Below are 56212 nucleotides of genomic sequence, written 5' to 3'. Positions count from 1 at the left end.
CGAGCTGCGCAAGACCCAATCGCGGATCGTCACCGCCCAGGCCGAACTGAGCCTGCGCAGCGATGGCGAGAGCGATAAGTCCACCAATCGCCAGTTGTTCGCCGGCCTGCCGCTGACCGCCGCCGAGCCGCTGATCGAACCGACCTACACCGAACCCCGTCGTCCCGCACCGGCTGCGGCACCTGTCTCCGGTGGTGTCGATCCACGGGCGTTCGACTCGATGCGTTTTGAACTCAACAGCCTGCGCGAACTGATGGAAGTGCAACTCGGCTCCCTGGCCTGGAATCAGCTGCAAGGCAGCCGTCCGGCCCAGGCCAATCTTTGGCGTCGCCTGCAACGCATTGGTCTGTCCGGCCCGTTGTCGCGCGATTTGCTGGCGCTCATTACCGATATTGAAGAACCTCGTCAGGCCTGGCGCATGTTGCTGGCACACCTGGCGCGGATGATCGCCACACCGGAAGTCGAGCCTCTGGAAGAGGGCGGCGTGATTGCCATGGTCGGCCCTGCCGGCATGGGCAAGACCACCACCCTGGCCAAACTCGCGGCCCGCTACGTGCTCAAGTACGGCGCGCAGAATATCGCGCTGGTCAGCATGGACAGCTACCGTATTGGTGCTCAGGAACAACTCAAGACGTTGGGCCGGATCCTCAATGTGTCGGTGACGCATGTCGATCCGGGCCAATCGCTGGTGCAGGCGATGGAGCCTTTGCTGCGCAAACGCGTGGTGCTGATCGATACCGCGGGCCTTCAGGCCAGCGATCCGGCACTGCGCATGCAGCTCGAAAGCCTGGCCGGTCGTGGCATCAAATCGAAAAATTATCTGGTTTTGGCAACCACCAGCCAGAAACAGGTTCTAACGGCCGCTTATCACAGTTACAAGCGTTGCGGGCTCGCTGGCTGCATCCTGACTAAACTGGATGAAACGGCAAGTCTGGGCGAGGTGTTGAGCCTGGCCATCAGTCATGAATTGCCGGTGGCTTACCTCACCGATGGCCCGCGGATCCCGGATGATTTGCATCTACCGCGTCGTCATCAGTTGGTCAGTCGCGCCGTCAGCGTGCAAATGCAAGAAGAACCCAGCGAAGAAGCCATGGCTGACATGTTCGCTGATATTTACCACAGCCCGACCAAGCAGGTCGGCTGAGGTATTAATGAACAGTTTTTGTACCTACATCGATGGTCTGCCATGCATTGTTCAGTTAGTGAACGCGCAGCCAGTAATGTGGCCTCCGTCTAAGTAAGACAAGGTAAAGAAAATTCATGGGCAGCATGCATCCCGTACAGGTGATCGCGGTGACCGGCGGCAAAGGTGGCGTCGGGAAGACTAACGTGTCAGTGAACTTGTCCCTGGCTCTAGCTGAGCTCGGCCGGCGCGTCATGCTGCTGGACGCCGATCTGGGGCTGGCGAACGTCGACGTCCTGCTGGGACTGACACCCAAACGTACTTTGGCCGACGTGATCGAAGGCCGCTGCGAGCTGCGCGACGTACTGTTGCAGGGCCCTGGCGGCATTCGCATCGTCCCGGCCGCGTCCGGCACACAGAGCATGGTTCATTTGAGCCCGGCCCAACACGCCGGACTGATCCAGGCGTTCAGCGATATCGGCGACAACCTCGACGTGCTGGTGATCGACACCGCTGCGGGCATTGGTGACTCGGTCGTCAGTTTCGTTCGCGCAGCGCAAGAAGTCTTGCTGGTGGTCTGCGACGAACCGACCTCGATCACCGATGCCTACGCACTGATCAAACTGCTGAACCGCGATTACGGCATGAACCGCTTCCGCGTCCTGGCCAACATGGCCCAGAGCCCGCAGGAAGGGCGCAACCTGTTCGCCAAGTTGACCAAGGTCACGGATCGCTTCCTTGACGTCGCCTTACAATACGTCGGCGCAGTGCCTTACGACGAATGCGTGCGCAAGGCCGTGCAGAAGCAGCGCGCCGTCTACGAAGCCTTCCCGCGTTCCAAGTGCTCACTGGCGTTCAAGGCCATTGCACAGAAGGTCGATACCTGGCCACTGCCTGCCAACCCGCGTGGGCACCTGGAGTTTTTTGTCGAGCGCCTCGTGCAACAAACCGCAGGACCCGTGCTATGACAGCCAGTGGCTACAACTTCTACAAGAAGTCGGCACGTGATGCGCAGTACGAGCTGATCGAGCGTTATGCGCCACTGGTTAAACGCATTGCCTACCACTTGTTGGCGCGTCTGCCGGCCAGTGTCCAGGTCGAAGACCTGATCCAGGCCGGGATGATCGGCCTGCTTGAAGTGTCGACCAAATACGATGCCAGCAAAGGCGCGAGTTTCGAAACGTACGCGGGCATTCGAATCCGCGGCGCGATGCTCGATGAAGTACGCAAGGGGGACTGGGCGCCACGTTCGGTCCACCGCAATACCCGGATGGTCAGCGACGCAATTCGCTCGATTGAAGCTAAAACCGGCCGTGACGCTAAAGATCACGAGGTTGCGGCCGAACTCCAATTGAGTCTCGACGATTATTACGGGATTTTGAACGACACCCTGGGCAGCCGGTTATTCAGTTTCGACGATCTGTTGCAGGACGGCGAACACGAAGGGCTGCACGAGGATGGCGCCAGTGCTCATCTGGAGCCGTCACGCGATCTGGAAGATGAACGCTTCCAGTCGGCGCTGGCGGACGCGATTGCCAATTTGCCGGAGCGTGAGCGACTGGTGTTGGCGCTGTACTACGACGAAGAATTGAATCTCAAGGAAATCGGTGAGGTCCTGGGGGTCAGCGAATCTCGGGTCAGCCAGTTACACAGCCAGTGCGCGGCCCGTTTGCGGGGGCGTTTGGGGGAGTGGCGAGCGCGCTGAAGGCAGTGTGGGGGACACTGCGAACGCGGCTGGTGGGTTGTTGAACCTTACCGGTCCCGATCTGTTGTGCTCCAGACAGTCATTGAGTGCTTTGCCGGATTGATTGAAATGGCGCGTCCAGGTGCTGGGCGCGTTTAAGACTGCTTGGAGGTCGAATTGGACAAGAACATGAAAATCCTCATCGTTGATGACTTCTCAACGATGCGGCGGATCATAAAAAACCTGTTGCGTGACCTTGGGTTCACCAACACGGTCGAGGCCGACGATGGCACTACCGCCATTCCGGTTCTCAACAGCGGCAGCATCGACTTTCTGGTAACAGACTGGAACATGCCTGGCATGACCGGTATCGACCTGCTGCGCCACGTGCGTGCCGATGAAAAGCTCAAGCACCTGCCGGTGCTGATGGTGACCGCTGAAGCCAAGCGCGAGCAGATCATCGAGGCAGCCCAGGCCGGTGTTAACGGCTATGTGGTCAAGCCCTTCACGGCCCAGGCGTTAAAAGAAAAAATCGAGAAGATTTTCGAACGCATCGGTTGATGTGCGAAGCCACTGCGCCACGGGGGAGCTATGGAGCATAACGAGTCTTCACAGGGCGATTTTGAATCGACTCTGAAAAAACACGCGGTCGAACTGGTCGAAAGCCTTGAAAAGGGCAGGTTCGGCGACGCTGTGCAACTGATCCATGAGCTCAATCAGACCCGTGACCGTGGCCTGTATCAGGAAGTGGGCAAGCTCACTCGCGAGCTGCATAGCGCGATCGTCAATTTCCAGATTGACCCGCACATGCCGCAAGCCGAGGAAGTCTCGCAGATCACGGATGCCACCGAGCGTCTGGGTTATGTGGTCAAGCTGACCGAGGCTGCTGCCAACCGCACCATGGACCTGGTGGAAAACGCCACGCCGCTGGTCAACGGTCTGAGCAACGAAGCCCAGGCCTTGAGCGCCGACTGGGGACGGTTCATGCGTCGCGAAGTCGGGGCTGAAGAGTTTCGCGAACTGGCCCGGCGAGTCGACGGTTTCCTGACACGCAGCAGCGAAGACAATCGCGTTGTGTCGAGCAACCTCAACGACATTCTGCTCGCTCAGGATTACCAGGACCTCACCGGTCAAGTGATCAAGCGTGTGACCCAGTTGGTCACCGAAGTTGAAAGCAACCTGCTCAAGCTCGTGCTCATGGCCAGTCAGGTAGACCGCTTTGCGGGTATCGAACATGACCGTGAAGCGATGCTTGCAGAAAAAGATCCGCAAAAACATCTCTCTCAGGGTGAAGGTCCGCAGATTCATGCCGATAAAAGAGAAGACGTTGTGTCCGGTCAGGACGATGTGGACGATTTGCTATCCAGTCTTGGATTTTAGGTTTTTAGGTTTTTAGACCTTTAGGAGCACCCCCTTAATGAGCTTCGGCGCCGATGAAGAGATCCTTCAGGATTTCCTGGTTGAGGCCGGCGAGATTCTAGAGCAACTGTCCGAACAGCTGGTCGAGCTTGAAAGCCGACCAGACGATGCGGACTTGCTCAATGCAATTTTTCGCGGTTTTCACACTGTAAAAGGAGGCGCCGGCTTCCTCCAGCTCAACGAGCTGGTGGAGTGCTGTCACATCGCCGAGAACGTGTTCGACATCCTGCGCAAGGGTGAACGTCGCGTCGACTCGGAACTGATGGACGTGGTTCTTGAAGCGCTGGACGCGGTGAACGGCATGTTCACCGAAGTCCGCGAGCGCAGCCCGATCACGGCTGCCACGCCAGAATTGCTGGCAGCGCTGGCGCGTCTGGCCGAGCCGAAAACCGCCGATGAAACGGCACCGGTCGCCGACTTGGTGGAAGAACCTGCCGCCGAGAGCGAATCGGGTGACATCACCGATAACGAATTCGAACAACTGCTGGACTCGCTGAACGCCGTCAAGGCTCAGGCAGAAGCCCCGGCAGCTGTGCCCGCGCCGAGCAGCAATGCGGCGGCCAGCGACGAAATCACCGATGCCGAGTTCGAGTCGCTGCTCGATCAACTGCACGGTAAAGGCCAGTTCGCTGTCGATGCGGTAGTCCCGGCGCCAGCCGCACCGGCTGCCCCGAAAGCGGCAGGCGACAGCTCCGATATCACCGACGACGAGTTCGAAGCTCTGCTCGATCAGTTGCACGGCAAGGGCAACTTTGCCGTCGATGCGCTGGAATCGGCCATTGCTGCGGTCCCGGCCCCGGCTGCGCCAACCGCTAAAGCGGCTGGCGGCGATCTGATCTCCGATCACGAGTTCGAATCACTGCTCGACGAATTGCACGGCAAAGGCAAGTTCACTGAAGTCGGTACTGGCGCCGTGGTTTCGGCTCCTGTCGCCAAGGCACCTGCCGCTGCACCGAAACCCGTAGCCAAAGCGCCCGAGCCTAAAGCCGAAGCGCCGAAGCCTGCCGCTGCTGCCCCGGCTCCAGCGCGTGCCCCGTCCGCGCCGCCACCGGAAAAACCGGCCAGCGAAGCCGAGACTACCGTGCGGGTCGATACCGCGCGTCTCGACGAAATCATGAACATGGTCGGCGAGTTGGTACTGGTGCGTAACCGCTTGGTCCGTCTGGGCCTCAACAGCGGCGACGAAGCCATGTCCAAGGCCGTGTCGAACCTCGACGTGGTCACGGCCGACCTGCAAACCGCGGTCATGAAGACCCGGATGCAACCGATCAAGAAGGTCTTCGGACGTTTCCCTCGTCTGGTTCGCGACCTGGCTCGCCAGCTCAAGAAAGAGATCAACCTGGAACTGGTCGGCGAAGAAACCGACCTCGACAAGAACCTCGTCGAGGCCCTGGCCGATCCGCTGGTCCACTTGGTGCGCAACTCGGTCGACCACGGTATTGAAGAACCGGCCGAGCGTGAAGCGATGGGCAAGCCTCGCAGCGGCAAGGTGATCCTGTCCGCTGAACAGGAAGGCGACCACATCCTGCTGTCGATCTCCGATGACGGCAAGGGCATGGACGCCGATGTTTTGCGCGGTATTGCCGTGAAGAAAGGCTTGATGGACAAGGATGCAGCGGATCGCCTCAGCGAATCCGATTGCTTCAACCTGATCTTCGCGCCGGGTTTCTCGACCAAGACCGAAATTTCCGATGTCTCCGGACGCGGCGTGGGCATGGACGTGGTGAAAACCAAAATCGCCCAGCTCAACGGCACCATCAATATCTATTCGACCAAGGGCAAGGGCTCGAAGATCGTCATCAAGGTCCCGTTGACCCTGGCGATCATGCCGACGCTGATGGTCATGCTGGGCAACCAGGCGTTTGCGTTCCCGCTGGTGAACGTCAACGAGATCTTCCACCTCGACCTGTCGCGCACCAACGTGGTGGACGGCCAGGAAGTGGTGATCGTGCGGGACAAGGCGCTGCCATTGTTCTACCTCAAACGCTGGCTGGTCAGCTCCGCCGCTCACGAAGAGCAGCGCGAAGGCCATGTGGTGATCCTTTCGGTGGGCACTCAGCGGATCGGCTTCGTCGTCGATCAACTGGTGGGCCAGGAAGAAGTGGTCATCAAGCCATTGGGCAAAATGCTCCAGGGAACCCCGGGCATGTCCGGCGCCACCATCACCGGTGACGGCCGCATTGCGCTGATTCTCGATGTTCCGAGCATGCTCAAGCGTTACGCCGCCCGGCGTATTTGATTCTGGTGGGGCGGGGCGACTGAGCCTCGCTCCGTCTAACGGAGTGTTTATGGCAGTTAAAGTCCTGGTGGTGGACGATTCGGGGTTTTTCCGCCGCCGCGTCTCGGAAATTCTTTCAGCGGATCCGAATATCCAGGTCGTCGGCACGGCGACCAACGGAAAAGAGGCGATTGATCAGGCGCTGGCCCTCAAGCCAGACGTGATCACCATGGACTACGAGATGCCGATGATGGATGGCATCACGGCGGTGCGGCACATCATGCAGCGCTGTCCGACCCCGGTGTTGATGTTCTCCTCGCTGACCCACGAAGGCGCTCGGGTAACCCTCGACGCGCTGGACGCTGGCGCGGTGGATTTCCTGCCGAAGAATTTCGAAGACATCTCCCGCAACCCGGAGAAGGTCAAGCAACTGCTGTGCGAGAAGATTCTCAGCATTTCGCGCAGTAACCGTCGCGCCAATACCTACAGCGCTCCGGCACCTGTCGCCGCACCCGCCCCAACGCCTGCACCTTTGAGCGTCAGCAGCTACGGCAGCAACGCGCCTGCGCGTCCGGCACCGGCTCCGATTCCGGCGCGTACCCACGCGCCAGCTTCGTCGTCACCAGTGCCGAAACGTAAAGCCTACAAACTGGTCGCCATCGGTACGTCCACTGGCGGCCCGGTTGCCTTGCAGCGGGTTTTGACCCAATTGCCGGCCAACTTCCCTGCACCCATCGTATTGATCCAGCACATGCCGGCCGCCTTCACCAAGGCCTTCGCCGAACGACTGGACAAGCTCTGCCGCATCAGCGTCAAGGAAGCCGAGGATGGCGACATCCTGCGTCCGGGCCTGGCGCTGCTGGCGCCGGGTGGCAAGCAAATGATGATCGATGGCCGTGGCGCGGTGAAAATCCTCCCGGGCGACGAGCGTTTGAACTACAAGCCGTGCGTGGACATCACCTTTGGTTCCGCGGCCAAGTCTTACGGTGACAAAGTTCTGGCGGTCGTTTTGACCGGCATGGGCGCCGATGGTCGCGAAGGCGCGCGCCTGCTCAAGCAGGGCGGCAGCTCGATCTGGGCCCAGGATGAAGCCAGCTGCGTGATCTACGGCATGCCGATGGCCATCGTTAAAGCCGAACTCGCCGATGCGGTGTACGGCCTGGACGATATTGGCAAGCATCTGGTCGAGGCTTGTATCTGATGGATGTTTTAAGTCTTATCGGGATCATCATGGCGTTTGTCGCCATCATTGGCGGCAACTACCTTGAAGGCGGCCACCTCGGCGCCCTGGCCAACGGCCCGGCGGCGTTGATCGTACTCGGTGGGACCATCGGTGCGGCGCTGTTGCAGGCGCCGATGAGCGCCTTCAAGCGCGCCATGCAGATTCTGGCCTGGATCCTGTTTCCTCCACGCATCGACCTCGCCGGTGGCGTCGATCGCGTCGTCAACTGGAGCCTGACCGCACGCAAGGAAGGCCTGCTGGGTCTGGAAGGGGTGGCCGACGCCGAACCTGACAACTACTCGCGCAAAGGCCTGCAACTGCTGGTGGACGGCGCCGAACCGGAAGCGATTCGCAGCATTCTGGAAGTGGATTTCTACACTCAGGAAAGCCGCGACATCGAAGCCGCCAAAGTCTTCGAAAGCATGGGCGGCTACGCGCCGACCATCGGCATCATCGGTGCGGTGATGGGCCTGATCCACGTGATGGGCAACCTGGCCGATCCGTCGCAACTGGGTAGCGGCATTGCCGTGGCCTTTGTCGCGACCATCTACGGCGTGGCCAGTGCCAACCTGGTGCTGCTGCCGATTGCCGCCAAACTCAAGTCCGTCGCTTTGCGGCAGTCGCGTTATCGCGAAATGTTGTTGGAAGGCATTCTGTCGATCGCCGAAGGTGAAAACCCTCGCTCTATTGAGTTGAAGCTTCAGGGCTTCATGGATTGATGGGGGTAATGGACTATGGCTCGTCGTCGGCAACCTGAAGAACATGTAAACCATGAACGTTGGCTGGTTTCCTACGCCGACTTCATCACCTTGCTTTTTGCGTTCTTCGTGGTGATGTACTCAATCTCTTCGATCAACGAAGGCAAGTACAAGGTCATCTCGGAAGCGTTGATCGGCGTGTTCACCGACTCCGACCGCGCCCTCAAGCCGATCCCGATCGGCGACGAACGGCCGAGGACCGTGACCCCGGCCAAGCCGCTGGTTAAAGACGCCGAGCAGGTCGACGCCGGTATCGCAGGTGCCAGCGATCCGCTCAAAAGCATCGCCGACGACATCAGCGCCGCGTTCGGCGACTTGATCAGCTCCAACCAGATGACCATTCGCGGCAACGAGCTGTGGGTCGAGATCGAACTCAACTCCAGCCTGTTGTTCGGCAGCGGCGACGCCATGCCCAGCGACATCGCATTCAACATCATCGACAAGGTTGCTGCGATTCTGAAGCCGTTCGACAACCCGATTCACGTCGAAGGCTTCACTGACGATCAACCGATCCGCACCGCGCAATACCCGACCAACTGGGAGCTGTCCTCGGCCCGTTCGGCGAGCATCGTGCGCATGCTGGCGATGCAGGGTGTGAACCCCGGTCGCTTGGCGTCGGTGGGTTACGGCGAGTTCCAGCCAGTGGCCAACAACGCGACTGCCGAAGGGCGGGCGCGTAACCGTCGCGTGGTGTTGGTGGTGTCACGAAATCTGGATGTACGCCGCAGCCTCACGGGTACCGGAACCGCCAATGCGAAACCGGATGCCGCGTTGAAGCGTGCTGGCACACAAACTGCACCGACCCCGGTCAAGTCGCCGGGACGAGAGAGTGCCGTCAATTCTCCGTCACCCGCATTAATACGTTGAGCTTTTCCTCGGTCGACCATGTGGACCGGGAGGAACAATCCGAATGAGAGTCTGGGCAGTCGCCAATCAAAAGGGTGGTGTCGGTAAAACCACTTCCTCTATCGCTTTAGCCGGATTGCTGGCCGAGGCGGGCAAGCGCGTGGTTGTGGTCGATCTCGACCCTCACGGCTCCATGACCAGCTACTTCGGTTACGACCCCGACAGCCTGGAACACAGCAGCTATGACCTGTTCCTGCACAAGGGCAGTGTGCCGCAAGGCTTGCCCGGTCAGTTGCTGTTGCCTACCAGCCACGAGAGTATCTCCCTGTTGCCGTCGAGCACCGCACTCGCGACCCTCGAGCGTCAGTCGCCGGGTCAGAGTGGCCTGGGCCTGGTGATTGCCAAGAGCCTGGCGCAACTTTGGCAGGACTTCGATTACGCCGTGATCGATAGCCCGCCGTTGCTCGGTGTGCTGATGGTCAATGCCTTGGCGGCGAGCCAGCAATTGGTGATACCGGTGCAGACCGAACACCTGGCGGTCAAAGGCCTGGAACGCATGGTCAATACCCTCGCGATGATCAACCGTTCGCGTAAACAGGCGCTGCCTTTCTGCATCGTGCCGACTTTGTTCGACCGCCGCACGCAGGCTTCCCTCGGAACGCTGCGGGTGTTGCGCGACAAATACCCGGAAGAAATCTGGCAGGGCTACATCCCGGTCGACACCCGCTTGCGTGACGCCAGCCGTGCCGGTGTGACGCCTTCGCAGTTCGACGGCAAGAGCCGTGGGGTGTTGGCTTATCGCGCGTTGCTCAAGCATTTGCTGGCAGCACAACTTGTTCCGCAGGTGGCGTGAGATGAACCGCCCGGTAAAAATCACCTCGCGTCCGCAACGGGCACTCCAGTCTTATCTGGACAGTTTGCTGATGGAGGCGACCGAAGAGTTGCCGTCACAAATCGAAGCGCTGCCCCAGGTGGTCGAGGTTGAAGCGGCGCTGGACGAGTTCCAGTCAGCGGTGCTCGAAGAGCAGGCTCGCGATGCGCAGAAGACCGCCGTGGTTGCTGCGCCGGTAGCGGCGCCCCTGGCGAAAGCACCGGTAGCCGTGATCGAAGCACCAGCGCCGGTTCTCGCTCCGGTATCGACCATTGCCCCGTTGCTGCAAGCCTTGGTACCGCCGGTGGTCGAAGTCCACCTGCCGCCGAGCAACACGCCGCCACCAGTGGAAGCCGATGGTCGTCCGTCCTGGGCCGCCGAACCGTTCGAATGCCTGTTGTTCGATGTCGCCGGGCTGACCCTGGCCGTGCCGCTGGTGTGCCTGGGCTCGATTTATTCTTTGGCCGGTCACGAGCTGACACCGCTGTTCGGTCAGCCGGAATGGTTCCTCGGGATTCTGCCAAGCCAGGCCGGCAACCTGAAAGTATTGGACACCGCGCGTTGGGTCATGCCGGACCGCTACCGCGACGATTTCCGCCAGGGCCTGCAATACGTTATTTCGGTTCAGGGCTACGAATGGGGGCTGGCGGTGCATCAGGTCAGCCGCTCGTTGCGCCTGGACCCGAACGAAATCAAATGGAGAAGTCATCGAGGTCAGCGGCCATGGCTCGCCGGCACGGTGATTGAGCACATGTGTGCGCTGCTGGACGTTTCCGCCCTGGCCGAGTTGATCGCCAGCGGCGGGGCAAAGCACATGAGCGGCAGCACGCCGCTACACAAACCGACATAGCTGCCGACATAACAAGTATGCGACGGCATTGTTGAATGCCGCCAACAGAACACACACCGCCAGAAGCGGTTTTTCGAGGGGTCAGGGTATGAGTAGTCAAGCGACGAATGCAAAAGGTTCTGAAGATCCGATCCTGCAATGGGTAACCTTCAAACTGGACAATGAAACCTACGGCATCAACGTGATGCGCGTTCAGGAAGTCCTGCGTTACACCGAAATCGCCCCGGTCCCGGGTGCCCCGAGCTACGTGCTGGGCATCATCAACCTGCGCGGTAACGTGGTCACCGTGATCGACACCCGTCAGCGCTTCGGCCTGATGAATGCCGAAATCAGCGACAACACCCGTATCGTCATCATCGAAGCCGACAAGCAAGTCGTCGGGATCATGGTCGACAGCGTGGCCGAAGTGGTTTACCTGCGTCAGTCGGAAATCGAGACCGCGCCGAACGTCGGTAACGAAGAATCCGCCAAGTTCATCCAAGGCGTGTGCAACAAGAACAACGAACTGCTGATCCTGGTCGAGCTGGACAAGATGATGAGCGAAGAAGAATGGTCGGACCTGGAGAACATCTGATTGATTCTTGAGGTGGCGGTCATTGTCCTGTTCCTCTTTTGGGCAGGCACGCTGGCGATGTTTCTGGCTTACATACGAGGCCAACGACTGATGGCCGCGCAACAGGCCCAGGGCGATGCGCTGCGCGATCAGCGCATCAAGGACCTGGCCAAGCGCGTCGAGGACTACCAGAGCGGCAACGTGCGCATGGGGGAAGACCTGCACGAACTGCGCGCGGTGGTTGGCCCGTTGCCGGACAAACTGGCTCAGCTGGAACAGCGCGATCCGTCGAGCCTGTCGTTTGCCCAGGCGGCGCGATTGGTGGGGATGGGGGCTACGGCTGACGAGCTCACTCAGTCTTGCGGGTTGACCCAGGCTGAGGCGGAGTTGATGCGCAAGCTTCACAAGAACTGAGAAGATCAAAAGATCGCAGCCTCGTTTCACTCGACAGCTCCTACACGGGGTACGCCATCCCAATGTAGGAGCTGTCGAGTGAAACGAGGCTGCGATCTTTTTGCATTCAACACAGAATCAATAGTCATCCCCTCGTTCAGTAATGTCTTTCTCCACCATCCCCGCATCCGGATCATGTCCCGCCGGAAACTTACCCTTCAAATTCCACGCAAACGCAATAATCTCGGCAATCGTGCGATACAACTCCTCCGGAATACTTTCCCCCAATTCCATCCGCGCCAGCAGTTTCACCAGCTCCGGATTCTCATAGATCGGCACTTCGCATTCGCGGGCTATTTTCAGAATGGCTTCGGCCAGTGCGTCGTCACCTTTGGCCGTGAGGGTAGGGGCGTGGCTGCCGTCGTACTTGAGGGCGATGGCCTGGCGCGGGGTGTTGGGGTTTTTCATGCGGTTTCGTCGACCCAGCGTTGTTCGAGACGGGTTTGAGGGCCTTGTGGCGGTGTGCCGAGGTGGCAATCGAGATCGCCGACATTCAGGCCGGACGCCAGCAGCCGTTGGCGCAGTTCGGCCAGGTTACTTTCGATCAGGCTGGCGGTGTACGGGCGTTCCGCCCACAGCTGGCTGGACAGGCTGCCTTTGATCAGTTGTGCCTGAATCTGCAGCGGGCCCAAGGGCTCCATGTCGAATGCCAGGTCCACTCGCCACAATTGCTGTTTGGGTTCGCGCTCGTCCCGGCGTTCGTTTTGCTGTTCCTTCTCGGGCGCTTCTTCGCGCTGGAACTTGACCTGCAACGGCACGATGTCCTGCAGATTGCGCATCGGGATTTCCAGTTGCCAGGTGCTCATCAACCGTCCGTCGTCAGTGACGCCGGTCTGTTCCAGGCTCGACAGTTGATGGCTTTGCAGGCGCGAAACGGCTGCTGCTGCCAAACGCAGCAAGTGCTCGAGATCGCCTTCGCCATCCATGCTTTGTAACAGGCGCTCGGGAAGCGGGAAGCTGGTTGGCTGCGGTTTGGCGCTGACTTGACCGAGCATGCCGAGGGCGCTGCGCACGAAGTTCGGCATGACCTGGGCCAGTGTGTTGGCGGCAAGGATCGCGTTTAAATTGGTGTTGGCCGGGGTCAATTGTGCGATCAGCTTGAGCAGATCGCCTTTCATGTCCGGGGCCAGCGTCGGGTTCTGACCGCTGAGCAGCTTGGCTTCAAGGAACAGTCCGCTATTGGCCAGTGCCTGGGCCAGCCCCTTTGGCGTGCTGAGTTGTTGAACATCGGGTACGCCGGCGAGCAACTTGTCGACGGCGGCACGCAGATCGCTGGACGTCTGATTCGAGGGCGGCAGGTTTTGCAGGAGCTTGAGCAGGCCATCCAGCGAGCCTTGGCGGCTCTGTTGACTGACCAGTTGTTGGGTCACCGCCAATTGCTCCTGGCGGCTGCTCAATGGCACGAACTTCAGCGTCTGGGTGTCCTGCACCAGTGCACTCAGCAAAGTGCCGATGCGCAGCGGCGTCGGGCTGTCGATGTTCAGGGTGCTGCCGCTCAACGCGGTGTTGAGTAAGCTCACCATCGAGCGAAACACCGTCGGCTGGCCCGGCACCTGCGGCAACACCTGAGAGGTCAGCACTTTGCCTTGCAGCAGCGTGCCGACCGGCAGTTGCGCGGTGTCGATACGGGTGAGGGTGGCGACGCTGGAGGCGATAGCCTGTTGCACGGTGACGGCCAGATTACTCGCCGACGGCTGGGTGATCGCCAGGCTGGTGCCCTGAGGCAGCGGTTGGGCGCTGGTGGCCTGGACCGTGGTCTGACGGCCGTTGTCGAGGGTGACTTTGAGCAACAGTTGAAAGGTCTGATCCGCCTGCTTGAGTGACAGCACTTCGGCCTTGGCGGTCTGGCCCGCAGTGATCAGGCCCTCCATTGGCGTCAGTAACTTCAGCAGGTCGCCACTCACCACCAACTGCCGCGAGGTTGCGGGGGTGGGCTGCGGGAGCGGGAGGATGTTCATTTCGCCTGTCATACGCGGTCACAACCTGAGGAAATTGCCCTCTTGAGAGTAGGGCATGGCATGTATAATGCCGCCCCGTTGTATCCGGGGCGTTGAAAACATTTCAAATACTTGATCCAGCTCCTTAGAACGGGCCGCCAATGCATTTATCCTGCATATCTTTAACGGCCGCTCCACTGCCGACTTGAACCCAAAAGGCTCGTGATCTCTTGACCAGTCCTGTCCTGCAAACCGTTGCCCTCGCCTGTGAGCGAGACCTTCGGCTGCTCTTCGAAAATCTCGAATTGAGACTGGCCAGTGGCGAAATGTTGCAAATCAGCGGCCCCAACGGCAGCGGTAAAACCAGCCTTTTACGTCTGCTTTGCGGCCTGATGCAGCCGACTGCCGGTCAGGTGCTGCTCAACGGCCAGCCATTGAACGAGCAACGCTTTGAGCTGGCGCGTAACCTGCTGTGGATCGGCCATGCCGCCGGGATCAAGGATTTGCTGACGCCGGAAGAGAATCTGAGCTGGCTGTGCGCCTTGCATCAACCGGCCTCCCATGAGGCGATCTGGCAGGCGCTGACGGCTGTCGGACTGCGCGGTTTCGAGGATGTTCCTTGCCACACGCTGTCTGCCGGGCAGCAACGCCGGGTCGCGTTGGCGCGGTTGTATCTGGAAAGCCCGCCGCTATGGATCCTCGATGAGCCATTCACCGCGCTCGACAAACAAGGCGTGGCGCAACTCGAAGAACACCTGGCCGCCCACTGCGAGCGCGGGGGCATGGTGGTCTTGACCACTCACCACACGCTGACCCGGATGCCGGCCGGCTATCGCGACATTGATCTGGGGAATTGGGCCGTATGAGTGTTTTCGGCCTGTTGGTCGCCCGCGAGGCCCGTTTGCTGTTCCGCCGTCCCGCGGAACTGGCCAATCCGCTCGTATTCTTCGCGATCGTCGTTTCCCTGTTCCCGTTGGCGGTCGGTCCCGAGTCTCAATTGTTGCAAACCTTGTCTCCGGGACTGGTCTGGGTAGCGGCCCTTTTATCGGTTTTGCTCTCGCTGGACGGGCTTTTTCGCAGTGATTTCGAAGACGGATCGCTTGAACAGTGGGTCCTTTCGTCGCACCCCCTGCCTCTTCTGGTTTTGGCCAAGGTACTGGCACACTGGTCCTTCTCTGGCCTGGCACTGGTTTTGCTCGCGCCATTGCTGGCCTTGATGCTCGGTTTGCCAACCGCCTGTCTGCCGGTGTTGTTGCTTTCTTTGTTGCTGGGTACACCGGTGCTGAGCCTGCTCGGTGCGGTGGGCGCAGCCCTGACGGTGGGGTTGAAGCGCGGTGGCCTGTTGCTGGCGCTGCTGATTCTGCCGTTGTACATCCCGGTGTTGATTCTCGGCAGTGGCGCCTTGCAGGCGGCATTGCAGGGCATGCCGGCGACCGGTTATCTCCTGTGGCTTGGTAGCCTGACCGCCCTGGCGATAACCCTGACACCTTTTGCAATCGCTGCTGGCCTGAAGATCAGCGTCGGCGAATAATGAGGTCTGGTCAAAATTTGATCAGCAAAGACCCTGGCTCTTCATAGCGAAGAGCAACCGTGATGGAAACAGTAATGAACTGGACTTGGTTTCATAAGCTCGGCTCGCCCAAATGGTTTTACGGCATCAGCGGCAAACTGCTGCCATGGCTGAGCGTCGTGGCGTTGCTGCTGATCAGCGTTGGTGTCGTATGGGGCCTGGCCTTCGCGCCGCCTGACTACCAGCAAGGCAACAGCTTTCGCATCATTTATATCCACGTTCCTGCCGCCATGCTGGCCCAGTCCATTTACGTGATGCTGGCGATCTGTGGCATCGTCGGGCTGGTGTGGAAGATGAAGCTGGCCGATGTCGCCCTGCAATGCGCAGCGCCCATCGGTGCCTGGATGACCGCGGTGGCGCTGGTCACCGGCGCGATCTGGGGCAAACCGACCTGGGGTTCGTGGTGGGTCTGGGATGCACGACTTACGTCCATGCTTATTCTGTTGTTTCTGTACTTCGGTCTTATTGCGCTGGGCAACGCGATCAGCAATCGTGACAGCGCCGCCAAGGCCTGCGCGGTGTTGGCGATTGTCGGCGTGATCAACATCCCGATCATCAAATACTCGGTGGAGTGGTGGAGCACCTTGCACCAGGGCGCGACGTTCACCCTCACCGAAAAACCGGCGATGCCCGCCGAAATGTGGCTGCCACTGCTGCTGACAGTGCTGGGTTTCTACTGTTTCTTCGGCGCGGTGTTGCTGCTGCGCATGCGTCTTGAAGTGCTCAAGCGCGAAGCCCGCGCCAGTTGGGTCAAGGCCGAAGTGCAGAACAGTCTGGAGGCCGCTCGATGAGTTTTGCTTCATTCGGCGACTTCCTCGCCATGGGTCATCATGCCCTGTATGTCTGGTCAGCCTATGGCATTTGCCTGGCGGTGCTGGCCCTCAACGTGGCGGCGCCGATCCTGGCCCGCAAGCGGTATCTGCAACAAGAGGCGCGTCGTCTGCGCCGGGAGAACGGCAAGTGAATCCGCTGCGCAAAAAGCGTCTTATCATCATTCTCGCGATCCTGGTCGGTGTCGGTGCTGCCGTCGGCCTGGCCCTGAGCGCCCTGCAGCAGAACATCAATCTGTTTTACACCCCGACCCAGATCGCCAACGGCGAAGCCCCGCAAGACACGCGCATCCGCGCTGGCGGTATGGTCGAGAAAGGTTCGCTGCAACGTTCCGGCGATTCGCTGGACGTGAAATTCATCGTCACCGACTTCAATAAATCCGTGACCATCAGCTACCGCGGCATCCTTCCGGACCTGTTCCGCGAAGGGCAGGGCATCGTTGCCCTGGGCAAGCTCAACGCCGACGGTGTGGTGGTGGCCGATGAAGTGCTGGCCAAGCACGATGAAAAATACATGCCGCCGGAAGTGACCAAGGCTCTCAAAGACAGTGGTCAATCTGCTCCAACGCCCGCGAAGGAGGGTTGATCGATGACGTCCGGACTCTTTATTCCTGAACTCGGCCACCTGGCCATGATTCTGGCGCTGTGCTTCGCGCTGGTTCAGGCCGTGGTGCCGTTGTTCGGTGCCTGGCGCGGTGACCGCTTGTGGATGAGCCTCGCCCAACCGGCCGCCTGGGGGCAATTCGCGTTTCTGCTGTTCTCCTTCGGTTGCCTGACTTACGCCTTCATGGCCGACGATTTCTCTGTCGCCTACGTCGCCAGCAACTCCAACAGCGCGTTGCCGTGGTACTACAAGTTCAGCGCGGTGTGGGGCGCTCACGAAGGGTCGTTGCTGCTCTGGGCTCTGATCCTCGGCGGCTGGACCTTCGCGGTGTCGGTGTTCTCCCGGCAGTTGCCGCAAGTGATGCTGGCTCGCGTGCTGGCGGTGATGGGCATGATCAGCACGGGTTTCCTGCTGTTCCTGATTCTCACGTCCAACCCGTTTGCACGGATTCTGCCGCAGATTCCTGCGGACGGTCGTGACCTCAATCCCTTGCTGCAAGACATCGGCCTGATCGTTCACCCGCCGATGCTGTACATGGGCTATGTCGGTTTTTCCGTGGCCTTCGCTTTCGCTATCGCTGCTCTGTTGGGCGGTCGTCTTGATGCGGCGTGGGCTCGCTGGTCCCGTCCGTGGACCATCGTCGCCTGGGCCTTCCTCGGTATCGGCATCACCCTCGGTTCATGGTGGGCGTACTACGAACTCGGCTGGGGCGGCTGGTGGTTCTGGGACCCGGTGGAAAACGCCTCGTTCATGCCATGGCTGGTGGGTACGGCGCTGATTCACTCCTTGGCGGTCACGGAAAAACGCGGCGTGTTCAAGAGCTGGACCGTGTTGCTGGCCATTGCCGCGTTCTCGCTGAGCTTGCTGGGAACTTTCCTGGTGCGTTCCGGCGTGCTGACGTCGGTGCACGCCTTTGCGTCCGACCCTGAGCGCGGCGTGTTCATCCTGATCTTCCTGCTGTTCGTGGTCGGTGGTTCGCTGACGCTGTTTGCCCTGCGCGCTCCCGTGGTGAAGAGCCACGTTGGCTTCAACCTCTGGTCCCGGGAAACCCTGCTGCTGGGTAACAACCTGGTGCTGGTGGTGGCGGCGTCGATGATTCTGCTGGGCACGTTGTATCCGCTGATCCTCGATGCAATGACCGGCGCCAAGCTGTCGGTCGGCCCGCCGTACTTCAACGCACTGTTCATCCCGTTGATGGCCTTGCTGATGATGGTGATGGCAGTCGGCATGCTGGTGCGCTGGAAAGACACTCCGGTCAAATGGCTGATGAGCATGCTGACCCCGGTGTTGCTCGGCAGCGCCGCTTTGGCCGTGGTAGCCGGTGTTGCATATGGCGATTTCAACTGGGCGGTGATCGCGACATTCATGCTCGCCGCCTGGGTGTTGCTGGCCGGTGTGCGTGACATCTTCGACAAGACTCGCCACAAAGGCTTGATCAAAGGCTTGCCGACCCTGACCCGCAGTTATTGGGGCATGCAGGTCGCTCACCTCGGCATCGCCGTGTGTGCCCTCGGCGTCGTGCTGTCGAGCCAGAACAGTGCCGAGCGCGACCTGCGTCTGGCACCGGGCGAGTCCATGGACCTGGGCGGTTACCACTTCGTGTTCGAAGGCGCCAAGCACTTCGAAGGCCCGAACTTCACCTCCGACAAGGGCACCGTACGGGTGATCCGCGACGGCAAGGAAGTCAGCGTGCTGCACCCGGAAAAACGCCTCTACACCGTGCAGAACTCGGTGATGACCGAAGCCGGGATCGACGCCGGTTTCACCCGCGACCTCTACGTCGCACTTGGTGAGCCGTTGGGCGATGGCGCCTGGGCCGTTCGCGTCCACGTCAAACCGTTCGTGCGTTGGATCTGGTTCGGTGGGCTGCTCACTGGTTTGGGCGGGTTGCTGGCGGCGCTGGATCGCCGTTACCGGGTCAAGGTGAAAAGCCGTGTGCGTGAAGCACTGGGCATGACAGGAGCCACGGCATGAGACGTTGGTTGATGCTGTTGCCGTTGGTGATTTTTCTGGTGGTGGCTGTTTTCCTTTATCGCGGTCTGTACCTGGACCCAGCCGAGCTGCCTTCGGCGATGATCAACAAGCCGTTCCCGGAGTTTTCCCTGCCGGCCGTGCAGGGTGACAAAACCTTGACCAAGGCCGACATTCTGGGTAAACCAGCGCTGGTTAACGTCTGGGGCACCTGGTGCATTTCTTGCCGGGTCGAGCACCCGGTGTTGAATAAACTGGCCGAGAAGGGCGTGGTGATCTACGGCATCAACTACAAGGACGTCAACGCTGACGCCTTGAAGTGGCTGGTGGAATTCCACAATCCGTACCAGTTGGACATCCGTGACGATGAAGGCACCCTGGGCCTGAACCTCGGCGTTTATGGCGCTCCGGAAACCTTCTTCATCGACGCCAAGGGCATCATCCGCGACAAGTTCGTCGGCGTGATCGACGAACAGGTCTGGCGTGAAAAGCTGGCGGCCAAGTATCAGGCGCTGGTTGATGAGGCCAAGCCATGAAGCGCTGGATAGCTGCCGCAGTATTGGGCTTGAGCATGGCCGGCGTGGCGCACGCGGCCATCGACACCTACGAGTTCGCCAAAGAAGGCGACCGTGAGCGTTTCCGCGAGCTGACCAAAGAGCTGCGTTGCCCCAAGTGCCAGAATCAGGACATTGCCGATTCCAACGCACCGATCGCCGCCGACCTGCGCAAAGAGATTTTCCGCATGCTCGGCGAGGGCAAGGACAATCAGCAGATCATCGACTTCATGGTCGACCGCTACGGTGACTTCGTCCGCTACAAACCCGCTCTGAACGCCAAGACCGCTTTGCTCTGGTTCGGCCCGGCCGGCCTGTTGCTGGGCGGTTTTGTGATCATCGCCGTGATCGTCCGCCGTCGTCGCGTGCAACGCGCTGACACCAAGGATGAGCTTTCCGCCGAGGAGCGCGAGCGCCTCGACCACCTGTTGGATAAAAACCAAGAATGATTGATTTCTGGCTCGCTGCAGGTCTGCTACTTCTGGTTGCCCTGAGTTTTCTGCTGATCCCCGTTCTGCGTGGTCGTCGCGCCCAGCTTGAAGAGGATCGTACGGCCCTGAACGTCGCGCTGTATCAGGAACGCGTGTCTGAGTTGCAGACTCAGCAGGAAGAGGGCGTTCTCGACGCCGCGCAAATGGACACCGGTCGCGCCGAAGCCGCCCGTGAGCTGCTTGCCGACACCGAAGGCGTTGAGGCGCCACGCGTGTCCCGCCTGGGCAAACCGTGGCCCTTGCTGGCGGCGATTCTGGTGCCGGTGCTGGGTCTTGGCCTGTATCTGCATTTCGGGGCGAGCGACAAGGTCGAACTGACCCGCGAATTCTCCCAGGCGCCACAGTCGATGGAAGAGATGACCCGCCGCCTGGAGCGCGCGGTCGAGGCTCAACCGGATTCGGCTGAAGGCCTGTATTTCCTCGGTCGCACGTACATGGCTCAGGATCGCCCTGGCGATGCGGCGAAGATCTTCGAGCGCACGGTAAACCTGGCCGGTCGTCAGCCGGAACTGTTGGGTCAATGGGCTCAGGCCCAGTACTTCGCCGACGGCAAGAAGTGGTCGGACAAGGTTCAGGCCCTGACCGACGAAGCACTGAAAGCCGATCCGAAAGAAGTCACCAGCCTCGGCTTGCTCGGTATTGCTGCCTTTGAAAGCCAGCGTTATCAGGACGCCATCGACTACTGGAATCGCCTGCTGGTGCAACTGCCACCGGAGGACAGTTCCCGCGCCGCGCTGCAAGGCGGCATCACTCGGGCCACCGAGAAACTCGAAGCCAGCGGCGGCAAGGTGGCCCAGGCGCCCGCAGCCAAGGTGGCGGCCCTGCTCAAGGTGCGCGTGGATCTGGCGCCAGAGCTGAAAGACAAGGTCCAGCCGGGCGACAGCGTATTCATTTTTGCTCGCGCCACCGCAGGGCCTCCTGCGCCATTGGCCGCCAAGCGCCTGACCGTGGCCGACTTGCCGGCGACCGTCGAGCTGGGCGACGCCGACGCAATGATGCCGCAGTTGAAACTGTCGAACTTCCCTGAAGTCCAACTGGTTGCGCGCATCTCCCGCGCCGGCAAACCGACTGCCGGCGAATGGATTGGTCGCAGCCAGCCTCTGGCCAGCAGCACCACGACGCAGCAAACACTGACCATCGACAGCCCGGACAAATGACAGGAAACGCCACTATGACCGCCATCGCTCGTATCACCCTGCTCAGTATGGTTTTGGGGTTAAGCGCTTGCGTGGTCCAACCGCAGCAGCCTGAACGGCTGCCACCGATCCCGCCGTCGCAGCCGCGCCCGACGCCGTCCCCGGCGCCGACACCGGGCAAGACGAACATTCCGGCCAAGCCCGCCAAACCGCTGCCACGTACCTCCGCCAGCTTCGCGCCGCCACCGGGTGGCAACAGCCATTGGGACGCCAAGCTCGGCGTGTATGTACTCGATGATCAGACCAAAACCTTCTACCGCCAGCGCACGTACTATCGCTGGGACAACGGCTGGAGCCGGTCGATCAGCCCGAACGGGCCATGGGAAGAGACCGATATCCATGGCGTGCCGGGCGGGTTGGGACGGCAATTCGGGCAGTAAACAGAAACGGCGATCCTTGGATCGCCGTTTTGCTTTTTGGCGTCTGAAAAGATCGCAGGCTTCGCCAGCTCCTACAGGATCGTGTACGACAAGGACCAGCGGGGGTATGGGTAGGAGCTGGCGAAGCCTGCGATCTTTTGATCTTGATTGCGTAGCTCTGGGGCGCGGGGTATAGAACACATGCGTCATATACAGCGGTAAAAGAGGAGTGCCTCACTCGTATCCTGTCCTTAACGCTTGTGCCTGCTCGGCGAGAAGCGTCATTGCTTGCTCGCTGGCAGTGTCGCGCCGGTTTTTATAGTCCATCAAATCGGCAAAGCGCACACGTCGGTGCTTGCCGGTTTTGTGGTAGGACAATTCGCCGGATTCCAGCAGCTTGATCATGTGAGGGCGTGAGACGTTAAGCAGATCGGCGGCTTCCTGGGTGGTCAATTCAGCGTGAACCGGGACCACTTTGACGGCGTTGCCCGCTGCCAGCTCAGCCAGAATGTCGACCAGCAACCTGAGGGCTGAGGTGGGCAATTCGACAGTGTGAGCTTCGTTCTGCTCGTCGAAAATCTGGATGTGTTGAGTTTCGAATTGAGTGGCAAGGTAGGTAGCCAGAGCGCGTTGGCCTTCGATAGCAGCCTGTACTTCACGCTCCATGGGTAGATTGATCGGTGGATGGATGACTGGCGACATGATGGTTTCCGACATTCTGAAAAAACAATGTTGGAAGGCTATTCGAATCAAACGAAAATCGCAATAAACGAAACGAATAGGTTTCAGGCCTCCTTGGCCAGCAACCCCTGCACATACTCCACAAATGCCCGAGCCTTGGCGCTGGCCATCCTGCCGGTGGGAAACACCGCCCAAAGGTCCTGATTCGGCAACGTCCAATCCTTCATCACTTCCCTGACCGCGCCGCTGGCCAGTTCCGGTGCAAACATCCATTCGGATGCCATGGTTAGCCCTTGATGGGCGAGCACGGCTGCACGCAGACCTTCGGCGGCGTTGACGCGGATTCGCCCGCTGATGATGACTGACTGATCATCTGTCCCGTTGCGGAACTGCCAATTGGCACCGCCACCCAAGGTGTAGGCGATTGCAGGATGTTTGCTCAGATCGGCAGGGCAGGCAGGCTCGCCGTGTTTTTCGAAATAGGCGGGCGTGCCCAACACCACGCGCCGACACTCGGCGATCTTGCGGGCGGTGAGGCCGGAGTCGTTCAAGGCACCCATGCGCAGGGCGACGTCGACGCCTTCTTCCACCAGATTGACGTTGCGATCGTCCAGCATCAAATCGATGTTCAGGCCCGGGTTCTGATCGAGAAATGGCCCCAGGTGCGCAACGATGTGCAGCCGGCCAAAGGTCACGGCGGCGCAGATGCGCAGGTTGCCGGTCAGGCCGCTGGCGGCACCGCGAGCGGCATTGTCAGCCTCGTCCGCTTCTTCGATGGCACGCTTGGCGCGTTCGAAAAAGGCCAGGCCAGCTTCGGTGGGTGTCAGGCCTCGGGTCGAGCGCAACAGCAGCTTGACCGCGAGGCGCGCCTCCAAATGCGCGATGGCTTTCGAGACGGCGGGCTGGCCGATATTCAAGCGCCGGGCAGCGGCGGAAAACGAACCGGTTTCCACCACGTAGACGAAGGTTTCCATTGCACCGAGGCGGTCCATCTACAGTCCTTCTTCAATTCTGAATACTGTTGAGATCCCTTGTGGGAGCGAGCTTGCTCGCGATGATGGCGGCACATCCAATATCGATGTGGCTGACAGTTAGTCATCGCGAGCAAGCTCGCTCCCACAGGGGATTTGGGTTGTCGGTTAAAACGTGGCTTTACCTATCGAGGACCCACCGTCGACAAACAAGGTTTGCCCGGTGATAAACCCGCTCTGCTCGGACAACAAAAACGCAATCGCCGCGGCGATCTCCTGCGGTTGCCCCAACCGCCCCATCGGCACGCCGGCCAGATACCGCGCTTCACCTTCGCTGCCCGGCGGATTGTTGGCGCGAAACAGTTCGGTTTCGGTCGGTCCCGGGGCCACGGCGTTCACTGTTACGCCGGTTTGTGCCAGCTCCAACGCCCAGGATCGCGTGAAGCTGATCAACGCCGCTTTAGCTGCCGCGTAGGCGGTGCGCTGCGTAATACCCAGCACAGTCAGGCTGGAAATGTTCACTACCCGACCCCAGGCCTTGGCGCGCATGTTCGGTAGCAGTGCCTGAGTGGCCTGCAACGCCGAATGCAGGTTGACCCGCATCACGTCGTCGAACGTGTCGAGGTCGATTTCCCCCAGCACCTGCGGGCGCACCAGACCGACGTTATTCACCAGTCCGTCGAACTCATAGGTCCTGGCCAGATCCGCCAGCACTTCCTGAGTCAGTGCCCTGTCGCTCAGATCCAGCGGAAACAGAATGCCGGGAAAGCTCAGGTCGGGCGATCGAGCGATTCCGACCACCCGATGACCCGCGCGGTCCAGGTGCTCGGCGACCGCGCGGCCGATGCCTTTGCTGGCGCCGGTGATGAGAAAGGTACGTCGGGTCATTGCACACTCCTTGAAAGAACATGCCGCGGGTCAGGCGGCATTTGATCGGTTCAGCCGCGAATCGCATCCAGCATCGCGTCAGGCTCAAGACGGTGAGTGTAATCCGGGTTGACCTCGGCGTAGCGAACCAGGCTGAGCGAAATTATTCATACCTGGGAAGAATGCCGCCGCCCGCAATCACACTCTGTAAAACAACCGAGCGTCGCGTTGCGGATTTTTGTGCTTGAGTAAAGATAACTCTAGGGTTACTTTTGTTTGGGCCTGAGCAAGGAGGCAAGTGGTGCAGAGCAGGCTATTGATCAAGGAGTTGGAGGAGGCCGGCTGGATAATGGATCGGATTGCCGGCAGTCATCATCTCTTCAAACACCGATATAACCCGTACACGATACCCGTCCCCCATCCGAAAAAGGATTTGCCTATCGGGACGGTCAAAAGCATCAGGAGGCGCGCCGGGTTGTATTGCCCGGGAGCCAGTTACGCAGGAGATTCATAATGCAATATCCAATCTGTATCGAGTGGGGCGACGAGAACACCGCTATCGGTATCCAGATCCCCGATATTCCAGGTGCCGTAACGGCTGGGGATACGTTTGAAGACGCCTACAACGCGGCGGTCGAGATTGCCCACATCATGCTTCAGGAGATTGCGGCTGACGGGGAGTCAATTCCCATGCCTACCTCTGCTGTGTCCCACCGTGGCAATCCGGACTTTGCCGACATGGGCTGGGGAATGCTGGAGCTGGACATCGCGCCGTACATGGGCAAAACCGAGAAGGTCAATGTGACGCTGCCCGGCTATGTGATTCAGCGTATCGATCGTTATGTGCGTGAGCACAATGTCAAAAGCCGCTCTTCCTTTCTGGCAGATGCGGCGATGGAGAAGTTGGTTCGGCACTGAGTGATATCCAGTCCATCTCTTCGCGAGCGCCTGACCATGCCCGCGAAGCTATTGGTGGTCTATGCCGTGGCCAACGAACGCCTCTGCGAAACACTCAAGAACCGCAACAACGCCAACAGCGGAAACGCGCTACCCACAATCACGATCCACAACCAGCCGCCGTGTTCATACACTGCGCTGGCCACCGAAGAACCAAATGCGCCACCGATGAAGATGCTGGTCATGTACAGCGCATTCAGGCGGCTGCGGCTTTTGGCGTCGAGGGCGTAGACCGCGCGTTGGCCAAGGACCATGTTCATCTGCACGCAGAAGTCGAGCACCACGCCGGTGACGGCGAGGCCGATAACGCTGTAGACCGGATGGATGAACGCGGGCAGGAAGCTCAGGCTGGCGAACAGCAGGGCCAGCAGTGAAGCGATGCGGGTGTGGCCGGCATCGGCCAGTCGACCGGCAATGGGGGCGGCGATGGCGCCGATGGCCCCGACCAGAGCGAAGATCGCGATCTGAGTTTGCGACAGGCCATGATTGCGCGCCAGTTCCAGCGGCACGGCGGTCCAGAACAGGCTGAAAGTGGCGAACATGCACCCTTGGTAAAACGCGCGCTGACGCAACACCGGTTGTTGACGCAACAGGGTCCATAGAGAGCCCAGCAACTGACCATAAGAGGCGCTGTGGTCAGGCTGGCGCTTGGGAATCGTCAGCGCCAGCACGATGCTGATCGCCGCCATCAACACCGCCGCAATCACAAACATCGCGCGCCAGCCGAAGTGGTCAGCCACCACGCTGGACACCGGTCGCGCCAACAGAATCCCCAGCAGCAAACCGCCCATGATCCCGCCGACCACTCGCCCGCGAGACTCTTCCGGTGCCAAATGTGCAGCCAGCGGAATCAGGATTTGCACCGACACCGAACTGAAACCCACCAGCAATGAGATCAGCAAAAACACATTTGGCTGATCGGTGAACGCAGCGCCCAGCAGGCTGGCAATCGCCACCACGGTCGTGATGATCATCAAGCGGCGGTTTTCCAGCAAATCACCCAGCGGCACCAGGAAAAACAGCCCCAGTGCATAACCGATCTGGGTCAGCGAAACGATCAGGCTGGCCATGGTGCTGGTCAGGCCGATGTCCGGCGCGATCAGGCCGATGATCGGTTGGGCGTAGTAAATGTTGGCAACGATGGCGCCGCAGCAGAAGGCGAATAGCAGCACCATGCCTCGGGTCATTGTCGCGGTGCCCTGGGGCACTTGGGTCACTGGGTTCATAACGGGTCTCGCTGAGCAAAAGAGAATGCGTGCAGGCTAAAGGGCTATCGGAATGGGCAGAAGAGGGCTTGGAGTGATAGCAATCATTCCTTTGCGGAATGAGTGTCGGACGTGTGTGATGTCCGTCGATGAACCTTGCGTCAAAACAGTGAGATCCGATGATACATTCACTTACATCCTGTTCGATAGCGTGCTTATGTTCTCTCCTCACGTTTCATAACCGGAAGGCACTTCCATGAATGCGATGTTTCGTCACCTGATTCGCGGCGCTTCAGTGGTTACCTTGATCGGCTTGTTCACGGCAGGTCTTGCCCAGGCTGCCGACGCGCCGGGCATGCGCATCGGCGTTCGCGGCGAGATCACCGGGGTCAGCCCCGACATGCTGAAAGTACACGTCAACAGTGGTGAAAACGTAGTGATCAACCTGACCAAGGACACCAAAGTCCGCGCCGTTACGTTGGCCAATATCGAAGACATCAAACCCGGCAGCTACATCGGTTCGGCTGCCATTCCGCAGGAGGACGGAACCCTCAAGGCACTGGAAGTCCACGTCTTTGCGCCAGAACTGGCCGGCAGCGGCGACGGACATCGGCCGTTTGATTTGGCGAAGGGCAGTAGCATGACCAATGGCAGCGTGGGCGATCTCGTTGTCAGCAATGGGCGGGTTTTGACCGTCAATTACAAGGGCGGTCAGCAGAAGATTCTGGTGCCGGAGGATGTGCCGATCGTGAACCTGGTGCCGGGGGATCGCAGCTTGCTGAAGGTGGGCGTGAAGATCGTGACGTTTGTGACCCAAAGTGCTGACGGGACTCTGACTGCGCAATCGATTTCGGCCGGCAAGGATGGCGCGACTCCACCAATGTAACTGCTTGGCGCAAACCCTGTGGGAGCGAGCTTGCTCGCGATAGCGGAGTGTCAGGCAACAAATTTGTCGAATAAACCAATGCCATCGCGAGCAAGCTCGCTCCCACAGGGGATCTTCAGTGAACAAAAAAGGCGACCTTCTCAGGTCGCCTTTTTCGTGGGGCTCAGGAATTACTGACCGCTGTAGATCTGATCAAAGATCCCACCATCATTGAAGTGAGTCTTCTGCACAGTCCGCCAGTCACCAAAGGTCTTCTCCACCGACAGGAAATCCACTTTCGGGAAACGATCGGTGTACTTGGCCAGCACCGCCGGATCACGCGGACGCAGGTAGTTCGCCGCAGCAATCTCCTGACCTTCCGGCGACCACAGGTACTTCAAATATTCCTCGGCAGCAGCGCGAGTGCCTTTCTTCTCGACTGTTTTGTCGACCACCGACACTGGCGGCTCAGCTTCAGCGGAAACACTTGGGTAGATCACTTCAAACTGATCACGACCAAACTCACGGGCAATCATTTCCGCTTCGTTTTCGAAGGTCACCAGCACGTCACCAATCTGGTTGGTCATGAAGGTCGTAGTGGCTGCGCGGCCACCGGTGTCGAGCACCGGCGCTTGTTTGAATAGCTTGCCGACGAAGTCTTTGGCTTTGCTTTCGTCACCACCGTTTTTCAGCACATAACCCCAGGCCGAGAGGTAGGTGTAGCGGCCGTTACCCGACGTTTTCGGGTTTGGCACGATCACCTGCACGCCGTCCTTGAGCAGGTCGGGCCAGTCTTTCAGGGCTTTCGGGTTGCCTTTGCGGACGATGAACACGGTGGCCGAGGTGAACGGCGCGCTGTTGTTCGGCAGGCGGGTAACCCAGTTGTCCGGAACCAGTTTGCCGTTGTCCGCCAGGGCGTTGATGTCGGTGGCCATGTTCATGGTGATGACGTCAGCCGGCAGGCCATCGATTACCGAACGCGCCTGTTTGCTGGAGCCGCCGAAGGACATCTGCAGGGTGATGTTTTCGTTGTGCTCGGCTTGCCAGTGTTTCTGGAAGGCAGTGTTGTAGTCCTTGTAGAAATCGCGCATCACGTCGTAGGAAACGTTAAGCAGGGTCGGTGCGGCCTGGGCCACGCTGGACAGAGCCAGACCAGCGGCCAGAAGTGAGGCGCCAAAGAGTTTTTTCACTGCGCATTCCTTGTTCTAAACAGTTTTTATTGAAAAGTGAGGCTATTTGCCAGCGACTATAGCGGGGCGCGCATAGTCCTTTAAAGATTAAAAAACTCTGTGCTTATTCCAGTTTCTTGAACAACGCGTTGCCGCAGCGAGAGCAGAACGCCGCCCCATGTTCGTGGCTATTTTTCTGGCACACCGGGCAGTCTTGTTGCAGTTGCTCACCACGCATGGCGTTGGCCAGTTCGGCAGTAAAAATCCCCGTCGGCACAGCGATGATCGAGTAACCGGTGATCATCACCAGCGACGAAACCACCTGACCCAGCGGCGTCTTCGGCACGATGTCGCCGAAGCCCACGGTGGTCAGCGTGACGATAGCCCAATAGATGCCTTTGGGAATGCTGGTAAAGCCGTGCTCCGGGCCCTCGATCACGTACATCAGCGTGCCGAACACCGTCACCAGGGTGCAGACGCTGACCAGAAACACCACGATCTTCTGCTTGCTACCGTGCAATGCGGACATCAGGTAGTTGGCTTGTTTGAGGTACGGGCCGAGCTTGAGTACGCGGAAGATCCGCAGCATCCGAATGATCCGGATAATCAGCAGGTACTGTGCATCAGCGTAATACAGCGCAAGAATGCCGGGCACGATAGCCAGCAAATCCACCAGTCCATAGAAGCTGAAGGCATAGCGCAACGGCTTGGGCGAGCAGTACAGGCGCAGACCGTATTCGATGGCGAAGATGACGGTGAAGCCCCACTCGATGTACGCCAGCAGGTTGGCGTAGTTCTGGTGAACCGCGTCGATGCTGTCGAGCATCACGATCACAATACTGGCGAGGATGATCAACAGCAGGATGCCGTCGAAGCGCCGACCGGCCACTGTGTCGCTCTGGAAAATCATGACGTAAAGTTCTTCACGCCAGTTTTTGCTGCTGTCCATGGAAAACGCCTGAACCGAGAATCAGCGCAGCCTAGGTTGATTCTCATCCAGAGTGCAAGGCGTACGGGCGACAGTGGTCTTGCCGAGCATTTGAACAACCGTGCGGATCAGCCAGCAGGCGAGGATAAAAGGCGCAGTCAGCGTTGGCAGACCGATGGCGGCAAACACCGGCGTCAGCAACAGCGCTGATGCAATACCGACCAGCGGCAGCCAAGGCTTCTGGCGCTGCGAGCTGAAGGCGAGGGCGGTGAGTACGGCGTTATAGCCACCGAGGCCGATCAATGCGGTATAGAAGTCGTGATGCAGCATGCTCCAACCCATGCCCGCGACAGACGCCAACAACGCCCAGCAGAATGCGCGGCGATCAGCGATCAGCAAACCCACGGCAATCATCGCACCGGCCAGCGGATGACCGAGGAACATCACCTGGCCGAGGCCTTTCAGTGGTGCGGCGAGCATGTTCAGCGTATTGATTTCGATCAGGTGCGCATTTGTCGAGGGCGTGGCAAAGCACAGCAGCAACCAGCCCAGCCCCACGAAGGGCGCGGTATAGGCAGGCAGGTGTTGGCTGACCCGGACGCGCTTGAGCCATTGTTGAGTGACCATCGCACTCAGGCCGCCCGCGGCAATGATCAGCGGCGGCAACATCGCTGACCAAGGGAAGTAGAGGCTCAGCAGCAAACCGAGCAAGACACCGTTATAACTGAAGAGCCCGGCCTGTCGATCGGCCTTGGCGTAGCCGCGTCGTTGCGCGGTAAGCAGCCCCGCGACACCGCCCAGCAGTGCACCGCCGAGCAAGGCGGGCGCGGTGAAAAGAATCGCCAACAAACACAGCAGACCGCACAGCGGGTTGCGCTGGAGGAAGATCTGGCTGAATCCGTTGAGCAGGGCAGTCGCCCAATCGGGGCAGTGGGTGTTGAAGTGGTTGGCAGGCATGATGAAAGTCTGTGGTGCTTCAGGTGGATCGTGGCGCCCGCATCGCGAGCAAGCTCGCTCCCACACTGAATCTCTGTTCAGTCGATGGATTTGTGAGCACCACAATTCCACTGTGGGAGCGAGCTTGCTCGCGATGAGGCCGGTACAGGCGCTAAATCAATGTTTCGATACGCAGTGAATTAGTCGACCCCGGCTGCCCAAACGGCACGCCCGCTGTGATCAATAACGTGTCGCCACGCTTGGCCATGCCCTGCGCCTGGGCTATCTCCAGCGCCGTCGAGCACACCTCATCCACCTGCCGCAGCCGATCATTGACCACCGAGTGCACGCCCCACGCCACCGTCAACCGGCGAGCGGTTTGCAGGTTCGGCGTCAGGTTGAGGATCGGCACCGTTGGCCGTTCCCGCGCCGCACGCAAACTCGAGGTGCCGGACTCGCTGTAATTCACCAGCACCGCCACCGGCAGCACATTGCTGATGCGACGGATCGCGCAGCTGATCGCATCGGAAACAGTCGCCTCAGCCTTAGGCCGGCTCACATCCAGTTGCGCCTGATAGTCCGGACCATTTTCCACCTGACGAATGATCTTGCTCATCATCTGCACAGCTTCCAGCGGGTACTCACCGGACGCGGTTTCCGCCGACAGCATCACCGCATCCGCACCTTCGGCCACGGCGTTGGCAACATCAGTCACCTCGGCACGGGTCGGGGCAGGGGAGAAACGCATTGACTCGAGCATCTGCGTCGCCACCACCACCGGTTTGCCGAGCTGACGGCAGATGGTGATGATGTTTTTCTGAATCTGCGGCACGCTTTCGGCCGGCACTTCCACGCCCAGGTCACCGCGAGCGACCATGATCGCATCGCTCAATTCAGCGATCTCGCGCAGTTGCGTCACGGCCGAAGGCTTCTCGATCTTGGCCATCAAAAACGCTTTGTCGCCGATCAGTTCTCGCGCTTCGTGGATGTCTTCCGGACGCTGCACAAACGACAGCGCGACCCAGTCCACACCCAGCTCCAGACCGAAGCTCAGATCGCGACGGTCCTTGGCGGTCAGCGGGCTCAGTTCCAGCACTGCTTGCGGCACGTTCACGCCTTTGCGATCCGAGAGTTCGCCGCCATTGAGCACGGTGGTGTCGATCGCGTCGGAGTACTTGGTCACCACGCGAAGACGCAGCTTGCCGTCGTCCAGCAGCAGGTCCATGCCCGGTTCCAGCGCCGCGATGATTTCCGGGTGAGGCAGGTTGACCCGGCGTTCATCGCCCGGCGTCGGGTCCAGGTCCAGGCGCAGTGCCTGACCGCGATGCAGTTGCACCTTGCCCTCGGCGAACTTGCCGACCCGCAGTTTCGGGCCTTGCAGGTCCATCAGAATGCCCAGCGGATAATTCAACTGGCGTTCGACTTCACGAATCCACTGATAGCGCTGAGCGTGGTCGGCGTGATCGCCGTGGCTGAAGTTCAGGCGAAAGATGTTGACCCCGGCCTGCACCAGCTCACGGATGTCGTCGATCCCGTTGGTGGCAGGACCGAGGGTGGCGAGGATTTTGACCTTCTTGTCAGGCGTCATTTTTAGGGCTCTCGAGAATCAGGATGGCACGGAAGTCGTTAACGTTGGTGCGGGTCGGTTCAGTGACGATCAGCGCGTCCAGCGCCTCGAAATAGCCGTAGCCATTGTTGTTGTCCAACTCGTCGCTGGCGCTCAAGCCGAGGGCGGCGGCGCGGGCGTAGCTGTCCGGGGTCATGATTGCGCCGGCGTTGTCTTCGGAGCCATCGATGCCATCGGTGTCGCCGGCCAGCGCGTAGACGCCGGGCAGGCCTTTGAGGCTGTCGGTCAGGCTCAGCAGGAATTCGGCGTTGCGTCCGCCGCGACCATTGCCGCGTACGGTGACCGTGGTTTCACCGCCCGAGAGAATCACGCAGGGCGCTGCCAACGGCTGACCGTGCAGCACGACCTGACGGGCGATACCGGCGTGAACCTTGGCCACTTCGCGGGATTCGCCTTCCAGGTCGCCAAGGATCAGCGGACTGAAACCGGCCTGACGTGCTTTCACCGCAGCGGCTTCAAGCGACTGCTGCGGACGGGCGATCAGCTGGAAATGACTGCGCGCAAGGCTCGGATCGCCGGGTTTGACCGTCTCTGATTCAGGGCTCTGCAGCCAGTTGCGCACCGAGGCCGGGACTTCAATGGCGTATCGCTTGAGGATCGCCAACGCTTCGGCGGAGGTGCTTGGGTCGGCCACGGTGGGGCCAGAGGCGATGACCGTGGCGAGGTCGCCCGGTACATCGGAAATCGCATAGGTATAAACAGTGGCAGGCCAGCAGGCTTTGCCGAGGCGGCCGCCCTTGATCGCCGAGAGGTGCTTGCGCACGCAGTTCATCTCGCCGATGGTGGCGCCGGATTTGAGCAGGGCTTTGTTGATCGACTGCTTGTCGGCCAGGGTGATGCCGGCCGCGGGCAACGCCAGCAGGGCAGAGCCACCGCCCGAGAGCAGGAAGATCACACGGTCGTCTTCAGTCAGGTTGCTGACCAGTTCCAGCACGCGCTTGGCCACCGCCAGACCGGCAGCGTCAGGCACTGGGTGAGCGGCTTCGACCACTTCGATTTTTTCACACGGGGCGCCGTGACCGTAACGCGTCACCACCAGACCCGAGACGTCACCCTGCCAGCAACGTTCGACCACTTGAGCCATGGCAGCGGCGGCTTTACCGGCGCCGATGACGATCACCCGACCGCTGCGGTCTTTGGGCAAATGGGCTTCGAGGACTTGCTGCGGATGGGCCGCGTCGATGGCTGTGGCGAATAGCTCGCGCAGGAATTGTTGCGGATTGACCGACATGGCGGGCTCCCGGGAATTTCTTGTTATTTGAAAGGGCAACACATATCACTGTGGGAGTGAGCCTGCTCGCGATTCAGGCGACGCGGTGTGTCAGGTACACCGCGCTGATTCCATCGCGAGCAGGCTCACTCCTACAGGGTGGGGCGGGGCTTATTTATCGCGAATCGAGAATTTCGCCATGTGTTCCAGGCCCTTGATCAGCGCCGAGTGGTCCCAGTTGCTGCCGCCGATGGCCGCGCAGGTGCTGAACACTTGCTGGGTGTTGGCAGTGTTCGGCAGGTTGATGCCCAACTCGCGTGCGCCGGCCAGGGCCAGGTTCAGGTCCTTCTGGTGCAGGCTGATGCGGAAGCCCGGGTCGAAGGTGCCTTTGATCATGCGCTCGCCGTGCACTTCGAGGATCTTCGATGACGCGAAACCACCCATCAGTGCTTCGCGCACCTTGGCTGGATCAGCACCGTTTTTCGAAGCAAACAGCAGGGCTTCGGCCACGGCCTGGATGTTCAGTGCAACGATGATCTGGTTCGCCACTTTCGCGGTTTGACCGTCGCCGTTGCCGCCCACCAGGGTGATGTTCTTGCCCATCGCCTGGAACAGCGGCAGAACGCGTTCGAAGGCATCGGCATCGCCGCCGACCATGATGCTCAGGGTCGCGGCCTTGGCGCCGACTTCACCGCCGGACACTGGCGCGTCGAGGTACTGAGCGCCTTTTTCGTTGATTTTGGCAGCGAAGGCTTTGGTGGCGGTTGGCGAGATCGAGCTCATGTCGATCACGACTTTGCCTTTGCCAACACCGGCCGCAACACCGTCGGCGCGGAACAGCACGTCATCGACCTGCGGGGTATCCGGCACCATGACGATGATGAATTCGGCTTCTTGCGCGACTTCTTTCGGGTTCGCCAGGGCGACAGCGCCGCCGGCAATCAGGTCAGCAGGCGCAGGGTCGTGGTGCGCCGACAGGAACAGGCTGTGACCGGCTTTTTGCAGGTTCAACGCCATTGGGTGGCCCATGATGCCGGTGCCGATAAATCCGATTTTAGCCATGAGAAATTCCTCTTGTTTTTATTGCTGCCCCCTCATAGACGGGGAGCGCTTCAAATCGCGTTATGCGTTTTCAACCAGCCCAGACCTGCTTCAGTGGTGGTCAGCGGCTTGTATTCGCAGCCAACCCAACCCTGATAACCGATGCGGTCCAGGTGTTCGAACAGGAAGCGGTAGTTGATTTCACCGGTGCCCGGTTCGTTGCGCCCAGGGTTATCGGCCAACTGGATGTGGTTGATCTCGCCCAGGTGCGCAGCCATGGTGCGAGCCAGGTCACCCTCCATGATTTGCATGTGGTAGATGTCGTATTGCAGGAACAGATTGGCGCTGCCGACCTGTTCGCGAATCGACAGGGCTTGCGCGGTGTTGTTCAAGTAGAAACCCGGGATGTCGCGGGTGTTGATCGCTTCCATCACCAGTTTGATGCCCGCCGCTTGCAGCTTGTCGGCCGCGTACTTGAGGTTGTCGACGAAGGTTTTTTCCACGGAGGCATCGTCGATGCCTTGTGGACGAATACCGGCCAGGCAGTTCACCTGGGTGTTGCCCAACACTTTCGCGTAGGCAATCGCCAGGTCGACACCAGCGCGGAACTCTTCAACCCGGTCCGGCAGGCACGCGATACCGCGTTCGCCCTTGGCCCAGTCACCGGCCGGCAGGTTGAACAGCACCTGGGTCAAGCCATTTGCATCGAGCTTGGCTTTGATCTCGGCGGAGCTGAAGTCGTAAGGGAACAGGTATTCGACACCACTGAAGCCGGCCTTGGCGGCAGCTTCAAAACGGGCAAGAAAATCCTGCTCGGTGAACAGCATGGACAGGTTGGCTGCGAAACGCGGCATGGTGGTCTCCTGTAAAACTAGGTGCCTGTAGCAGCTGCCGAGGTACGAGGCTGCGTTGGGCTGCGAAGCAGCCCCCGAGCGGTCCTGCGGACACGCAACGCAGCCTCGTGCCTCGGCAGCTGCTACAGGTATCAGGTCAAATTAATCGAGCATCGAAATCGCGGTTGGCGCATCGTTGCCGACCAGCGCCAAGTCTTCGAATTCGTTGACGGCGTTGATCTCGGTGCCCATGGAAATGTTGGTCACGCGCTCCAGAATGATCTCGACGATCACCGGCACCTTGAACTCTTCGATCAGCTCCTGAGCCCTGCGCAGGGCAGGCTGGATCTGGCTCGGCTCGAACACACGCAGCGCCTTGCAGCCCAGGCCTTCGGCGACCGCGACGTGGTCGACACCGTAACCGTTGAGTTCCGGAGCATTGAGGTTGTCGAAGGACAGCTGCACGCAATAGTCCATGTCGAAACCGCGCTGAGACTGACGGATCAGCCCCAGGTACGAGTTGTTCACCACGACGTGGATGTACGGCAGCTTGAACTGCGCGCCCACCGCCAATTCTTCGATCATGAACTGGAAGTCATAGTCGCCCGACAGCGCCACAACTTTACGGGTCGGATCAGCCTTGACCACGCCCAGCGCTGCCGGAATGGTCCAGCCCAGAGGACCTGCCTGACCGCAGTTGATCCAGTGACGCGGTTTGTAGACGTGCAGGAACTGCGCGCCGGCAATCTGCGACAGACCGATAGTGCTGACGTAGCACGTGTCTTTGCCGAACACCTGGTTCATCTCTTCGTAAACCCGCTGCGGCTTGACCGGCACGTTGTCGAAGTGAGTCTTGCGCTGCAGGCTGGATTTGCGCTGCTGGCAGTCTTGCAACCAGGCACTGCGGTTTTTCAGCTTGCCGGCGGCTTGCCATTCGCGAGCGACTTCGATGAACACGGTCAGCGCGGCAGCGGCGTCGGAAACGATGCCCAGGTCCGGGGTGAACACGCGGCCGATCTGGGTCGGTTCGATGTCGACGTGAATGAACTTGCGGCCTTCGGTGTAAACGTCGATCGAACCGGTGTGACGGTTGGCCCAACGGTTACCGACACCCAACACCAGGTCGGATTTGAGCATCGTGGCGTTGCCGTAGCGGTGCGAGGTTTGCAGACCGACCATGCCGACCATCAATGGGTGATCGTCCGGAATGGTGCCCCAGCCCATCAGGGTCGGGATCACCGGGATACCGGTCAGCTCGGCAAACTCCACCAGCAATTCGCTGGCGTCGGCATTGATGATGCCGCCACCGGCCACCAGCAACGGACGTTCGGCCTGATCGAGCATGGCCAGGGCCTTCTCGATTTGCACGCGATTAGCGGTTGGTTTGGCCAGTGGCAGTGGTTCGTAGGCATCGATGTCGAATTCGATTTCAGCCATCTGCACGTCGAACGGCAGGTCGATCAGCACCGGGCCTGGACGGCCGGAGCGCATTTCGTAGAAGGCTTTCTGGAACGCGTAAGGCACCTGGCCCGGTTCCATGACGGTGGTTGCCCACTTGGTCACTGGTTTGACGATCGCGGTGATGTCGACAGCCTGGAAGTCTTCCTTATGCATACGGGCCCGGGGTGCCTGGCCGGTGATGCAAAGAATCGGGATCGAGTCGGCCGAGGCGCTGTAGAGCCCGGTGACCATGTCGGTACCGGCCGGGCCGGAAGTGCCGATGCACACGCCGATGTTGCCAGCCTTGGTGCGGGTGTAACCCTCGGCCATGTGCGAAGCGCCTTCAACGTGGCGAGCGAGGACGTGATCGATGCCACCGACCTTCTGCAAGGCGGAGTACAGCGGGTTGATCGCGGCGCCCGGGATGCCAAAAGCGGTATCAACCCCTTCACGGCGCATCACCAGAACGGCGGCTTCGATTGCTCTCATTTTGCTCATGGTTTTGGTGCCTCGTACGTTTTGTAATTGTATACAAGTGGCTTTGCGCAGAGTGTATTCACGGCGGACGGCGCAGGTCAATCCATTTTCTCAAGCGGCCGTTTCATTCGTCGGAAGCCCGTTCTGCTGTGGCTTTTCGTCGCATGTGGCGCTTTTCGAGAATTATTGTATACAAATAAATAATCTATTGTGTTCTATTTGTTGCATCGGACTGCTGAGCAAAACGCAGTCCAGCAGCTTTCCCTATAACAAAATGAGGACGGCACCATGAGCGCTTTAACCTTGAAAGTCGCAGTCAACCTGGCCAATCAGGCTATCTCCGCGGGGCGTGCAATCTCGGCAGCTCCATTGACCATCGCAGTACTGGATGCGGGTGGACACTTGGTCACCCTGCAGCGTGAAGACGGCGCCAGCCTGTTGCGCCCGCAGATCGCCATCGGCAAAGCCTGGGGCGCCATCGCCCTGGGCAAAGGCTCACGCCTGCTGGCGCTGGACGCACAACAACGACCGGCGTTTATCGCCGCTTTGAATAGTCTGGGGCAGGGGAGTGTTGTCCCGGCACCGGGCGGTGTATTGATTCGGGATCAGGAAGGGAACGTGCTGGGGGCGGTGGGTATCAGCGGTGATCTCTCGGATGTTGATGAGCAGTGTGCGATCAACGCAATCGAGGCGTTGGGGCTGCACGCGGATGCGGGGGTGACGGCTTGATTTGGGGTGACTGACTAATCGCTATCGCGAGCAGGCTCACTCCTACAAGTATCGGGGTTGGACACAAAATGTCTGAACACCACAAATCCCTTGTAGGAGTGAGCCTGCTCGCGATAGCTATCTGCCAGACACATCCAGCCAAAAGTTTGTCCCGTCTTTCTGAATCCACAGGACTAGCCTTCTCCTGACCTGATGGGAGGCAAGGAATGCCGGAATTACCTGCTGCACACCGATTGCGAGTCGGGCGCTATGCCGAAGCCAGTCGAATCTACTTGTTAACCACAAATACGCTGAACAGGACTCCGGTTTTCAAGGATTTTGCCTTGGGCAGGCTGGTCGTCGATCAATTTCGAAATGCTCAGAATCTAGGCTTGGCGAACTCACTGGCGTGGGTAGTCATGCCCGATCATTTTCATTGGTTGATTGAATTACAGCAGGGCTCTTTGAGCGAGTTGATGCAAAAGACCAAGTCGATGAGTACCAAAGCGGTGAAGCAGCGTACCGGTCGAAATGCCAGCCTCTGGCAGAGAGGATTCCATGATCGGGCACTTCGGCGGGAAGAGGATTTGGTGAAGGTGGCGCGGTATGTTGTGGCCAACCCATTGCGGGCTGGACTGGTTGAGAAGCTGGGCGATTATCCGTTGTGGGATGCGATTTGGGTTTGAGTAGGGACCGATTCGCCTCGATCGCGAGCAGGCTCACTCCTACAGGGGAATGCATTCCAAATGTAGGAGTGAGCCCGCTTACGATAGCCGCGGCGCTGTCTCACTGATCCGGCTCACACCCCTTGAGCACCAACCGGATAATCGTTTGCGCCGCCGCTTCATAATCAGCCTCATCGAGCTTGGCCTTTCCGGTCACCGCGGAAATCTGCCAGTCGAAGTCAGCATAGGTCTGGGTCGCGGCCCAGATGCTGAACATCAGGTGGTTGGGGTCGATCGGGGCAATCTGGCCGCGGTCGATCCAGGTCTGGATGCAGTCGATGTTGTGCTTGGCCTGGCCGTTGAGCCGTTCAACCAGATCGGCGCTCAGGTGCGGGGCGCCGTGCATGATTTCGCTGGCAAAAACCTTGGAGGCGAAGGGCAGGTCGCGGGAGATACGGATTTTCGAGCGAATGTACCCGCTCAGCACTTCGCTCGGCACGCCATCGGCGTTGAACGGTGTCGAGGCCTGCAGAATTGGTTCGATGATGCTTTCCAGGACCTCTCGGTAGAGGTTTTCCTTGGATTTGAAGTAGTAGTAGACGTTGGGCTTGGGCAATCCCGCCTTGGCTGCGATGTCACTGGTTTTGGTCGCAGCGAAGCCCTTGTCGGCAAATTCTTCACTGGCGGCACGCAGGATCAGTTGTTTGTTGCGCTCGCGGATAGTGCTCATAAACCAGGGGGTTCCTTGCCTGTTCTGGCGGTTGCGCATGGTAGCACCGGCCTCGCGCGGCGCTCAAGAATGCCCCGCCGCACGTTGGGTCGCGCTATGCTGCGCGGCATTCATTCAAGAAGGACACCTGATTCATGGCAGGAAGCAGTTTGCTGGTGCTGATCGACGACATCGCTGCGGTACTCGACGATGTGGCGTTGATGACCAAAATGGCCGCCAAGAAGACTGCTGGCGTGCTTGGCGATGATCTGGCGCTCAATGCCCAACAGGTTTCCGGTGTGCGTGCCGAGCGGGAAATCCCGGTGGTGTGGGCGGTGGCCAAGGGCTCGTTTCTCAACAAGCTGATCCTGGTGCCGTCGGCCTTGGCGATCAGTGCATTCATTCCGTGGCTGGTCACGCCATTGTTGATGGTCGGTGGCGCGTACCTGTGTTTCGAAGGTTTCGAGAAACTGGCCCATAAATTCCTGCACAGCAAGGTTGAAGACCAGGCCGAGCATGCAGAGCTGGTTGAGGCCGTGGCTGATCCGGCGGTCGATCTGGTGGCGTTCGAGCAGGACAAGATCAAAGGCGCCATCCGCACCGACTTCATTCTCTCTGCGGAAATCATCGCAATCACCCTGGGCACCGTGGCAGATGCTCCGCTGACCCAGCAAGTCATCGTGCTTTCGGGCATTGCCATCGTCATGACCATCGGCGTTTATGGCCTGGTGGCCGGCATTGTCAAACTCGACGACCTCGGTCTGTGGCTGACCCAGAAACCTGGACAGATGGCCAAGAGCATCGGCGACGCCATTCTGCGAGCCGCGCCGTACATGATGAAAAGCCTGTCGGTGATCGGCACGGCGGCGATGTTCCTGGTGGGTGGCGGAATTCTTACCCACGGTGTGCCGATGGTTCATCACTGGATTGAAAGCGTCAGCGCGGGTGCGGGTGGTGCCGGGTTTATCGTGCCTACGTTGCTGAATGCGGTGGCGGGGATTGTGGCCGGTGCGGTGGTGTTGGCGGCTGTGATGGTTGTCAGCAAACTCTGGAAAACCGTCAGAAGCTGATCCTCAGCGAAATGAAAAAAGGCCATTCGACTCGCATCGAATGGCCTTTTTTGTCGCCGATGAATTTACTCGGCGATCTGCAACTTGCGCGACTCGGTGTACACGTAGCGCACTTTCTCGTACTCGAATGGTGAGTTCAGCTGGCCATAGCGGAAGCTGTTCTGGTAGCGCTTGTCGATACCACGCAGGACCCAGATTTCCGGGTGGTTTTCGCTGACGTTGGAGACGTTCAGGAAGTTGATCGCCGACTCTGCGGTGAAATCGACCGCCAGGCCCCCGGTGTCGCGGATGTTGGAAGGTCCGAGGATCGGCAATACGAAATAGGCGCCGCCCGGTACACCGTAGAAGCCCAGCGTCTGGCCGAAATCTTCGCTCTGGCGCGGCAGGCCCATAGAGGTGGCCGGGTCCCACAAGCCGGCGATGCCGATGGTGGTGTTGAGCAGCAGGCGTGCGGTGGTTTCCATCGAGCGCTGACCCTTGAACTGCAGCAGGCTGTTCAACAGGTTCGGCACGTCACCGAGGTTGTTGAAGAAGTTGCTGACGCCGGTGCGCAGGAAACTCGGCGTGATGTAGCGATAACCATCGACCACTGGCAGGAACACCCATTGGTCGAAGCGGTAGTTGAAGTGGTAAACGCGGCGGTTCCACTCTTCCAGCGGGTCGTAGACGGCCAGCGCGCTAAGCGTCGAGCGTTCGAACTCGCGCTGATCCAGCCCCAGGTTGAATTTGAGTTTGCTCAGCGGCTCCTTGAAGCCGTCGCTGTCAATCACAACCGGTGCGTTGGCTTTGCTGTTGTCGGCATTGGCGACGCCTGCACAGAGTAACGCTGCGATAAGCAGGAGATATTTAGCCACGGAAGAACTCCAGCATGGCGTCGCTGTTGACGCGGTAATTAAGGTTGCCGCAATGGCCGCCCAGTGGATAAACGGTCAAACGATCGCCAAAGGTCTTGCGCAGGAAACCGAGGTCACCAGGGCCGAGAATCACGTCGTCGGCGTTGTGCATGACGGCGATTTTCGGGCTGTCGTGCAGGTAATCCTTCAGTGCATACAAGCTGACCTGGTCGATCAGTTGCAGCAGGCTGCCGCCGTCGGTGCGGGCGCGCCACATCGGAATGACTTGCTCGGTGATGTAGCAGTCGAAGTCGCATTGCAACGCGCGCTTGAGGAACGGCGTGAGGCTGGTGCCTTCGGTGATCGGATATTTCGGTGGAGTGATCAGACCGCGACGGTTGATCAGGTCCGAGGTGAAGGCAATGTCGGCTGCCGAGAAGCGGAACGAAGTGCCGATCAGCATGGCCATCTGTTCGTTGCTCAGGTGCTGCTTGGACTGCTGGAAGTCGTAGAGCAGGGCATCGTTGAGGTCGATGTAGCCTTTCTGCTGGAAGTAGCGGGTCAGTTTGTTCAGCACCAGTTCATAGAATGTTGTGCTGTTGTTGATGCCTTTGACCTCGGTCTGGACCAGCTTGTCCAGATTGGTAATCGAGGTGTAGAGGTTGACCGGCGGGTTGAGCAGCAAGACTTTCTTGAAATTGAAGCTGCGGCGGGTTTCATCCAGGTGTGCGACAAATGCCGCGTCCAGTGCACCCAGGCTGTAGCCGGTCAGGTAGTAATCAGTGACGGGCACATTCGGGTTTTGTGCCCGCACGGCCTGCATCACCCGGTACATGTCTTCGGCGTCTTCCTTGGTGATGCCGGGCGTGGCAAAGCGTGAGGCGGCGCTCATGAAGTCGAAGCTGGTGGGCGACGACAGTTGCACCACGTGGTAGCCGGCCTTGTAGTAGAGCTTCTTCAGGTATTCGTTAAGGCTGCTGTCATAGCGCGCGCCGGTGCCGGCGATAAGGAAAATCAGCGGAGCGGCTTTATCCTGGGTGGCGATGCGGTAGGTGAGTTTCTTCACCGGCCAGAAGTTGTCTGGCAAATCGAACTCACGCTCCGGGCGTAACCTGACGCTGCGGGTTTGCTGATCGATGTCATCGTCCAGCGGCAACTCCGGACGCAGGTCCGGCGGTGTCGTCGCGATGGTCGCCTCAAATGGGTTGGTCAAGGGGTAGCCATAGCTGGCCGCGTCGATATCGACGGCCAGTGCGGACGCACTCAAAATAAGGCCGCCAAACAGGGCGGCGAAGCGCAAGGAACGGAGCATGACTAGATCCCTTAGAGAAAGGTGCCGAATGAAGTTCGCAGGCTATGACCACGGGGTTTGCGTCAAAGTGCCATGGGTCGGCACCAATCAGACCTAATTTCGGAGTAATAGTAGCTGGACGATACACTTTGCAGCTATTTCGTGACCAATTATCTCTTACGCGCGTTTGCTTACCGCTGGCGGGGGATTAAGCTGGCCGCCGTTTTTCGTTTATTGGAGTGCTTCATGTCCCGCCGTTTGCCTGTGATTCTGCTGCTCGTTCTCCTGCCGTTATGGCTGGCCGCCAGTTATGGCGCGCGATATGGCTTCATGGAGGATGCTCAATGGGTTGGCGTCTGCGTGGACGAAGCGAGTCGCTGGGAATGCCAGGCTCGTTCGAGCCTGGGCCTGATGATTCACTTCAATGTCTTGGGCTTCGCGGCATTGGCGGCAGCCGTTATCGGTTTTGTGCTACCGGGTCGTGCAGGGTGGTGGTTGGCGGTGCTGGCGCTGGTGTTCGGGTTTCCGGCGCTGGCGTTGTACAACACGACTTTGGCTGTTTTTGCGGTCGTGATTGCCGGGTTGCGGTTGGTCCGGGAAAGCCGCGTCGCCTGATGCAGAAAGATCGCAGCCGCAGGCTGCGATCTTTTGATCCTGCTTTGCCGATTACCCCTTGCGAACCCGCAAACTGCGCCACAACGCTGCAACCATCAACACACTCACCAGCGCCCAACCCCAGGCTTGCTGATTCTGCAACCCTTCACGATAAAGCTGCGGCGCAATACCGGCACCGATGATGAAGGTCAGCAGGGCAATCTCCCGACGCGCCACGCTCACCGGGCGGCACAGATAGACCAGCGCCGGCAGGATGAATGCGACACTCGGGAAGCTGCGATAACGCGGATCGAACACCAGCTCCAGCATCGTCACCGCAGCGGCAAACCCGGCCACCGCGAGCAACCAGCCCGCCCGACGTTCCAGCGCATTGAACGCCCGTTCACGCCAGCCGGTGCGAGCGCTCAGGGTCAGTGCCGCATGGGCCAGCACCAACACATTCAAAGCCGTCAGCAAAGCGACCCACAACCATTCACTGGTAAACCGCGTAGTGACACGGGCCAGGTCGCCCCAGGCGCCAATCGAGCAAGCGGCCAGCGCACCGAGCAGCGGTAGAACCAGCGCTGCGCGAGTGCTGCGTACACGGCCGCCGAGGATCAACGTGCCAAGGAAGATCAAACCACCCACCACCAGCCACTGCGTCCAGTAGGGCACGTTCGACACCGGACCGGCGAGCACACCTTTGTCCTGGCGATCGGCATCGAACAGCCCCCAGTAACCACCGACCGCACCTTCATTGGCGCGTTTCCACGGCTGGTCGAAGGCTTCGATCAGGTTGTAATGCCAGCCTTGCTGCTCCGCCATGATGACAAAACCACGAATGAACTTGGCTTCATTGACCCGGCTCGGCAGGGCGGTTTCACGCTGACGGCCTTCACTGGGCCAGCCGGTTTCGCCAATCATCACATCCTTGGGTGCGAACTTGTTGCCGAACACCTGACGTACTTCGGCCACATGCTGCAGGGCGGCGTCGATATTCGACGGGTCATCTTCCCAGTACGGCAACAAATGGATGGTCAGGAAATCCACCGCCGGGGCGATTTCCGGGTGCTTGAGCCAGAACTCCCAGACGTCGGCGTAAGTGACAGGTTGTTTGACCTGGCTTTTGACTTTATTGATGAGCTTGGCCAGTTGCGCGCCGGTGACTTCCTTGCGCAGCAGGGTTTCATTGCCGACGATCACCGAGGTCACCACGTCCGCGTTGGCGTTGGCCGAGGCGATCAGCAGGTCGACTTCCTTGGCGGTGTCAACCGGGTTGCTGTTGACCCAGGCGCCGATCATCAGTTTTAACCCGTGCTTGCGCGCCAGGTCGGGCAGGGCCTCGAGGCCGGTCATGGAATAGGTGCGGATGCATTCGCAGCTTTTGGCCAGCAGCGCGAGGTCGGCGTCCATGCGCTCGGGGCGCAGCTTGAACGGCTGATCGAACGGCGATTGGTCCTTGTCGAACGGGGTGTAGGAGGCGCATTGCAGCTTGTGCGTCGCACTGGCCACGTCCGGCAGCACCACCGGTTTACCGAGGCCGTACCAGAAGCCACCAAGGGCAAAAAGCCCCAGCAGGCAGGCGAATACATAAGCAAAAAAAGGAAAGCGGGATGTCGCGGGCATGGTCAGGCCGTCTGGGAGCAAAGCCGCGCATGTTACCTTCATTTACCGCGTGCTTGGTGGCCCGCATACTTTTGACATGCAAAGTTTGGGCGGGTTGGCCGGCGGACTTCCGGTGGTCTAGATTAATGGCGTTCTGATGTCGTTTCTCGATGCCTTGAGGTCGCTGACAGAGAAGGTCGCCATGGTCTTGAGGTTGATTATCGACGCATCAGTGCTCTCATCGATAAATCGCGCTGATGTTCGGGCGAGTTTGCGGTGGGCGTGATGGGGGCGCTGTGCACCATAACAATACGTTGACGCGACTCGGCATCCGTCGAGCGCAGCACTTTCGGGGAAGTAACGATGAAGATGCGACGACTCTTGGGCGCAGGTGCCGCTTTGGTGCTGGCGATCAGTTCTACTGTGGCCAGCGCCGAAAACAAAGAAGTGACTATCGGTTATGTCGACGGCTGGTCGGATAGTGTTGCCACGACCAACGTGGCCGCTGAAGTGATCAAGCAGAAACTCGGTTATGACGTGAAACTGCAAGCAGTCGCCACCGGGATCATGTGGCAGGGCGTGGCCACTGGCAAACTCGATGCCATGATGTCTGCGTGGCTGCCTGTGACCCATGGTGACTACTGGACCAAGAACAAGGATCAGGTCGTCGATTACGGTCCGAACTTCAAGGACGCGAGAATCGGTCTGATCGTGCCGGAGTACGTCAAAGCCAAATCCATTGAAGACCTTAAAACCGACGACAGCTTCAAAAAACGCATCGTCGGCATCGACGCCGGCTCGGGCGTGATGATCAAGACCGAACAGGCAATCAAGGACTACGATCTGACCGGCTATCAACTCAAGGCCAGTTCCGGCGCCGGCATGATTGCCGAGCTGACCCGTGCCGAGAAGAAAAACGAATCGATTGCGGTCACCGGTTGGGTGCCGCACTGGATGTTCGCCAAGTGGAAACTGCGCTTCCTGGACGACCCGAAAGGCGTTTATGGCGCGGCTGAAACTGTAAACAACATCGGCAGCAAAGAACTGGCAACCAAGGCTCCGGAAGTTGCCAAGTTCATGAAGAACTTCCAGTGGGCGTCGAAAGACGAAATCGGCGAAGTCATGTTGGCCATTCAGGATGGTGCCAAACCTGAAGCCGCCGCGAAGGATTGGGTGGCCAAACACCCGGAACGCGTTGCAGACTGGACCAAATGATTTGAGCTGAAGCTTCTAGTCGGCACCTTTCAGGGCCGCTTGGTGTAACCATCAAGCGGCCTTTTGTATTTGCGCATTCTTGTAGAAAGAAGATGGGTGCAAAGCAGGCTAATTAATATTTGCTGAAAAAAGGCAAAACTGTCATGTCGTTCTAATACTAAGGTCGTCTGGAACCAGTCTCGCAGCCGCATAGAGTGGATAACGTTCCAACTTCATCTGTGCTGCGAGGATAAAAACAATGAACGACAGCATTTACCTCTCGATTCAAAACAGCCCGCGTTTCAAGGAGCTGGTTAGTAAGCGAGAAAGGTTCGCCTGGACTCTTTCGGCGATCATGCTTGGGCTTTACTCCGGATTCATCCTTTTGATTGCTTACGGGCCGCATATTCTGGGGGCGAAAATCAGCCCCGAGTCTTCGATTACGTGGGGGATACCGATTGGTGTCGGGCTGATTCTCTCAGCCTTTATCCTGACTGCAATCTACGTACGACGCGCCAATGGCGAATTCGACGACCTGAACAATGCGATTCTCAAGGAGGCTCAGCAATGATCCGGCGTCTAATGGCTCTATTGAGCATCGCAGCCTTTGCACCTGGCGTCTGGGCAAGTGAAGCCCTGACCGGCGAAGTGCAGAAACAACCGCTCAACGTTTCCGCGATCCTGATGTTCGTCGCGTTCGTGGGTCTGACCTTGTGCATCACCTACTGGGCTTCCAAGCGCAACAATTCGGCAGCCGACTACTATGCGGCGGGTGGCAAGATCACCGGCTTCCAGAACGGTCTGGCAATTGCGGGCGACTACATGTCGGCGGCGTCCTTCCTGGGTATTTCCGCCCTGGTGTTCAGCTCTGGCTACGATGGCCTGATCTACTCGATCGGGTTCCTGGTGGGCTGGCCGATCATTCTGTTCCTGATCGCCGAGCGCCTGCGTAACCTGGGTAAATACACCTTTGCCGACGTGGCGTCCTACCGCCTTGGGCAAACCCAGATCCGCACGCTGTCCGCTTGCGGTTCGCTGGTGGTGGTGGCGTTCTACCTGATCGCGCAAATGGTCGGTGCCGGCAAGCTGATTCAGCTGTTGTTCGGTCTCGACTACTACGTTGCCGTGATCCTGGTCGGTATCCTGATGTGCATGTACGTGTTGTTCGGCGGCATGCTGGCGACCACTTGGGTGCAGATCATCAAGGCAGTGTTGCTGCTGTCCGGTGCTACGTTCATGGCACTGATGGTCATGAAGCACGTCAACTTCGACTTCAGCTTGCTGTTTTCCGAGGCGATCAAGGTTCACCCTAAAGGTGAGGCGATCATGAGCCCTGGCGGCCTGGTGAAAGATCCGGTTTCGGCATTCTCGCTTGGCTTGGCACTGATGTTCGGTACCGCGGGCCTGCCGCACATTCTGATGCGCTTCTTCACCGTGAGTGATGCGAAAGAAGCTCGCAAGAGCGTGCTGTATGCAACCGGCTTCATTGGTTACTTCTACATCCTGACGTTCATCATCGGCTTCGGCGCGATCCTGCTGGTCAGCACCAACCCTGCCTTTAAAGATGCTGCTGGCGCGCTGTTGGGCGGCAACAACATGGCGGCGGTGCACCTGGCCAACGCGGTGGGTGGCAGTATCTTCCTGGGCTTCATCTCGGCAGTCGCGTTCGCAACCATTCTGGCTGTAGTGGCTGGTTTGACGTTGGCTGGCGCTACGGCGGTGTCTCACGACCTTTACGCCAGCGTGGTCAAGAAGGGCAAAGCCAACGACAAGGATGAGATCCGCGTCTCGAAAATCACCACCGTCTTCCTGGGTGTGCTGGCGATCGGCTTGGGTATTCTGTTCGAAAGCCAGAACATCGCGTTCATGGTGGGCCTGGCGTTCTCCATCGCGGCGAGCTGTAACTTCCCCGTGCTGCTGCTTTCCATGTACTGGAAGAAGCTGACCACGCGTGGCGCGATGATTGGCGGCTGGTTGGGGCTGATCAGTGCCGTTGGTTTGATGGTCCTTGGGCCAACCATTTGGGTGCAGATCCTGCATCACGAGAAGGCTATCTTCCCGTATGAGTACCCGGCGCTGTTCTCCATGGCCATTGCGTTTATCGGGATCTGGTTCTTCTCAATCACTGACAAGTCGACTGCGGCTGACAATGAGCGGGCGCTGTTCTTCCCTCAGTTTGTTCGTTCGCAGACGGGCTTGGGGGCGAGTGGGGCGGTTGCTCACTAAGGCTTCAGGCTTGCGTATATAAGCTGCGTTAAACAGAAATGCCCCGGTCGAGAGATCGGGGCATTTTTTATGGGGGGATTAGCTTTTGTAGGAGCGAGGCTTGCCCGCGAAGGCGTTGGAATGGCTGGTCGGATGGGCTGATGGTGTACATATCCGTTTCTGCGGTGACGGCGGCTGGCGGTTTCGCTCTTACAGCGAGTCCCTTTTTCATACGCCAAAAAGGAACCAAAAGGCTTCGCCCCGGCGTACGGCGCCTCGCTAATGCTCCGCGTTCCCTCGCTCCGGTGTACATCAGGGGGCATCGCCTACGGTCTGCTTCGCGACGACCTCCTCTTGATGTGTGCGGCTTCGCCGCACGGCGCTACGCGCCTAACCCCCTGATGAACACCTCCACTCGGCCTGCCGAAGGGGCGAAAGATCAAAAGCAGGATCAACAGCCCGCCGCTCACTGATCGTTCCAACGCAGAGCGTGGGAACGGTCAGGTTCATCGCACAAACAAAAACGGCCTCTATATAAATAGAGGCCGTTCCCGGTGCAACCCAATACGTTATCGCAAGACAGGTCTTATTTGCGGTCTTCCAGCTTGGTGATGTCACGCGACTCGTAGCCGGTGTACAGCTGGCGCGGACGGCCAATCTTGTACGGGCTGGAGAGCATTTCTTTCCAGTGGGAGATCCAGCCGACAGTCCGCGCCAAAGCGAAGATCACGGTGAACATGCTGGTTGGAATGCCGATGGCCTTGAGGATGATCCCCGAGTAGAAGTCGACGTTCGGGTACAGCGAGCGTTCGATGAAGTACGGGTCGGTCAGGGCGATCTCTTCCAGGCGCATGGCCAGTTCGAGTTGCGGATCGTTGGTGATGCCCAGTTCTTTCAGCACTTCGTCGCAGGTCTGTTTCATGACTGTTGCGCGTGGGTCGCGGTTTTTGTAAACCCGGTGACCGAAGCCCATCAGTTTGAACGGATCGTTCTTGTCCTTGGCCTTGGCGATGTACTTGTCGATGTTCGACACATCGCCAATTTCATCGAGCATGGTCAGGACAGCTTCGTTCGCGCCGCCGTGGGCAGGGCCCCACAGTGCAGCGATGCCGGCGGCGATACAGGCGAACGGGTTGGCACCCGAAGAGCCAGCCAGGCGTACGGTGGAAGTCGATGCGTTCTGCTCGTGGTCGGCATGGAGGATAAAGATCTTGTCCATGGCGTTGGCGAGTACCGGGCTGATCGGTTTGATCTCGCACGGGGTGTTGAACATCATGTGCAGAAAGTTTTCCGCGTACGTCAGGTCGTTGCGCGGGTACATCATGGGTTGGCCCATGGAGTACTTGTAAACCATTGCTGCCAGGGTCGGCATCTTGGCAACCAGACGGATCGCGGAAATTTCGCGATGCTGCGGGTTATTGATGTCGAGGGAGTCGTGGTAGAAGGCCGAGAGGGCGCCAACTACACCGCACATGACGGCCATCGGGTGGGCGTCGCGACGGAAGCCGTTGAAGAAAGTCTTCAACTGCTCGTGAACCATGGTGTGGTTCTTCACGGTGCTGACGAACTGGGCCTTCTGTTCTGCGGTCGGCAATTCGCCGTTGAGCAGCAGATAGCAGGTTTCCAGGTAGTCCGACTTTTCAGCCAGCTGTTCGATCGGGTAGCCGCGGTGCAGCAGAATGCCGTTGTCGCCGTCGATATAGGTGATCTTCGACTCGCAGGAAGCTGTCGACATGAAACCAGGGTCAAAGGTGAAACGGCCCGTGGCCGTCAGGCCCCGAACATCGATAACATCGGGACCAACGGTGCCGGTTAAAATGGGCAGCTCGACGGGGGCTGCGCCCTCGATGATCAACTGCGCTTTTTTGTCAGCCATGTGGCCTCCTATTTATGCTTGAAATCATCAGACAGACCCCCCACGCAGGGCCCGCACCACTATAGTGAGATAAATTCGAATGTCAATTTGCCTAAAGTCTTGCTCCAGAAGGCTTTAACCGGACTTTTTCCTCGAAATTGACTGCCATTTACGCCTTTTATACGACTTGTGCAATGAGCTATTAGGGGAAGGCGATTGCGTTGTCATTAGTAGCCTAACTGTCTATACTCGGCCACCGACCGCCAGGGGCTTTTTGGCCTGCTTTGTTGGGGGTCGCATCCCTGGGTAGTGGTTACCTGACCAGTGCACTCCCCAACAACTTTGCCCTGATTGTTAGGGGCTCTTCAGTGTGAAAAAAAAGCCGTGAAAAGCCAACGACCTGTAAACCTAGACCTAAGGACCATCAAACTCCCCATCACCGGCGTTACGTCGTTTCTTCACCGTGTTTCCGGCATCATCCTCTTCCTAGGCCTTGGCTTCATGCTGTATGCATTGGGCAAGTCTCTGGGTTCCGAGGAAGGTTTTGTCGAGGTGAAGGCATGCTTGACCAGTCCGCTGGCCAAGTTCGTAGCATGGGGCCTCCTCTCCGCCTTGCTTTATCACATGGTAGCCGGCGTGCGCCATCTGATCATGGACATGGGCATCGGTGAGACGCTGGAAGGCGGCAAGCTGGGCTCGAAAATCATTATCGCCGTGTCTGCGGTGTTGATCGTTCTGGCGGGAGTTTGGATATGGTAACCAGCGTAACGAACCTGTCGCGTTCCGGTCTCTATGACTGGATGGCGCAGCGTGTGTCTGCGGTTGTTCTCGCGGCTTATTTCATTTTCCTGATCGGATACCTCGCAGCGCACCCTGGCATTGGCTACGCCCAATGGCACGAGCTGTTTGCAAGCAACGGGATGCGTATTTTCAGTCTGCTGGCCCTGGTGGCCCTGGGCGCTCACGCCTGGGTTGGCATGTGGACCATCGCGACCGACTACCTGACGCCGATGGCGCTGGGCAAGTCCGCGACTGCAATACGTTTCCTCTTCCAGGCGGTATGCGGCGTCGCGATGTTCGCGTACTTCGTCTGGGGTGTGCAGATTCTTTGGGGTATCTGATTCATGTCTACTACAGTTAATACGCTTTCGTTCGACGCCATCATCATTGGTGGCGGCGGTGCCGGCATGCGCGCTGCTCTGCAGCTGGCACAGGGTGGTCACAAGACTGCCGTAGTTACCAAGGTTTTCCCGACTCGTTCGCACACTGTATCCGCCCAGGGTGGCATCACCTGCGCCATCGCTTCGGCAGATCCGAACGATGACTGGCGCTGGCACATGTACGATACCGTCAAGGGTTCCGACTATATCGGTGATCAGGACGCTATCGAATACATGTGTTCCGTAGGTCCGGAAGCGGTCTTCGAACTCGAGCACATGGGCTTGCCGTTCTCCCGTACCGAACAAGGTCGCATCTATCAGCGTCCGTTCGGCGGTCAGTCGAAAGACTTCGGTAAAGGTGGGCAGGCTGCACGTACTTGCGCCGCTGCCGACCGTACCGGTCACGCACTGCTGCACACCCTGTACCAGGCCAACCTGAAGGCCGGCACTGTATTCCTCAACGAATACTACGGTGTCGACCTGGTGAAGAACGAAGATGGTGCCTTTGTCGGCATGATCGTCATCTGCATCGAAACCGGCGAAACCTCCTACGTCCGCGCGAACGCGACCGTATTGGCGACCGGCGGTGCAGGCCGTATCTACTCGTCCACCACCAATGCCCTGATCAACACCGGTGACGGCGTCGGCATGGCCCTGCGTGCTGGCGTGCCGGTACAAGACATCGAAATGTGGCAGTTCCACCCGACCGGCATCGCCGGCGCCGGTGTACTGGTTACTGAAGGCTGCCGCGGTGAAGGCGGTTACCTGATCAACAAGCACGGCGAGCGTTTCATGGAGCGTTATGCTCCGAACGCCAAAGACCTGGCTGGTCGTGACGTTGTTGCTCGCTCGATGGTTAAAGAAATCATCGCCGGCAACGGTTGCGGCCCGGATGGCGACCACGTAATGCTGAAACTCGATCACCTCGGTGAAGAAGTTCTGCACAGCCGTCTGCCAGGCATCATGGAACTGTCGAAGACCTTCGCTCACGTCGATCCAGCCGTGTCGCCGATCCCGGTCGTTCCAACCTGCCACTATATGATGGGCGGCGTGCCGACCAACATTCATGGTCAGGCGATCACTCAGGACGCTGAAGGCGTTGACCAGATCATCCCGGGCCTGTTCGCTGTAGGCGAAGTGGCTTGCGTATCGGTTCACGGTGCCAACCGTCTGGGCGGCAACTCGCTGCTCGACCTGGTGGTCTTCGGTCGTGCTGCCGGCCTGTTCCTGGAACAGACCCTGAAAGAAGGCGTCGACTACGCTCGCCCACGCCAGTCCGACATCGACGCTGCCCTGGCACGTCTCGATGGCCTGAACTCGCGTACCGAAGGCGAAGACGTCGCTACCCTGCGTAAAGAACTGCAAAGCTGCATGCAGAACTACTTCGGTGTATTCCGTACCGGCGAATACATGCAGAAGGGTATTGCTCAGTTGGCTGATCTGCGTAGCCGTATCGCCAACGTCAAGATCAACGACAAGAGCCAGGCGTTCAACACTGCCCGTATCGAAGCGCTGGAACTGCAGAACCTGCTGGAAGTGGCCGAAGCTACCGCCATCGCCGCAGAGATCCGTAAAGAGTCCCGCGGTGCTCACGCCCGTGAAGACTTCGAAGAGCGCGATGACGTTAACTGGCTGTGTCACACCCTGTATTTCCCGGGTGAGAAGCGCGTCGCCAAGCGTGCCGTGAACTTTTCGCCAAAAACAGTCCCGACCTTTGAACCAATGATTCGGACTTATTAAGGGTGGCCGCCATGTTGAAAGTCAGTGTTTATCGCTACAACCCTGATCAGGACGCTGCGCCGTTCATGCAAGAATTCCAGGTCAATACCAACGGTAAAGACCTGATGGTGCTGGACGTGCTGGCCCTGATCAAAGAGCAGGACGAAGGTTTCTCCTATCGTCGCTCTTGCCGTGAAGGTGTTTGCGGTTCCGACGGCATGAACATCAACGGCAAAAACGGTCTGGCGTGCGTCACGCCGCTGTCCGCTGTCGTAAAAGGCAACAAGCTGATCGTTCGTCCTCTGCCAGGTTTGCCGGTTATCCGTGACTTGGTCGTCGATATGAGCATCTTCTACAAGCAATACGAAAAGGTTAAGCCATACCTGCAGAACGACACGCCGGCTCCGGCCATCGAACGTCTGCAGTCCCCTGAAGAGCGTGAAAAACTCGACGGTCTGTACGAGTGCATCCTGTGCGCTTGCTGCTCGACCTCTTGCCCGTCCTTCTGGTGGAACCCGGACAAGTTCCTGGGTCCAGCTGCTCTGCTGCAAGCGTATCGCTTCCTGGCAGACAGCCGCGACACCAAGACTGCCGAGCGTCTGGCTTCGCTGGATGACCCGTTCAGCGTATTCCGCTGCCGCGGGATCATGAACTGCGTCAACGTCTGCCCGAAAGGCCTGAACCCGACTAAGGCCATCGGTCACGTACGTAACATGCTGCTGCAAAGCGGCGTGTGATTCAGCTGCTGTACCCGTAGGATCGCTGTACCCGTAGATGCTACGGCGCAGGCTTCAACCGGCGCCGTAGTCTTAACCTGAGCAGCAGCTTATAAGGCTGCGGCTCTTATTTTGAAGAAATGAGACAAGCAGGGGCATCCGGGCTGGTACCCGGACTATCAGCGTGATCCTAAGTGGCTTGTTTTAGTCGCTGCATTCGGACTTCTGCAAGTGTGCTCGGTGTCGACGCCGGTGGTGTTCCCCTAACCGAGGGTGACCAAGCATGCAAGAAAGCGTGATGCAGCGCATGTGGAACAGCGCCTACCTATCCGGTAGTAACGCTGCCTATGTGGAAGAGCTCTATGAGCTCTACCTGCACGACCCTAACGCTGTGCCAGAAGAGTGGCGCACCTACTTCCAGAAGTTGCCAGCCGACGGCAACACTGCCACCGATGTTTCGCACTCCACAATTCGCGATCATTTCGTCTTGCTGGCAAAGAACCAGCGCCGCGTCCAACCGGTTTCCGCCGGCAGCGTGAGCAGTGAGCACGAGAAGAAGCAAGTTGAAGTGCTGCGATTGATCCAGGCCTACCGTATGCGTGGCCACCAGGCAGCCCAGCTTGACCCGCTGGGGCTGTGGCAGCGTCCTGCACCTGCAGACCTGTCGATCAATCATTACGGCTTGACCAATGCCGATCTTGATACGACCTTCCGTGCCGGCGACCTGTTCATCGGCAAAGAGGAAGCGAGCCTACGCGAAATTCACGAAGCGTTGCAGCAGACATATTGCCGCACCATCGGCGCTGAATTTACGCATATCACCGATTCCGAGCAGCGCCAGTGGTTCCAGCAGCGTCTGGAAAGCGTGCGCGGCCGTCCGACGTACTCCGCCGACATCAAGAGCCACCTGCTCGAGCGCGTCACCGCCGGTGAAGGTCTGGAAAAATACCTGGGAACCAAATACCCGGGTACCAAGCGTTTCGGTCTGGAAGGCGGCGAGAGCCTGATTCCGATGCTCGATGAGCTGATCCAGCGTTCCGGTTCCTACGGCACCAAGGAAATCGTTATCGGCATGGCCCACCGTGGTCGTCTGAACGTACTGGTCAACACCTTCGGCAAGAACCCGCGCGAGCTGTTCGACGAGTTTGAAGGCAAGAAGAAGGTCGAGCTGGGTTCCGGTGACGTTAAGTACCACCAGGGCTTCTCGTCCAACGTGATGACGACTGGCGGTGAAGTTCACCTGGCGATGGCGTTCAACCCGTCCCACCTCGAAATCGTATCTCCAGTGGTCGAGGGTTCGGTTCGCGCCCGTCAGGATCGTCGTAACGACCCTACCGGTGAGAAGGTTCTGCCGATTTCCATCCACGGTGACGCGGCATTCGCCGGTCAAGGCGTGGTCATGGAAACCTTCCAGATGTCGCAGACCCGCGGTTTCAAGACCGGCGGCACCGTGCACATCGTGATCAACAACCAGGTCGGTTTCACCATCAGCAACCCGCTGGACTCGCGTTCCACCGAGTACGCGACCGACGTTGCGAAGATGATCCAGGCGCCGATCCTCCATGTGAATGGTGATGATCCGGAAGCCGTGTTGTTCGTGACCCAGCTGGCCATCGACTACCGCATGCAGTTCAAGCGTGACGTGGTGATCGACCTGGTCTGCTACCGTCGTCGTGGCCACAACGAGGCCGACGAGCCAAGCGGCACCCAGCCAATCATGTATCAGCAGATCACCAAACAGCGCACTACTCGTGAGCTGTATGCCGATCGTCTGACTCAGGGTGGTGTGTTGGACGCAGAGCGTGTTCAGGCGAAAGTCGACGAATACCGCAATGCGCTGGACAACGGTCTGCATGTTGTAAAAAGCCTGGTTAAAGAGCCGAACAAAGAGTTGTTCGTGGACTGGCGTCCGTATCTGGGCCACGCCTGGACCGCGCGTCACGACACTCGCTTCGATCTGAAAACCTTGCAGGAACTGTCTGCCAAGCTGCTGGAAATTCCGGAAGGCTTCGTGGTTCAGCGCCAGGTCTCGAAAATCTACGAAGACCGTCAGAAGATGCAAGCCGGCGGCCTGCCGATCAACTGGGGTTACGCCGAAACCATGGCGTACGCGACCCTGGCGTTCGAAGGTCACCCGATTCGCATGACGGGTCAGGACATCGGTCGCGGTACGTTCTCGCACCGTCACGCTGTCTTGCACAACCAGAAAGACGCGGGTACCTACGTCCCGCTGCAAAACCTGTACAAGGGCCAGCCACGTTTCGACCTGTACGATTCGTTCCTGTCCGAAGAAGCCGTGCTGGCGTTCGAATACGGTTACTCGACCACCACGCCTGAGGCGCTGGTGATCTGGGAAGCCCAGTTCGGCGACTTCGCCAACGGTGCCCAAGTGGTTATCGACCAGTTCATCACCAGTGGCGAGCACAAGTGGGGCCGTCTTTGCGGTCTGACCATGCTGCTGCCGCACGGTTATGAAGGTCAGGGTCCGGAGCACTCTTCGGCTCGTCTGGAGCGTTACCTGCAGCTGTGCGCCGAGCACAACATTCAGGTAGCCGTACCGACTACGCCGGCCCAGATCTACCACTTGCTGCGTCGTCAGGTGATTCGCCCGCTGCGCAAGCCATTGATCGTTCTGACTCCGAAGTCGCTGTTGCGTCACAAACTGGCCATCTCGACCCTGGAAGATCTGGCCGAAGGTTCGTTCCAGACCGTTATCCCGGAAATCGATGTTCAAGACCCAAAAAAGGTCGAGCGCATTGTTCTGTGTAGCGGCAAGGTCTACTACGACCTGCTGGAAAAACGCCGTGCCGAAGGTCGTGACGACATCGCCGTCGTGCGTATCGAGCAGCTGTACCCATTCCCTGAGGACGACTTGAACGAAGTCCTGGCTCCGTACACCAACCTCAAACATATCGTTTGGTGTCAGGAAGAGCCGATGAACCAGGGTGCCTGGTACTGCAGCCAACACCACATGCGCCGCATCGTTGGCAATCACAACAAAGCACTCTTCCTCGAGTACGCCGGTCGTGATGCTTCTGCTGCACCTGCTTGTGGTTATGCATCGATGCACGCTGAGCAGCAGGAAAAACTGCTGCAAGACGCCTTTACTGTTTAACGCCTTCGCGCACCTGAAACCGAATTTAAGGACCCACAGATAATGGCTATCGAAATC

The 56212-nt window shown here is 59.1% G+C and carries 58 protein-coding genes (2 of these 58 cut by a window edge); 39 read left to right on the top strand and 19 right to left on the bottom strand.

The genetic code is table 11. The features are described from left to right. From flhF to MO767_RS06130, 13 genes are all read left to right on the top strand, one after another. A protein-coding gene (flhF, locus tag MO767_RS06190; protein ID WP_282479809.1) for a flagellar biosynthesis protein FlhF crosses the window boundary here: on the top strand, positions 1-1144 show its 3' portion. It extends 185 nt beyond the left edge of the window; 1144 of the gene's 1329 nt are visible here — the last part of the coding sequence; its start codon lies off the left edge, out of view; the stop codon is at positions 1142-1144. A gap of 116 nt (positions 1145-1260) precedes the next feature. Continuing rightward, positions 1261-2091, top strand: a complete 831-nt coding sequence (gene fleN / locus MO767_RS06185) for a flagellar synthesis regulator FleN (RefSeq protein WP_020299275.1) — start codon at positions 1261-1263, stop codon at positions 2089-2091. Beyond that, positions 2088-2828 (top strand): RNA polymerase sigma factor FliA, encoded by a 741-nt coding sequence (fliA, locus tag MO767_RS06180; protein ID WP_282479808.1) that lies wholly within the window; start codon positions 2088-2090, stop codon positions 2826-2828. Before fleN ends, fliA begins: the two co-directional genes overlap by 4 nt. Before the next feature lie 168 nt (positions 2829-2996). Then, the gene (locus tag MO767_RS06175) at positions 2997-3368 is read left to right on the top strand and encodes a chemotaxis response regulator CheY (RefSeq protein WP_003183998.1); all 372 of its coding nucleotides are present in this window, start codon (positions 2997-2999) and stop codon (positions 3366-3368) included. 30 nt (positions 3369-3398) lie between these two features. Continuing rightward, on the top strand, positions 3399-4187 hold the full coding sequence (locus tag MO767_RS06170) for a protein phosphatase CheZ (protein ID WP_282479807.1): 789 nt from the start codon (positions 3399-3401) through the stop codon (positions 4185-4187). A 37-nt stretch (positions 4188-4224) separates the two neighbouring features. Next, positions 4225-6465: a chemotaxis protein CheA gene (locus tag MO767_RS06165; protein WP_282479806.1), complete on the top strand. Its 2241-nt coding sequence runs from the start codon at positions 4225-4227 to the stop codon at positions 6463-6465. A gap of 49 nt (positions 6466-6514) precedes the next feature. Further along, entirely contained in the window at positions 6515-7645 is a 1131-nt protein-coding gene (locus MO767_RS06160; protein WP_282479805.1) for a chemotaxis response regulator protein-glutamate methylesterase, read from the top strand. Beyond that, complete coding sequence (locus MO767_RS06155; protein ID WP_008155813.1) at positions 7645-8385, top strand: flagellar motor protein; 741 nt, start codon at positions 7645-7647, stop codon at positions 8383-8385. The genes MO767_RS06160 and MO767_RS06155 overlap by 1 nt, the downstream gene beginning before the upstream one ends. A gap of 15 nt (positions 8386-8400) precedes the next feature. Further along, positions 8401-9291, top strand: a complete 891-nt coding sequence (gene motD / locus MO767_RS06150) for a flagellar motor protein MotD (protein WP_282479804.1) — start codon at positions 8401-8403, stop codon at positions 9289-9291. A gap of 43 nt (positions 9292-9334) precedes the next feature. Then, complete coding sequence (locus tag MO767_RS06145; protein ID WP_129442213.1) at positions 9335-10123, top strand: ParA family protein; 789 nt, start codon at positions 9335-9337, stop codon at positions 10121-10123. A 1-nt stretch (position 10124) separates the two neighbouring features. Continuing rightward, positions 10125-10991 (top strand): CheW domain-containing protein, encoded by an 867-nt coding sequence (locus tag MO767_RS06140; protein ID WP_282479803.1) that lies wholly within the window; start codon positions 10125-10127, stop codon positions 10989-10991. 88 nt (positions 10992-11079) lie between these two features. Next, positions 11080-11565, top strand: a complete 486-nt coding sequence (locus MO767_RS06135; protein ID WP_010456928.1) for a chemotaxis protein CheW — start codon at positions 11080-11082, stop codon at positions 11563-11565. Beyond that, positions 11566-11958: a DUF2802 domain-containing protein gene (locus MO767_RS06130; protein WP_282479802.1), complete on the top strand. Its 393-nt coding sequence runs from the start codon at positions 11566-11568 to the stop codon at positions 11956-11958. Positions 11959-12075: 117 nt separating this feature from the next. On the opposite strand, the gene MO767_RS06125 is transcribed toward MO767_RS06130, so the two are convergent. Then, positions 12076-12405 carry an EscU/YscU/HrcU family type III secretion system export apparatus switch protein gene (locus MO767_RS06125; protein ID WP_282479801.1) on the bottom strand — a complete coding sequence of 110 codons (330 nt, stop codon included), beginning with the start codon at positions 12403-12405 and terminating at the stop codon, positions 12076-12078. Further along, entirely contained in the window at positions 12402-13967 is a 1566-nt protein-coding gene (locus tag MO767_RS06120; RefSeq protein ID WP_282479800.1) for a flagellar hook-length control protein FliK, read from the bottom strand. The genes MO767_RS06125 and MO767_RS06120 overlap by 4 nt, the downstream gene beginning before the upstream one ends. Positions 13968-14164: 197 nt before the next feature. Here MO767_RS06120 and ccmA point away from each other — a divergent pair, with 197 nt between their 5' ends. From ccmA to MO767_RS06070, 10 genes are all read left to right on the top strand, one after another. Next, positions 14165-14800 (top strand): cytochrome c biogenesis heme-transporting ATPase CcmA, encoded by a 636-nt coding sequence (gene ccmA, locus MO767_RS06115; protein ID WP_007894233.1) that lies wholly within the window; start codon positions 14165-14167, stop codon positions 14798-14800. Continuing rightward, complete coding sequence (ccmB, locus tag MO767_RS06110; RefSeq protein ID WP_008155797.1) at positions 14797-15465, top strand: heme exporter protein CcmB; 669 nt, start codon at positions 14797-14799, stop codon at positions 15463-15465. The genes ccmA and ccmB overlap by 4 nt, the downstream gene beginning before the upstream one ends. A 74-nt stretch (positions 15466-15539) precedes the next feature. Continuing rightward, positions 15540-16295: a heme ABC transporter permease gene (locus tag MO767_RS06105; RefSeq protein WP_282479799.1), complete on the top strand. Its 756-nt coding sequence runs from the start codon at positions 15540-15542 to the stop codon at positions 16293-16295. After that, a complete protein-coding gene (gene ccmD, locus MO767_RS06100) occupies positions 16292-16468 on the top strand; it encodes a heme exporter protein CcmD (protein ID WP_008145547.1) in 177 nt (58 codons plus the stop codon). Before MO767_RS06105 ends, ccmD begins: the two co-directional genes overlap by 4 nt. Beyond that, positions 16465-16920: a cytochrome c maturation protein CcmE gene (gene ccmE / locus MO767_RS06095; protein WP_008026817.1), complete on the top strand. Its 456-nt coding sequence runs from the start codon at positions 16465-16467 to the stop codon at positions 16918-16920. Before ccmD ends, ccmE begins: the two co-directional genes overlap by 4 nt. 3 nt (positions 16921-16923) lie before the next feature. Beyond that, positions 16924-18912, top strand: coding sequence for a heme lyase CcmF/NrfE family subunit (locus tag MO767_RS06090; RefSeq protein ID WP_282479798.1), 1989 nt, complete (start codon positions 16924-16926; stop codon positions 18910-18912). Further along, positions 18909-19445 (top strand): DsbE family thiol:disulfide interchange protein, encoded by a 537-nt coding sequence (locus tag MO767_RS06085; protein WP_033056022.1) that lies wholly within the window; start codon positions 18909-18911, stop codon positions 19443-19445. The genes MO767_RS06090 and MO767_RS06085 overlap by 4 nt, the downstream gene beginning before the upstream one ends. Then, positions 19442-19912 (top strand): cytochrome c-type biogenesis protein, encoded by a 471-nt coding sequence (locus MO767_RS06080; protein WP_282479797.1) that lies wholly within the window; start codon positions 19442-19444, stop codon positions 19910-19912. Before MO767_RS06085 ends, MO767_RS06080 begins: the two co-directional genes overlap by 4 nt. Next, entirely contained in the window at positions 19909-21111 is a 1203-nt protein-coding gene (gene ccmI, locus MO767_RS06075; RefSeq protein ID WP_282479796.1) for a c-type cytochrome biogenesis protein CcmI, read from the top strand. The genes MO767_RS06080 and ccmI overlap by 4 nt, the downstream gene beginning before the upstream one ends. A gap of 14 nt (positions 21112-21125) precedes the next feature. After that, positions 21126-21530 (top strand): hypothetical protein, encoded by a 405-nt coding sequence (locus MO767_RS06070; RefSeq protein WP_282479795.1) that lies wholly within the window; start codon positions 21126-21128, stop codon positions 21528-21530. Positions 21531-21743: 213 nt separating this feature from the next. Here the strand turns inward: MO767_RS06070 and MO767_RS06065 are convergent, their stop codons facing one another. The 3 genes from MO767_RS06065 to MO767_RS06055 all read right to left on the bottom strand — a co-directional run bounded on the left by MO767_RS06065 (position 21744) and on the right by MO767_RS06055 (position 24049). Further along, on the bottom strand, positions 21744-22211 hold the full coding sequence (locus MO767_RS06065) for a helix-turn-helix domain-containing protein (RefSeq protein WP_282479794.1): 468 nt from the start codon (positions 22209-22211) through the stop codon (positions 21744-21746). An 83-nt stretch (positions 22212-22294) separates the two neighbouring features. Beyond that, the gene (locus MO767_RS06060; RefSeq protein ID WP_282479793.1) at positions 22295-23182 is read right to left on the bottom strand and encodes a LysR family transcriptional regulator; all 888 of its coding nucleotides are present in this window, start codon (positions 23180-23182) and stop codon (positions 22295-22297) included. Between the two features lie 147 nt (positions 23183-23329). Next, positions 23330-24049 (bottom strand): SDR family oxidoreductase, encoded by a 720-nt coding sequence (locus MO767_RS06055; RefSeq protein ID WP_282479792.1) that lies wholly within the window; start codon positions 24047-24049, stop codon positions 23330-23332. A gap of 280 nt (positions 24050-24329) precedes the next feature. Between MO767_RS06055 and MO767_RS06050 the strand changes: the two genes are divergently transcribed. Continuing rightward, a complete protein-coding gene (locus MO767_RS06050) occupies positions 24330-24542 on the top strand; it encodes a type II toxin-antitoxin system HicA family toxin (protein WP_282479791.1) in 213 nt (70 codons plus the stop codon). Further along, positions 24542-24946: a type II toxin-antitoxin system HicB family antitoxin gene (locus MO767_RS06045; protein ID WP_282479790.1), complete on the top strand. Its 405-nt coding sequence runs from the start codon at positions 24542-24544 to the stop codon at positions 24944-24946. Before MO767_RS06050 ends, MO767_RS06045 begins: the two co-directional genes overlap by 1 nt. Before the next feature lie 59 nt (positions 24947-25005). Here the strand turns inward: MO767_RS06045 and MO767_RS06040 are convergent, their stop codons facing one another. After that, positions 25006-26211 carry an MFS transporter gene (locus MO767_RS06040; protein ID WP_282479789.1) on the bottom strand — a complete coding sequence of 402 codons (1206 nt, stop codon included), beginning with the start codon at positions 26209-26211 and terminating at the stop codon, positions 25006-25008. A 235-nt stretch (positions 26212-26446) separates the two neighbouring features. On the opposite strand from MO767_RS06040, the gene MO767_RS06035 reads away from it, so the two are divergent. Further along, complete coding sequence (locus MO767_RS06035) at positions 26447-27076, top strand: hypothetical protein (RefSeq protein WP_282479788.1); 630 nt, start codon at positions 26447-26449, stop codon at positions 27074-27076. Positions 27077-27246: 170 nt separating this feature from the next. Here the strand turns inward: MO767_RS06035 and MO767_RS06030 are convergent, their stop codons facing one another. The 8 genes from MO767_RS06030 to gcl all read right to left on the bottom strand — a co-directional run bounded on the left by MO767_RS06030 (position 27247) and on the right by gcl (position 36737). Continuing rightward, positions 27247-28245, bottom strand: a complete 999-nt coding sequence (locus MO767_RS06030; RefSeq protein WP_282479787.1) for a sulfate ABC transporter substrate-binding protein — start codon at positions 28243-28245, stop codon at positions 27247-27249. Between the two features lie 103 nt (positions 28246-28348). Then, complete coding sequence (locus tag MO767_RS06025; RefSeq protein WP_282479786.1) at positions 28349-29173, bottom strand: ion transporter; 825 nt, start codon at positions 29171-29173, stop codon at positions 28349-28351. 21 nt (positions 29174-29194) lie between these two features. Continuing rightward, positions 29195-30109: an urea transporter gene (locus tag MO767_RS06020; RefSeq protein WP_282479785.1), complete on the bottom strand. Its 915-nt coding sequence runs from the start codon at positions 30107-30109 to the stop codon at positions 29195-29197. Positions 30110-30260: 151 nt separating this feature from the next. Then, positions 30261-31676, bottom strand: coding sequence for a pyruvate kinase (gene pyk, locus MO767_RS06015; RefSeq protein ID WP_282479784.1), 1416 nt, complete (start codon positions 31674-31676; stop codon positions 30261-30263). Further along, a complete protein-coding gene (locus tag MO767_RS06010; protein ID WP_282479783.1) occupies positions 31666-32946 on the bottom strand; it encodes a glycerate kinase in 1281 nt (426 codons plus the stop codon). The genes pyk and MO767_RS06010 overlap by 11 nt, the downstream gene beginning before the upstream one ends. Positions 32947-33096: 150 nt before the next feature. Continuing rightward, on the bottom strand, positions 33097-33987 hold the full coding sequence (locus MO767_RS06005) for a 2-hydroxy-3-oxopropionate reductase (protein ID WP_282479782.1): 891 nt from the start codon (positions 33985-33987) through the stop codon (positions 33097-33099). A gap of 50 nt (positions 33988-34037) precedes the next feature. Further along, a complete protein-coding gene (gene hyi / locus MO767_RS06000) occupies positions 34038-34820 on the bottom strand; it encodes a hydroxypyruvate isomerase (RefSeq protein WP_282479781.1) in 783 nt (260 codons plus the stop codon). A 141-nt stretch (positions 34821-34961) separates the two neighbouring features. Further along, a complete protein-coding gene (gene gcl / locus MO767_RS05995; protein ID WP_282479780.1) occupies positions 34962-36737 on the bottom strand; it encodes a glyoxylate carboligase in 1776 nt (591 codons plus the stop codon). Between the two features lie 267 nt (positions 36738-37004). Here gcl and MO767_RS05990 point away from each other — a divergent pair, with 267 nt between their 5' ends. After that, positions 37005-37445, top strand: coding sequence for a heme-binding protein (locus tag MO767_RS05990; protein WP_282479779.1), 441 nt, complete (start codon positions 37005-37007; stop codon positions 37443-37445). Positions 37446-37651: 206 nt separating this feature from the next. After that, the gene (locus tag MO767_RS05985; protein ID WP_282479778.1) at positions 37652-38110 is read left to right on the top strand and encodes a transposase; all 459 of its coding nucleotides are present in this window, start codon (positions 37652-37654) and stop codon (positions 38108-38110) included. Between the two features lie 100 nt (positions 38111-38210). Here MO767_RS05985 and MO767_RS05980 read toward each other — a convergent pair whose 3' ends face one another. Then, positions 38211-38819, bottom strand: a complete 609-nt coding sequence (locus MO767_RS05980; RefSeq protein WP_282479777.1) for a TetR/AcrR family transcriptional regulator — start codon at positions 38817-38819, stop codon at positions 38211-38213. A 134-nt stretch (positions 38820-38953) separates the two neighbouring features. On the opposite strand from MO767_RS05980, the gene MO767_RS05975 reads away from it, so the two are divergent. Next, entirely contained in the window at positions 38954-39868 is a 915-nt protein-coding gene (locus tag MO767_RS05975) for a DUF808 domain-containing protein (protein WP_282479776.1), read from the top strand. 65 nt (positions 39869-39933) lie between these two features. Here MO767_RS05975 and MO767_RS05970 read toward each other — a convergent pair whose 3' ends face one another. Together MO767_RS05970 and MO767_RS05965 are read right to left on the bottom strand one after the other, a co-directional pair. Then, positions 39934-40722, bottom strand: a complete 789-nt coding sequence (locus MO767_RS05970) for a VacJ family lipoprotein (protein ID WP_282479775.1) — start codon at positions 40720-40722, stop codon at positions 39934-39936. Next, entirely contained in the window at positions 40715-42013 is a 1299-nt protein-coding gene (locus MO767_RS05965; RefSeq protein ID WP_282479774.1) for a serine/threonine protein kinase, read from the bottom strand. Before MO767_RS05965 ends, MO767_RS05970 begins: the two co-directional genes overlap by 8 nt. Positions 42014-42238: 225 nt before the next feature. On the opposite strand from MO767_RS05965, the gene MO767_RS05960 reads away from it, so the two are divergent. After that, positions 42239-42607 (top strand): hypothetical protein, encoded by a 369-nt coding sequence (locus MO767_RS05960; protein ID WP_282479773.1) that lies wholly within the window; start codon positions 42239-42241, stop codon positions 42605-42607. Between the two features lie 51 nt (positions 42608-42658). Here MO767_RS05960 and MO767_RS05955 read toward each other — a convergent pair whose 3' ends face one another. Next, positions 42659-44254: a beta (1-6) glucans synthase gene (locus MO767_RS05955; RefSeq protein ID WP_282479772.1), complete on the bottom strand. Its 1596-nt coding sequence runs from the start codon at positions 44252-44254 to the stop codon at positions 42659-42661. A gap of 300 nt (positions 44255-44554) precedes the next feature. Between MO767_RS05955 and MO767_RS05950 the strand changes: the two genes are divergently transcribed. From MO767_RS05950 to MO767_RS05940, 3 genes are all read left to right on the top strand, one after another. Next, positions 44555-45406 carry a glycine betaine ABC transporter substrate-binding protein gene (locus MO767_RS05950; RefSeq protein ID WP_282479771.1) on the top strand — a complete coding sequence of 284 codons (852 nt, stop codon included), beginning with the start codon at positions 44555-44557 and terminating at the stop codon, positions 45404-45406. 238 nt (positions 45407-45644) lie between these two features. Further along, positions 45645-45956 (top strand): DUF485 domain-containing protein, encoded by a 312-nt coding sequence (locus MO767_RS05945; protein ID WP_282479770.1) that lies wholly within the window; start codon positions 45645-45647, stop codon positions 45954-45956. Further along, positions 45953-47611, top strand: a complete 1659-nt coding sequence (locus MO767_RS05940) for a cation acetate symporter (protein ID WP_282479769.1) — start codon at positions 45953-45955, stop codon at positions 47609-47611. Before MO767_RS05945 ends, MO767_RS05940 begins: the two co-directional genes overlap by 4 nt. 565 nt (positions 47612-48176) lie before the next feature. On the opposite strand, the gene gltA is transcribed toward MO767_RS05940, so the two are convergent. Continuing rightward, positions 48177-49466, bottom strand: coding sequence for a citrate synthase (gene gltA / locus MO767_RS05935; RefSeq protein ID WP_008148584.1), 1290 nt, complete (start codon positions 49464-49466; stop codon positions 48177-48179). A gap of 363 nt (positions 49467-49829) precedes the next feature. Here gltA and sdhC point away from each other — a divergent pair, with 363 nt between their 5' ends. The 6 genes from sdhC to odhB all read left to right on the top strand — a co-directional run. After that, entirely contained in the window at positions 49830-50204 is a 375-nt protein-coding gene (gene sdhC, locus MO767_RS05930; RefSeq protein WP_046048044.1) for a succinate dehydrogenase, cytochrome b556 subunit, read from the top strand. Beyond that, positions 50198-50566 (top strand): succinate dehydrogenase, hydrophobic membrane anchor protein, encoded by a 369-nt coding sequence (sdhD, locus tag MO767_RS05925; protein WP_046048043.1) that lies wholly within the window; start codon positions 50198-50200, stop codon positions 50564-50566. Before sdhC ends, sdhD begins: the two co-directional genes overlap by 7 nt. A 3-nt stretch (positions 50567-50569) precedes the next feature. Continuing rightward, on the top strand, positions 50570-52345 hold the full coding sequence (gene sdhA, locus MO767_RS05920) for a succinate dehydrogenase flavoprotein subunit (RefSeq protein ID WP_282479768.1): 1776 nt from the start codon (positions 50570-50572) through the stop codon (positions 52343-52345). Between the two features lie 11 nt (positions 52346-52356). After that, a complete protein-coding gene (locus MO767_RS05915) occupies positions 52357-53061 on the top strand; it encodes a succinate dehydrogenase iron-sulfur subunit (RefSeq protein WP_282479767.1) in 705 nt (234 codons plus the stop codon). Positions 53062-53323: 262 nt separating this feature from the next. Continuing rightward, positions 53324-56155, top strand: coding sequence for a 2-oxoglutarate dehydrogenase E1 component (locus tag MO767_RS05910; RefSeq protein WP_282479766.1), 2832 nt, complete (start codon positions 53324-53326; stop codon positions 56153-56155). 42 nt (positions 56156-56197) lie between these two features. Next, a protein-coding gene (gene odhB, locus MO767_RS05905) for a 2-oxoglutarate dehydrogenase complex dihydrolipoyllysine-residue succinyltransferase (protein WP_010456848.1) crosses the window boundary here: on the top strand, positions 56198-56212 show its beginning. The gene runs 1206 nt beyond the window's last position; 15 of the gene's 1221 nt are visible here — the first part of the coding sequence; the start codon lies at positions 56198-56200; its stop codon lies beyond the right edge, outside the window.

Origin of the sequence: Pseudomonas sp. UYIF39 (assembly GCF_029963765.1) — a bacterium.
Lineage (GTDB): Bacteria > Pseudomonadota > Gammaproteobacteria > Pseudomonadales > Pseudomonadaceae > Aquipseudomonas.
This window is presented reverse-complemented; position numbering and strand designations above follow the sequence as displayed.

What these genes read in the sequence shown, in the direction of transcription:
- ccmB (WP_008155797.1), top strand. Translation starts at nt 14,797, where the DNA reads ATGAGTGTTTTCGGCCTGTTGGTCGCCCGCGAGGCCCGTTTGCTGTTC.
- MO767_RS05955 (WP_282479772.1), bottom strand. Translation starts at nt 44,254, where the DNA reads ATGAAGGTAACATGCGCGGCTTTGCTCCCAGACGGCCTGACCATGCCC.
- pyk (WP_282479784.1), bottom strand. Translation starts at nt 31,676, where the DNA reads ATGACGCCTGACAAGAAGGTCAAAATCCTCGCCACCCTCGGTCCTGCC.
- MO767_RS05945 (WP_282479770.1), top strand. Translation starts at nt 45,645, where the DNA reads ATGAACGACAGCATTTACCTCTCGATTCAAAACAGCCCGCGTTTCAAG.
- MO767_RS06125 (WP_282479801.1), bottom strand. Translation starts at nt 12,405, where the DNA reads ATGAAAAACCCCAACACCCCGCGCCAGGCCATCGCCCTCAAGTACGAC.
- MO767_RS06080 (WP_282479797.1), top strand. Translation starts at nt 19,442, where the DNA reads ATGAAGCGCTGGATAGCTGCCGCAGTATTGGGCTTGAGCATGGCCGGC.
- hyi (WP_282479781.1), bottom strand. Translation starts at nt 34,820, where the DNA reads ATGCCGCGTTTCGCAGCCAACCTGTCCATGCTGTTCACCGAGCAGGAT.
- MO767_RS05940 (WP_282479769.1), top strand. Translation starts at nt 45,953, where the DNA reads ATGATCCGGCGTCTAATGGCTCTATTGAGCATCGCAGCCTTTGCACCT.
- MO767_RS06070 (WP_282479795.1), top strand. Translation starts at nt 21,126, where the DNA reads ATGACCGCCATCGCTCGTATCACCCTGCTCAGTATGGTTTTGGGGTTA.
- gcl (WP_282479780.1), bottom strand. Translation starts at nt 36,737, where the DNA reads ATGAGCAAAATGAGAGCAATCGAAGCCGCCGTTCTGGTGATGCGCCGT.
- MO767_RS05990 (WP_282479779.1), top strand. Translation starts at nt 37,005, where the DNA reads ATGAGCGCTTTAACCTTGAAAGTCGCAGTCAACCTGGCCAATCAGGCT.
- MO767_RS05980 (WP_282479777.1), bottom strand. Translation starts at nt 38,819, where the DNA reads ATGAGCACTATCCGCGAGCGCAACAAACAACTGATCCTGCGTGCCGCC.
- MO767_RS06105 (WP_282479799.1), top strand. Translation starts at nt 15,540, where the DNA reads ATGAACTGGACTTGGTTTCATAAGCTCGGCTCGCCCAAATGGTTTTAC.
- MO767_RS06120 (WP_282479800.1), bottom strand. Translation starts at nt 13,967, where the DNA reads ATGACAGGCGAAATGAACATCCTCCCGCTCCCGCAGCCCACCCCCGCA.
- sdhA (WP_282479768.1), top strand. Translation starts at nt 50,570, where the DNA reads ATGTCTACTACAGTTAATACGCTTTCGTTCGACGCCATCATCATTGGT.
- MO767_RS06085 (WP_033056022.1), top strand. Translation starts at nt 18,909, where the DNA reads ATGAGACGTTGGTTGATGCTGTTGCCGTTGGTGATTTTTCTGGTGGTG.
- MO767_RS06060 (WP_282479793.1), bottom strand. Translation starts at nt 23,182, where the DNA reads ATGGACCGCCTCGGTGCAATGGAAACCTTCGTCTACGTGGTGGAAACC.
- MO767_RS06020 (WP_282479785.1), bottom strand. Translation starts at nt 30,109, where the DNA reads ATGCCTGCCAACCACTTCAACACCCACTGCCCCGATTGGGCGACTGCC.
- gltA (WP_008148584.1), bottom strand. Translation starts at nt 49,466, where the DNA reads ATGGCTGACAAAAAAGCGCAGTTGATCATCGAGGGCGCAGCCCCCGTC.
- sdhD (WP_046048043.1), top strand. Translation starts at nt 50,198, where the DNA reads ATGGTAACCAGCGTAACGAACCTGTCGCGTTCCGGTCTCTATGACTGG.
- MO767_RS05950 (WP_282479771.1), top strand. Translation starts at nt 44,555, where the DNA reads ATGAAGATGCGACGACTCTTGGGCGCAGGTGCCGCTTTGGTGCTGGCG.
- MO767_RS06035 (WP_282479788.1), top strand. Translation starts at nt 26,447, where the DNA reads ATGAATGCGATGTTTCGTCACCTGATTCGCGGCGCTTCAGTGGTTACC.
- MO767_RS05965 (WP_282479774.1), bottom strand. Translation starts at nt 42,013, where the DNA reads ATGCTCCGTTCCTTGCGCTTCGCCGCCCTGTTTGGCGGCCTTATTTTG.
- MO767_RS06005 (WP_282479782.1), bottom strand. Translation starts at nt 33,987, where the DNA reads ATGGCTAAAATCGGATTTATCGGCACCGGCATCATGGGCCACCCAATG.
- MO767_RS05910 (WP_282479766.1), top strand. Translation starts at nt 53,324, where the DNA reads ATGCAAGAAAGCGTGATGCAGCGCATGTGGAACAGCGCCTACCTATCC.
- MO767_RS06175 (WP_003183998.1), top strand. Translation starts at nt 2,997, where the DNA reads ATGAAAATCCTCATCGTTGATGACTTCTCAACGATGCGGCGGATCATA.
- MO767_RS06160 (WP_282479805.1), top strand. Translation starts at nt 6,515, where the DNA reads ATGGCAGTTAAAGTCCTGGTGGTGGACGATTCGGGGTTTTTCCGCCGC.
- MO767_RS06025 (WP_282479786.1), bottom strand. Translation starts at nt 29,173, where the DNA reads ATGGACAGCAGCAAAAACTGGCGTGAAGAACTTTACGTCATGATTTTC.
- ccmI (WP_282479796.1), top strand. Translation starts at nt 19,909, where the DNA reads ATGATTGATTTCTGGCTCGCTGCAGGTCTGCTACTTCTGGTTGCCCTG.
- fliA (WP_282479808.1), top strand. Translation starts at nt 2,088, where the DNA reads ATGACAGCCAGTGGCTACAACTTCTACAAGAAGTCGGCACGTGATGCG.
- MO767_RS06045 (WP_282479790.1), top strand. Translation starts at nt 24,542, where the DNA reads ATGCAATATCCAATCTGTATCGAGTGGGGCGACGAGAACACCGCTATC.
- MO767_RS06055 (WP_282479792.1), bottom strand. Translation starts at nt 24,049, where the DNA reads ATGACCCGACGTACCTTTCTCATCACCGGCGCCAGCAAAGGCATCGGC.
- MO767_RS05985 (WP_282479778.1), top strand. Translation starts at nt 37,652, where the DNA reads ATGCCGGAATTACCTGCTGCACACCGATTGCGAGTCGGGCGCTATGCC.
- MO767_RS06040 (WP_282479789.1), bottom strand. Translation starts at nt 26,211, where the DNA reads ATGAACCCAGTGACCCAAGTGCCCCAGGGCACCGCGACAATGACCCGA.
- MO767_RS06170 (WP_282479807.1), top strand. Translation starts at nt 3,399, where the DNA reads ATGGAGCATAACGAGTCTTCACAGGGCGATTTTGAATCGACTCTGAAA.
- MO767_RS06135 (WP_010456928.1), top strand. Translation starts at nt 11,080, where the DNA reads ATGAGTAGTCAAGCGACGAATGCAAAAGGTTCTGAAGATCCGATCCTG.
- MO767_RS05915 (WP_282479767.1), top strand. Translation starts at nt 52,357, where the DNA reads ATGTTGAAAGTCAGTGTTTATCGCTACAACCCTGATCAGGACGCTGCG.
- MO767_RS06090 (WP_282479798.1), top strand. Translation starts at nt 16,924, where the DNA reads ATGACGTCCGGACTCTTTATTCCTGAACTCGGCCACCTGGCCATGATT.
- MO767_RS06010 (WP_282479783.1), bottom strand. Translation starts at nt 32,946, where the DNA reads ATGTCGGTCAATCCGCAACAATTCCTGCGCGAGCTATTCGCCACAGCC.
- MO767_RS06165 (WP_282479806.1), top strand. Translation starts at nt 4,225, where the DNA reads ATGAGCTTCGGCGCCGATGAAGAGATCCTTCAGGATTTCCTGGTTGAG.
- motD (WP_282479804.1), top strand. Translation starts at nt 8,401, where the DNA reads ATGGCTCGTCGTCGGCAACCTGAAGAACATGTAAACCATGAACGTTGG.
- MO767_RS06145 (WP_129442213.1), top strand. Translation starts at nt 9,335, where the DNA reads ATGAGAGTCTGGGCAGTCGCCAATCAAAAGGGTGGTGTCGGTAAAACC.
- fleN (WP_020299275.1), top strand. Translation starts at nt 1,261, where the DNA reads ATGGGCAGCATGCATCCCGTACAGGTGATCGCGGTGACCGGCGGCAAA.
- MO767_RS06155 (WP_008155813.1), top strand. Translation starts at nt 7,645, where the DNA reads ATGGATGTTTTAAGTCTTATCGGGATCATCATGGCGTTTGTCGCCATC.
- ccmD (WP_008145547.1), top strand. Translation starts at nt 16,292, where the DNA reads ATGAGTTTTGCTTCATTCGGCGACTTCCTCGCCATGGGTCATCATGCC.
- MO767_RS06065 (WP_282479794.1), bottom strand. Translation starts at nt 22,211, where the DNA reads ATGTCGCCAGTCATCCATCCACCGATCAATCTACCCATGGAGCGTGAA.
- MO767_RS05960 (WP_282479773.1), top strand. Translation starts at nt 42,239, where the DNA reads ATGTCCCGCCGTTTGCCTGTGATTCTGCTGCTCGTTCTCCTGCCGTTA.
- MO767_RS06140 (WP_282479803.1), top strand. Translation starts at nt 10,125, where the DNA reads ATGAACCGCCCGGTAAAAATCACCTCGCGTCCGCAACGGGCACTCCAG.
- MO767_RS05975 (WP_282479776.1), top strand. Translation starts at nt 38,954, where the DNA reads ATGGCAGGAAGCAGTTTGCTGGTGCTGATCGACGACATCGCTGCGGTA.